At 44.8% G+C, this 53,474-nt stretch carries 51 protein-coding genes; 15 read left to right on the forward strand and 36 right to left on the reverse strand.

From position 1 onward, the window contains the following. Positions 1–562: 562 nt before the first annotated feature. The 6 genes from QUB13_RS22855 to QUB13_RS22880 form a co-directional block, all read right to left on the reverse strand. On the reverse strand, positions 563–1,408 hold the full coding sequence (locus QUB13_RS22855) for a nitrate ABC transporter ATP-binding protein (RefSeq protein ID WP_333385190.1): 846 nt from the start codon (positions 1,406–1,408) through the stop codon (positions 563–565). Positions 1,409–1,550: 142 nt separating this feature from the next. After that, positions 1,551–3,554 carry an ABC transporter ATP-binding/substrate-binding protein gene (locus tag QUB13_RS22860; RefSeq protein WP_333385193.1) on the reverse strand — a complete coding sequence of 668 codons (2,004 nt, stop codon included), beginning with the start codon at positions 3,552–3,554 and terminating at the stop codon, positions 1,551–1,553. Positions 3,555–3,858: 304 nt separating this feature from the next. After that, complete coding sequence (gene ntrB, locus QUB13_RS22865; protein ID WP_333385195.1) at positions 3,859–4,704, reverse strand: nitrate ABC transporter permease; 846 nt, start codon at positions 4,702–4,704, stop codon at positions 3,859–3,861. A gap of 77 nt (positions 4,705–4,781) precedes the next feature. Then, positions 4,782–6,179, reverse strand: coding sequence for a CmpA/NrtA family ABC transporter substrate-binding protein (locus QUB13_RS22870; protein ID WP_333385197.1), 1,398 nt, complete (start codon positions 6,177–6,179; stop codon positions 4,782–4,784). A 595-nt stretch (positions 6,180–6,774) separates the two neighbouring features. Continuing rightward, a complete protein-coding gene (locus QUB13_RS22875) occupies positions 6,775–7,059 on the reverse strand; it encodes a hypothetical protein (RefSeq protein ID WP_333385199.1) in 285 nt (94 codons plus the stop codon). 51 nt (positions 7,060–7,110) lie between these two features. After that, on the reverse strand, positions 7,111–8,568 hold the full coding sequence (locus QUB13_RS22880) for a CHASE3 domain-containing protein (protein ID WP_442922197.1): 1,458 nt from the start codon (positions 8,566–8,568) through the stop codon (positions 7,111–7,113). Between the two features lie 461 nt (positions 8,569–9,029). Between QUB13_RS22880 and QUB13_RS22885 the strand changes: the two genes are divergently transcribed. Further along, positions 9,030–10,040 (forward strand): cysteine peptidase family C39 domain-containing protein, encoded by a 1,011-nt coding sequence (locus QUB13_RS22885; RefSeq protein WP_333385205.1) that lies wholly within the window; start codon positions 9,030–9,032, stop codon positions 10,038–10,040. A gap of 164 nt (positions 10,041–10,204) precedes the next feature. Here the strand turns inward: QUB13_RS22885 and QUB13_RS22890 are convergent, their stop codons facing one another. After that, complete coding sequence (locus QUB13_RS22890) at positions 10,205–10,453, reverse strand: hypothetical protein (RefSeq protein ID WP_333385208.1); 249 nt, start codon at positions 10,451–10,453, stop codon at positions 10,205–10,207. Between the two features lie 20 nt (positions 10,454–10,473). Then, positions 10,474–11,499, reverse strand: a complete 1,026-nt coding sequence (locus tag QUB13_RS22895; RefSeq protein ID WP_333385212.1) for an isochorismatase — start codon at positions 11,497–11,499, stop codon at positions 10,474–10,476. A gap of 148 nt (positions 11,500–11,647) precedes the next feature. Here QUB13_RS22895 and QUB13_RS22900 point away from each other — a divergent pair, with 148 nt between their 5' ends. Further along, the gene (locus tag QUB13_RS22900) at positions 11,648–12,379 is read left to right on the forward strand and encodes a TVP38/TMEM64 family protein (RefSeq protein ID WP_333385215.1); all 732 of its coding nucleotides are present in this window, start codon (positions 11,648–11,650) and stop codon (positions 12,377–12,379) included. Between the two features lie 16 nt (positions 12,380–12,395). Then, complete coding sequence (locus QUB13_RS22905) at positions 12,396–13,931, forward strand: mercuric reductase (RefSeq protein ID WP_333385218.1); 1,536 nt, start codon at positions 12,396–12,398, stop codon at positions 13,929–13,931. 221 nt (positions 13,932–14,152) lie between these two features. Here QUB13_RS22905 and QUB13_RS22910 read toward each other — a convergent pair whose 3' ends face one another. The 5 genes from QUB13_RS22910 to QUB13_RS22930 form a co-directional block, all read right to left on the reverse strand. Beyond that, the gene (locus QUB13_RS22910; protein WP_333385221.1) at positions 14,153–14,386 is read right to left on the reverse strand and encodes a hypothetical protein; all 234 of its coding nucleotides are present in this window, start codon (positions 14,384–14,386) and stop codon (positions 14,153–14,155) included. Between the two features lie 89 nt (positions 14,387–14,475). Next, the gene (locus tag QUB13_RS22915) at positions 14,476–15,072 is read right to left on the reverse strand and encodes a Uma2 family endonuclease (protein ID WP_333385224.1); all 597 of its coding nucleotides are present in this window, start codon (positions 15,070–15,072) and stop codon (positions 14,476–14,478) included. Between the two features lie 72 nt (positions 15,073–15,144). Then, positions 15,145–15,363 carry a hypothetical protein gene (locus QUB13_RS22920; protein WP_333385227.1) on the reverse strand — a complete coding sequence of 73 codons (219 nt, stop codon included), beginning with the start codon at positions 15,361–15,363 and terminating at the stop codon, positions 15,145–15,147. 162 nt (positions 15,364–15,525) lie between these two features. Continuing rightward, positions 15,526–16,374, reverse strand: a complete 849-nt coding sequence (locus QUB13_RS22925) for a phosphatase domain-containing protein (protein WP_333385230.1) — start codon at positions 16,372–16,374, stop codon at positions 15,526–15,528. Between the two features lie 83 nt (positions 16,375–16,457). Beyond that, positions 16,458–17,543: a T4 RnlA family RNA ligase gene (locus QUB13_RS22930; protein WP_333385232.1), complete on the reverse strand. Its 1,086-nt coding sequence runs from the start codon at positions 17,541–17,543 to the stop codon at positions 16,458–16,460. A gap of 189 nt (positions 17,544–17,732) precedes the next feature. Between QUB13_RS22930 and QUB13_RS22935 the strand changes: the two genes are divergently transcribed. Together QUB13_RS22935 and QUB13_RS22940 are read left to right on the forward strand one after the other, a co-directional pair. Beyond that, a complete protein-coding gene (locus QUB13_RS22935) occupies positions 17,733–18,293 on the forward strand; it encodes a hypothetical protein (RefSeq protein WP_333385235.1) in 561 nt (186 codons plus the stop codon). A gap of 392 nt (positions 18,294–18,685) precedes the next feature. Then, complete coding sequence (locus QUB13_RS22940) at positions 18,686–19,714, forward strand: hypothetical protein (RefSeq protein WP_333385238.1); 1,029 nt, start codon at positions 18,686–18,688, stop codon at positions 19,712–19,714. Between the two features lie 76 nt (positions 19,715–19,790). Here the strand turns inward: QUB13_RS22940 and QUB13_RS22945 are convergent, their stop codons facing one another. Together QUB13_RS22945 and QUB13_RS22950 are read right to left on the reverse strand one after the other, a co-directional pair. Then, positions 19,791–20,231, reverse strand: a complete 441-nt coding sequence (locus QUB13_RS22945; RefSeq protein ID WP_333385242.1) for an MAG6450 family protein — start codon at positions 20,229–20,231, stop codon at positions 19,791–19,793. Further along, positions 20,232–20,687 (reverse strand): Panacea domain-containing protein, encoded by a 456-nt coding sequence (locus tag QUB13_RS22950; protein ID WP_194010649.1) that lies wholly within the window; start codon positions 20,685–20,687, stop codon positions 20,232–20,234. Between the two features lie 325 nt (positions 20,688–21,012). On the opposite strand from QUB13_RS22950, the gene hemC reads away from it, so the two are divergent. Continuing rightward, positions 21,013–21,984 carry a hydroxymethylbilane synthase gene (hemC, locus tag QUB13_RS22955; protein WP_333385246.1) on the forward strand — a complete coding sequence of 324 codons (972 nt, stop codon included), beginning with the start codon at positions 21,013–21,015 and terminating at the stop codon, positions 21,982–21,984. 350 nt (positions 21,985–22,334) lie between these two features. Beyond that, positions 22,335–23,159: a S1C family serine protease gene (locus QUB13_RS22960; RefSeq protein WP_333385249.1), complete on the forward strand. Its 825-nt coding sequence runs from the start codon at positions 22,335–22,337 to the stop codon at positions 23,157–23,159. Between the two features lie 291 nt (positions 23,160–23,450). Here QUB13_RS22960 and QUB13_RS22965 read toward each other — a convergent pair whose 3' ends face one another. Then, positions 23,451–23,603 (reverse strand): hypothetical protein, encoded by a 153-nt coding sequence (locus QUB13_RS22965; protein WP_333385251.1) that lies wholly within the window; start codon positions 23,601–23,603, stop codon positions 23,451–23,453. 154 nt (positions 23,604–23,757) lie between these two features. Here QUB13_RS22965 and glgA point away from each other — a divergent pair, with 154 nt between their 5' ends. Continuing rightward, entirely contained in the window at positions 23,758–25,185 is a 1,428-nt protein-coding gene (gene glgA / locus QUB13_RS22970) for a glycogen synthase GlgA (RefSeq protein ID WP_333385254.1), read from the forward strand. 123 nt (positions 25,186–25,308) lie between these two features. Here the strand turns inward: glgA and QUB13_RS22975 are convergent, their stop codons facing one another. After that, complete coding sequence (locus QUB13_RS22975; RefSeq protein WP_194070673.1) at positions 25,309–25,476, reverse strand: hypothetical protein; 168 nt, start codon at positions 25,474–25,476, stop codon at positions 25,309–25,311. Next, positions 25,469–25,897, reverse strand: coding sequence for a DUF1824 family protein (locus QUB13_RS22980; protein WP_194070672.1), 429 nt, complete (start codon positions 25,895–25,897; stop codon positions 25,469–25,471). Before QUB13_RS22980 ends, QUB13_RS22975 begins: the two co-directional genes overlap by 8 nt. A 229-nt stretch (positions 25,898–26,126) precedes the next feature. Here QUB13_RS22980 and QUB13_RS22985 point away from each other — a divergent pair, with 229 nt between their 5' ends. After that, positions 26,127–27,095 (forward strand): polysaccharide deacetylase family protein, encoded by a 969-nt coding sequence (locus QUB13_RS22985; RefSeq protein ID WP_333385259.1) that lies wholly within the window; start codon positions 26,127–26,129, stop codon positions 27,093–27,095. Positions 27,096–27,219: 124 nt separating this feature from the next. On the opposite strand, the gene rnc is transcribed toward QUB13_RS22985, so the two are convergent. From rnc to QUB13_RS23000, 3 genes are all read right to left on the reverse strand, one after another. Next, on the reverse strand, positions 27,220–27,990 hold the full coding sequence (gene rnc / locus QUB13_RS22990; RefSeq protein ID WP_333385263.1) for a ribonuclease III: 771 nt from the start codon (positions 27,988–27,990) through the stop codon (positions 27,220–27,222). Between the two features lie 257 nt (positions 27,991–28,247). Further along, positions 28,248–28,802: an NYN domain-containing protein gene (locus tag QUB13_RS22995; protein ID WP_333385266.1), complete on the reverse strand. Its 555-nt coding sequence runs from the start codon at positions 28,800–28,802 to the stop codon at positions 28,248–28,250. 547 nt (positions 28,803–29,349) lie between these two features. Then, the gene (locus QUB13_RS23000; protein WP_333385269.1) at positions 29,350–29,514 is read right to left on the reverse strand and encodes a hypothetical protein; all 165 of its coding nucleotides are present in this window, start codon (positions 29,512–29,514) and stop codon (positions 29,350–29,352) included. A 109-nt stretch (positions 29,515–29,623) separates the two neighbouring features. Between QUB13_RS23000 and QUB13_RS23005 the strand changes: the two genes are divergently transcribed. After that, positions 29,624–29,767: a chlorophyll a/b-binding protein gene (locus tag QUB13_RS23005; RefSeq protein WP_194010658.1), complete on the forward strand. Its 144-nt coding sequence runs from the start codon at positions 29,624–29,626 to the stop codon at positions 29,765–29,767. Between the two features lie 488 nt (positions 29,768–30,255). Here QUB13_RS23005 and QUB13_RS23010 read toward each other — a convergent pair whose 3' ends face one another. The 7 genes from QUB13_RS23010 to QUB13_RS23040 all read right to left on the reverse strand — a co-directional run bounded on the left by QUB13_RS23010 (position 30,256) and on the right by QUB13_RS23040 (position 37,905). Continuing rightward, positions 30,256–30,474, reverse strand: a complete 219-nt coding sequence (locus QUB13_RS23010; protein WP_333090233.1) for a hypothetical protein — start codon at positions 30,472–30,474, stop codon at positions 30,256–30,258. A 201-nt stretch (positions 30,475–30,675) separates the two neighbouring features. Further along, positions 30,676–31,068 carry a response regulator gene (locus tag QUB13_RS23015; protein ID WP_333385272.1) on the reverse strand — a complete coding sequence of 131 codons (393 nt, stop codon included), beginning with the start codon at positions 31,066–31,068 and terminating at the stop codon, positions 30,676–30,678. A gap of 470 nt (positions 31,069–31,538) precedes the next feature. Then, positions 31,539–34,076, reverse strand: a complete 2,538-nt coding sequence (locus QUB13_RS23020) for a PAS domain S-box protein (protein ID WP_333385275.1) — start codon at positions 34,074–34,076, stop codon at positions 31,539–31,541. Between the two features lie 280 nt (positions 34,077–34,356). Then, a complete protein-coding gene (locus tag QUB13_RS23025; protein WP_333385278.1) occupies positions 34,357–36,603 on the reverse strand; it encodes a glycoside hydrolase in 2,247 nt (748 codons plus the stop codon). Continuing rightward, positions 36,582–36,857 (reverse strand): hypothetical protein, encoded by a 276-nt coding sequence (locus QUB13_RS23030; RefSeq protein ID WP_333385281.1) that lies wholly within the window; start codon positions 36,855–36,857, stop codon positions 36,582–36,584. The genes QUB13_RS23025 and QUB13_RS23030 overlap by 22 nt, the downstream gene beginning before the upstream one ends. Positions 36,858–36,879: 22 nt before the next feature. Continuing rightward, positions 36,880–37,119: a NifU family protein gene (locus tag QUB13_RS23035; RefSeq protein WP_194012902.1), complete on the reverse strand. Its 240-nt coding sequence runs from the start codon at positions 37,117–37,119 to the stop codon at positions 36,880–36,882. Positions 37,120–37,254: 135 nt separating this feature from the next. Further along, positions 37,255–37,905: a DUF3386 domain-containing protein gene (locus QUB13_RS23040; protein WP_333385285.1), complete on the reverse strand. Its 651-nt coding sequence runs from the start codon at positions 37,903–37,905 to the stop codon at positions 37,255–37,257. Between the two features lie 283 nt (positions 37,906–38,188). On the opposite strand from QUB13_RS23040, the gene QUB13_RS23045 reads away from it, so the two are divergent. Continuing rightward, positions 38,189–39,757 (forward strand): PAS domain S-box protein, encoded by a 1,569-nt coding sequence (locus QUB13_RS23045; RefSeq protein WP_333385288.1) that lies wholly within the window; start codon positions 38,189–38,191, stop codon positions 39,755–39,757. Between the two features lie 376 nt (positions 39,758–40,133). Here QUB13_RS23045 and QUB13_RS23050 read toward each other — a convergent pair whose 3' ends face one another. The 4 genes from QUB13_RS23050 to QUB13_RS23065 all read right to left on the reverse strand — a co-directional run bounded on the left by QUB13_RS23050 (position 40,134) and on the right by QUB13_RS23065 (position 45,439). Then, the gene (locus QUB13_RS23050; RefSeq protein ID WP_194011335.1) at positions 40,134–40,946 is read right to left on the reverse strand and encodes a GAF domain-containing sensor histidine kinase; all 813 of its coding nucleotides are present in this window, start codon (positions 40,944–40,946) and stop codon (positions 40,134–40,136) included. Positions 40,947–41,921: 975 nt separating this feature from the next. After that, positions 41,922–43,817 carry an ATP-binding protein gene (locus QUB13_RS23055; protein ID WP_333385292.1) on the reverse strand — a complete coding sequence of 632 codons (1,896 nt, stop codon included), beginning with the start codon at positions 43,815–43,817 and terminating at the stop codon, positions 41,922–41,924. 1,006 nt (positions 43,818–44,823) lie between these two features. Further along, the gene (locus QUB13_RS23060; RefSeq protein ID WP_194011332.1) at positions 44,824–45,051 is read right to left on the reverse strand and encodes a hypothetical protein; all 228 of its coding nucleotides are present in this window, start codon (positions 45,049–45,051) and stop codon (positions 44,824–44,826) included. Between the two features lie 25 nt (positions 45,052–45,076). Beyond that, on the reverse strand, positions 45,077–45,439 hold the full coding sequence (locus QUB13_RS23065) for a hypothetical protein (protein WP_333385295.1): 363 nt from the start codon (positions 45,437–45,439) through the stop codon (positions 45,077–45,079). Here QUB13_RS23065 and lepA point away from each other — a divergent pair. The 3 genes from lepA (at position 45,414) to QUB13_RS23080 (ending at position 48,426) form a co-directional block, all read left to right on the forward strand. After that, positions 45,414–47,228, forward strand: a complete 1,815-nt coding sequence (gene lepA, locus QUB13_RS23070; RefSeq protein WP_333385298.1) for a translation elongation factor 4 — start codon at positions 45,414–45,416, stop codon at positions 47,226–47,228. The two genes, QUB13_RS23065 and lepA, sit on opposite strands and share 26 nt — an antisense overlap. A 151-nt stretch (positions 47,229–47,379) precedes the next feature. Beyond that, on the forward strand, positions 47,380–48,003 hold the full coding sequence (locus QUB13_RS23075) for a hypothetical protein (RefSeq protein WP_333385302.1): 624 nt from the start codon (positions 47,380–47,382) through the stop codon (positions 48,001–48,003). 18 nt (positions 48,004–48,021) lie between these two features. Beyond that, the gene (locus tag QUB13_RS23080; protein WP_333385305.1) at positions 48,022–48,426 is read left to right on the forward strand and encodes a helix-turn-helix domain-containing protein; all 405 of its coding nucleotides are present in this window, start codon (positions 48,022–48,024) and stop codon (positions 48,424–48,426) included. 155 nt (positions 48,427–48,581) lie between these two features. On the opposite strand, the gene QUB13_RS23085 is transcribed toward QUB13_RS23080, so the two are convergent. The 4 genes from QUB13_RS23085 to QUB13_RS23100 form a co-directional block, all read right to left on the reverse strand. Beyond that, on the reverse strand, positions 48,582–49,163 hold the full coding sequence (locus QUB13_RS23085) for an Imm30 family immunity protein (protein ID WP_333385308.1): 582 nt from the start codon (positions 49,161–49,163) through the stop codon (positions 48,582–48,584). Then, a complete protein-coding gene (locus tag QUB13_RS23090; RefSeq protein ID WP_333385312.1) occupies positions 49,160–49,576 on the reverse strand; it encodes a hypothetical protein in 417 nt (138 codons plus the stop codon). Before QUB13_RS23090 ends, QUB13_RS23085 begins: the two co-directional genes overlap by 4 nt. A gap of 127 nt (positions 49,577–49,703) precedes the next feature. Then, positions 49,704–52,016: a hypothetical protein gene (locus QUB13_RS23095; RefSeq protein WP_333385315.1), complete on the reverse strand. Its 2,313-nt coding sequence runs from the start codon at positions 52,014–52,016 to the stop codon at positions 49,704–49,706. Then, positions 52,000–52,932: a protein phosphatase 2C domain-containing protein gene (locus tag QUB13_RS23100; protein WP_333385319.1), complete on the reverse strand. Its 933-nt coding sequence runs from the start codon at positions 52,930–52,932 to the stop codon at positions 52,000–52,002. The genes QUB13_RS23095 and QUB13_RS23100 overlap by 17 nt, the downstream gene beginning before the upstream one ends. 71 nt (positions 52,933–53,003) lie before the next feature. Here QUB13_RS23100 and QUB13_RS23105 point away from each other — a divergent pair. Then, positions 53,004–53,474: ISAs1 family transposase (locus QUB13_RS23105; protein WP_333385321.1), on the forward strand; the 471-nt coding region annotated here is incomplete at its 3' end.

A 53,474-nucleotide genomic window follows, 5' to 3' on the forward strand; every position in this document is an offset into this window, starting at 1 on the left:
AGCAGAGTCCAGCGCCGGAGACGGCAGTGCCGTTTCCCTACCCGATTATGTTGTTAAAAGCAGAGTCCAGCGCCGGAGACGGCAGTGCCGTTTCCCTACCCGATTATGTTGTTAAAAGCAGAGTCCAGCGCCGGACAGGGCAGTGCCGTTTCCGTACAAATAACTGCTAGATTGGCAAAATATTAATCGATAAAACACTAATCAAGATTGGGCCTGTGACACTTAAAAGGGTGGAATGCACCAAGTGTCAATTTAGCAAAAACTGTGGATAACATAGGAAAGAAGCCCACCTTCAGTCAAAGTTGGGCTAAATTCATGCCAGCTTACCGACAGCTAGGCAATCGGGTCTCTTAGCGGGTAGACGTAAAAGTTGAGAAAAAGATCCGAACTTTGTCGAAAAACTTATCCCCAACAATTAAGCTCCAGTTTACCCGTTAGCGAAGCCCTCGAAGAGGATCGCACCAGCGACATCTCACCCGCAGCGATGTTCCCTGAAATTGGGGAAATGCTGGAGCTCTAATTTTCCAGCATTGCCCATTTTAAAGTCCCAATCTCCAAGGGTTTAAGCGTCGTCATCGTGAGCGAAGCGGCGGAACAAGAAGTCTAGGGCGTAGTTCCGCAGGTTGTAGTATTCGGGATCTTCCATCATTTGTACCCGATCGCGCGGACGGGGGAAAGGAATCTCCATAACCTCGCCGATGGTCGCTGACGGGCCGTTAGTCATCATCACGAGTCGATCGGCTAAAAATAGCGCTTCGTCAATATCGTGAGTAATCATCAACACAGTACAGCGGTGATCGTTCCAGATTTTCAGCAACTCTTCCTGCAATTCTTCCTTGGTAATTGCGTCCAAAGCACCAAAGGGTTCGTCCAAAATCAGCACCTTGGGACGAATTGCTAAGGCGCGGGCGATGGAAACCCGTTGTTTCATACCCCCGGAAATTTGCGGAGGTCTTTTCTCAGCAGCTTCTGTCAGTCCCACCATCGCCAAATGATCTTTGACGATCGCATTTTTTTCGGCCTTCGACTTCTCAGGAAATACAGCGTTAACGGCAATGTAAACATTTTCAAACACAGTCCGCCAAGGCAACAAAGCGTAACCCTGAAACACTACCATGCGATCGGGGCCAGGCTTAACAATCCGCTGCCCGTTAATCGACACAGTGCCCTCGCTGGGATGGCTAAAACCGGACACCATATTTAATAGTGTGGATTTGCCACAGCCAGAGTGTCCGATCAGAGTAATAAACTCTCCCTCAGCTACGGTCAAGTTAACGTTTTCTAATGCCCTGTAACCGTTTGGATATACTTTATGAACATTGTCCATCACCAAAAACGGCTGGCGGCGATCGTGCGGTTGCTGGATTTGGGTTTTGGTGTTCGTCTGGTTTGGAGAAGTATTAATCATGGGTTTTGGAGGTCGTTAGTGGGTGATTAGCGATCGCAAACACGGTTTGTAGTGTGGACTTTAGTCCGCAACATATCGCGGACTAAAGTCCACACTACGAACTAATCTTATTGCGGTCGTTTGGCGCAATGACGATCGCCTTTTAAGCAACAGCTCTGCGGCCAGAATCCAGTATCACTTCAGCCATCGTGTAATCGCGTTTGATCGCGAGATTGTTGAGATAGCCGATCGGATCGTCAGCATTAAACACCGAGCCATCAAACAAGCGGAGAGAACCCCGAGTGTAAGTAATATCAGACATCCCCAGCTCTCGGGCCGCCGTGCTGAAGGGGCCTACTCGCACCACCCGTTCCAGAATTTCTACCCAGTTGCGGGGGAACACAGTATCGCCCCAACGCGCCATCTGCACCATGTGCCACAACTGTTCGGTGCGGCTGGGGCGGTTTACTCCGTCTCCGGCGAACAAGTGGTGGGCGTATTCCCGCATCGGAGTATCCAGATTGCAAGCTGCAGATTTCGGATCGCCCATTTGGATGTAACTCTTGTCAGTAGCGACGTACTCGCGTCCCGCCACAATTTCGGAAACTTCTTCAGCGTGGGCCGGATCGCTGCAATAATGGCAAGCTTCCAGCAAAGCTTTGACTAGAGCAATGTGAGTGTTCGGGTAAGCATTCGCCCACTCTTCTCGAACTCCCAGAATTTTTGCCGGGTGTCCGGGCCACAGTTCCAAATCTGTAGCTACAGTAAAGCCGACTCCTTCCATCGCCGCGCGCAGGTTCCAAGGTTCGCCAACGCAGAAACCGTCAATCGTGCCGCCTTGCAAGTCCACGATCATCTGGGCTGGAGGGATGTTTTTGAGCGAAACATCGCGATCGGGGTCAATGCCGCCGGAAGCCAGCCAGTAGCGCAGTAGCAAGTTGTGCATCGATGAAGGGTGAACGATGCCCATGCGGTGAGTTTGGGCGGGGGTTCGGCGCAACATTTCTTTGAAATCTGCCAGAGTGTAGATCCCTTGGTCGTAAAAGCGCCTCGCCAGGGTAATTCCGTTGCCGTTGCGGCTCATGGTGAGGGCTGTAACGGTTGGTATTGGCTTTTCTTGGTGGCCTCCCAAGCTCAACCACGCTGCCATCCCAGAGGGCATTTGGGCTGCGTCTAAGTAGCCTGCAGCGATGCCGTCTACGATGCCGCGCCAGCTTGTTTCCCGCACGAGGTGGACTTCATCGAGTCCGTGTTTGGCAAATAAGCCTTTTTCTTTGGCGATGGCTAGGGGAGCGCAGGCGGCGAGGGGGATGAAGCCGAGTTCGAGGTTGACTTTTTCTAGGCCGTGGCGGGCGATCGCGGGTACTTTGCGCGCCCGCAGTTTTTTGACTCGTTTCTGCTGGTTGAGAAAGTAAATCATTTCGCTCCGCAGGGCGTAGTAGCTGGGGTGCGTGACTACTTCCATGCGCTTGCGGGGGCGGGGGATGTCTACTTCGAGGATGCCGCCAATCTTCGATTCCGGGCCGTTGGTGAGCATGACGATGCGATCGCTCAACAGCACTGCTTCGTCAACGTCGTGCGTTACCATCAGGGCGCTGATTTCGTACTCTTGGCAGATTTCCATCAACTTTTCTTGCAAGTTGCCGCGAGTCAAAGCATCCAAAGCGCCGAAGGGTTCGTCCAAGAGTAACAGTTTCGGGCGCAAAGCTAGAGCGCGGGCGATCGCCACGCGCTGTTTTTGTCCGCCGGAGAGCAGTGCAGGCTGCTTTTCGGAGTGGGGCCCCAAGCCTACCATATCGATGTGTTTTTGGATGATTTCGAGGCGATCGGCTTTGGGTAAGCCGCTCATCACCGAGTCTACGGCTAGGGTAATGTTTTCTCTGACCGTCCGCCAAGGTAGCAGCGAATAGTTTTGGAATACTACCATGCGATCGGGGCCTGGCTTGGTAATTCTTTGTCCTTCGATCGTCACTAATCCTTCTGTTGGAACATCCAAACCTGCCACCATATTTAGTAAGGTAGATTTGCCGCAGCCGGAGTGTCCGATTAAGGAGATAAATTCGCCTTTTTTAATTTCTAAATCGATGCCTTTGAGGGCTATGTATGTGTCGCCGTCTGATAAATTAAATGTTTTTCCGACTTGTTCTACCGCAATCAAAACTGACATGATTTTCTTGCCTTTTTTGTAGTTGGTTATTTTGCTAGCTGTTGACTGTTGACTGTTTGTTATTTGTTTCGATCGAACAACTGCTAGAAATTTAACTGGTTTAACTGGTTCCTAGGCTCTGCCTGGGAACCCATGTAAGCGAGGCTCTGCCTCACTTTTCTAGGAGTAAAATTCGAGGCAGAGCCAAAGCATCTGCGTTCCCAGGCTCTGCCCGGGAACGAGTAGACAACTGACAATTGCCAACTGACAACTGACAACTGACAACTGACAACTGACAACTGCCAACTGCCAACTGCCAAATTAGTTATTTGCCTTGAGAGGGAGCAATTTTGTGTTGCAACCAAGCCATCATGCGATCGAGGAACAAACCAACAGCCCCAATGTAGAAAACTGCTAAGAGAATTTCGCTGATGTAGTTTTGCTGGTAAGCGTTCCAAATAAAGAAGCCGATACCAACAATCCCCGACATCACAATTTCCGCTGCAATAATCGCCAGCCAAGCCAGCCCGATCGCAATTCTCAATCCCGTGAAGATGTAGGGAAGTGCCGACGGAAACAAAATATTGAAATAATACTCTTTCCGAGTCAGTTGCAGCACTTTCGCTACGTTGTTGTAATCGTCGGGAATTTGGCGGACACCTTCAGCGGTGTTGATCAAAATCGGCCAAACTGCGGTGATAAAAATCACGAACAAAGCAGCAGGTTCGTTTTGTTGTAGTGCAGCCAGGGCGATCGGCACCCAAGCCAGAGGCGCAACCATCCGCAAAAACTGAAAAATTGGGTCTAAAGCCTTGTTCAGCAACGGATTTGTACCTACCAAAACACCCCCAGCAATTCCTACAGCAGCGGCGAGAGTGTAGCCTTTTGCTACCCGTTCCAAACTAGCCAAAGTCTGCCAAAACAAGCCGATTCCGTAGGTTTTGGAATTCATGAAAGGATACAGCAACAAGATCCGAGTCCGTTCGTCAGTCCAAACGCTCGTCGGGCCCGGCAGTTTGATCAGTCCCGTACTCGACAGGAATTGCCAAACTAACAGAAATCCCAAAATTCCTAAAATTGGCGGCACAATATTTGATGAATTCTTCTTCCAAAACTCTCCAAACGCTCCTTGTGCAGCGCCTCGATCCCTTCGATTTGTACTTACAGCCATCCTATTAATCTCCTATGTTTGCGCTATTTTTTATGACCGTAATTTTTTGATGCTAAATTACGGTCAGCTTTGACCCATTAAACTTTTTTAATCGCCAAACTCTTGAGGTAATCTTCTGGCTTTTCCGGGTTAAATTCTTTGCCATCAAAGAACTTTTCAATACCGCGAGACGTACTTTTAGGAATGTCAGCATCAGCAACTCCGGCCAATTTTGCTGCGGCTTTCCACAAATCTTCGCGGTTGACTTTATCGATCATCTTTTTATCCGCCAAGGTTTTGGTTGGCAGGAATCCCCAGCGCACGCTTTCGGTTAAGAACCACAAATCGTGACTCTTATAAGGATAGGAAACGTTGCCGAGGCCGTCTTTCCAGTACAGCGGGCTCATTTTGAAATCGTCGATCTCTGGTTGACCATCACCCATCATGTACTTGCCCTGGTAGGGAGGTGTCAAAACTGCCGGAGGTACGTCAAAGTAGTTTCTGCCAGAAGTAATGGCAACTAATTCGGCGCGATTTTCTGGTTTGTCGCACCACTGCTGCGCTTCGATCAGTCCTGCTAGCATGGCTTCGGTGGCTTTGGGGTGTTTGTCTACCCAGTCGCCGCGCATAGCTAGATACTCTTCGGGGTGATCTTTCCAGATTTGGGCTGTGAGGGCGGACATGAAGCCGATGTCCTCTTGGACGATCCGCAGGGGCCAGGGGTCGCCGGTACTGAAACCGTCCATGCTGCCGGTTTTCATGTTGGCTACGGTTTGGGCTGACGGTACTGTTAGCAATTCGGCTTCTGTGTCGGGATCGATGCCGTTAGCTGCTAGCCAGTAGCGAATCCAAAAGTCTTGGTTGACTTTGGGGAAGGTGTAGGCTGCTTTGAAGGGTGTGCCTGCTTTTTTGAGGCCTTTCATGTAGTCTTGGGCCGCTTGGTCTAGTTTGAGCCCGATGCCTTTGCCTTTGTGTTTTCCGGCGATCGCAATTCCATTTCCTTGAGTGTTCAACTGGGCTAGAACATACATCGGAATTTTGACGCTACCTTTGGTAATCAGACCTTCACTAATTTGATAAGGCATGGGCATTTGCCACTGGCCTCCATCAATACCGCCACCTGCAGATCCAATTTCTAAGTTGTCTCTAGCCGAACCCCAGTTGGCTTGTTTGGCGACTTCCACTTCGGTCATTCCATATTTGGCAAAAAAACCTTTTTCTTTGGCAATAATTAACGCTGCTGCTTCAACGATCGGGATATATCCCAAGATAACCTTTGTGCTTTCGATGCCTTCTACTCTTTTCTCGTTGGCCACAGCAACTGCTGATGTGGCCGCAGGTACTGCGCTGCTACCTGTGTTAGTACCGGCACCTGCAGTTGCACCGGGTTCTGGGGGATTTCCCAAACAGCCTTTGAGGAGTATTGTACTGACTGCAGATGCACCTGCGGTAACGATAAATTTACGCCGGGAAAATTGCTCTGAAAATTTTGTCATAGCCTAGCCTTCGTTCCTATTCATAAATCTTCTGTAACGACATCACTGAAGTTTATCAAAGCGCTTTTTTGCTGTTTGCTAAAGGTCTATTAGCGAAATATTTTGAGCGCACGGAAAGCAGGAGGGGTCGAAAGATTTATTGTTAGCATAAGTCTTTCAAATATCCCTGCTGATTTTACACTTTTGATTAACTCAATATTGCGATCGACCGAGTTGTGTGAACTCACTTTTTGGGAGCCGCACGTTTCCTTGGCTTGATAATTAACTCTACCGTACTCTTGCGGAAATTATAAAACAATTATTAAATTTGATTGATAAGTAAATCTTTTCGGATAACGCTAGCGATAAGGAACCGTTGGGAAGGGCGATCGGGTTTGCTTATCAAAACTGGTTCAAACCAAGACCTGCTGGGTAAAGGTTGTAGCGAATGGCGATCGGGCGGCATTCAAATCGATTGTCAATAAGCTGCAAATATCTGGGCCACCGGACATTTACTTTGTTAATGTATGTGTACTTTGTTTCATTTAGGGCTAATTGTAGTCCACAATACAGACAAAATCTTGGTTTAGTGAATATCTAGTTGGCTCGGAATGATTTAACCGCAGAGTACGCAGAGAACACAGAGAAAGATAAACGGAGAATTAGCAAAGATGATCTGCAAATTACCGCCAAGACAATTCCCACACCGAATTGTCATCGATTCTCCGCCGTTGACTGGGAGAATAAAGCTAATTGCGGTGTTAGTTCGATCGTCCATTACTGCTAAGGATTTGTTTAAGGGCAGAAATTCCCTCGTCCAAGCTGTAGCGATGGGCCTGCGAACATTTTGACTTGAATGCCGGCTGTTTGACAAGCTTGGACGGTGGCGATCGCAATTCATGACTTAATGCTATCAATTGTTAGTCTGCTAGCCCAAAAGACAGAGCGTCATTTAGACAATTGAATTGAGATTTTGGGCTGCATCGTTCAATTGTTGAGTGGCTAATTTGGTTTGAGTAATACCACTAGCGGTTTCTTTTGCCGATAGGTTGAGGCTGTTCATCGCATCGACTACTTGTTGAATGGCAACGGCCTGTTGTTCGGCAGTTAAAGAAATTTGTTGATTGTTCAATACCACATTCTTAACAGCCTTTGCCACTTCCGAGAAAGCTGCTGCCGTTTCTTGACTTATTTTGGTTCCTTTTTCTACTGTTTTAGTTCCTTCCTTTGTCACCGTTACGGTGGAATCAATCGCATTCTTGATATCAACGACCAGGCTGTTAATCTTCTCGGCAGATTTCTTACTTTGATCTGCTAGTTTGCGGATTTCTGTGGCTATGACAGTAAAACCTTGGGCGTTCTCGCCTGCCCGCACCGCTTCTACTGAGGCATTCAGTGCCAGCATATTCGTTTGATTGGCTAAATCTGTCACAGCAGTAGAGATATTGCCAATCTGATTGGTTTGTTCGCTCAATCGCAAAATTTCTGCGGAGATCGCCCCGACATTTTCTTTCAATACAGTCATCGATTCCAGGGTTTGCTCCACTGTTAGGGTTCCCTTTTCAGTGATCTTTAAAGCTTGTCGTGCAGATTCCGCACCAGCTTGGGCTTGCTGGGCTGATTGTTGGGAAGCCGCGCCCAACTCATCCATTGTGATTGTAGTTTGATTTACAGAGCTAGATTGCTGTGCGGCTGTGCGTTCCTGCTGTTCAACTGTGGCAGCAATCTCTGTAGAAGAACAGGCGATCGTATTTGCTACCTGATTGATTGGTCGGATAATTTTAACAAAGATAAACAATACAATAAATGAACCCAATACTACAGCAACAACCGTACCTCCTATCGAAAAGCTCGCCGCTAATTGCTCCGACTGTTTTGCTGTTTTTGTTCTTTGCAGCAGGAGATTATCTTCTAGCTTAAGCATTTCTGCCAGCTTATGCCTGATTTCATCCATCAATATTTTGCCTTTACCTGAAAGCACCAAGGCTCTGAGTTCTGATTCTTTTCCCGCTCTTTTTAGAGATATAGTTCCCGCTAATTCATCTAGTTTTTGCTGAGCCAAGTTTTCAAGTTGTTCCAATCTTTCAAGTTGTTCTGGATGATTTTTTATTAAGGTTCTTGTTTTATTTGCTGTTTGCTCAAAAGCGATTATCCCTGTTTTGTAAGGTTCTAAAAATTCCTCCTTACCCGTGAATATAAACCCCCGCTGTCCTGTTTCAGCATCCAATAAATCTTTTTCTAGGGATTGCAAATTTGTCTTGACTACATAAGTGTGCGTTTGCCACTCAATAGCTTCTGCTAAATTATCCATACTCAATTTAGTTGCAAATCCCATGCTAATCATTAACAAAAAAATGGAGCCGAAGCCCAACGGAACCACTTTACTAAGCCGAAGAATATTTTGTGGCATTTAACTTTTAACTCCTTGATTGTTTGTTTGCTTTTGCGTTGGAAATTGCAGCCTCAAAAATTTTCGACTCTTTTTCACCAAAGCCGTTATTTTATTCATAATACTCATTCATAATTCATGACCGTTTCTTGGTAGAAAAAACTGCTAGCGATTCTTTTTGCTTTCCTTGCTTTACTAACTCAATCATTGACTCAGACGGATCGAGAAAAAATCTGGCAAAACTTAATTTCGAGCAAGCGATGCAGGTCAAGCCTTTAGGGTTAAGGGTTGTTCTACCTGCTTCGATTTTGGATAAATCCTGTTTATTCGATTGTAGCGATAAATTGAGGAACGAAACCCAAACATCGTCAAATTCTCTCCCCCACTCTTCTTATCTCCTACTATTGATTGGGGTTTAAGTCGATCGCAGAGCGTGTTACAACCTAGTTAAGCAACAAAATTTTGAACTTATGGAAATACTTGTGACACTGGTGCTAGGTTCGGTGCTGTTTGTCTGGGGAATGCGCTTTGGAAAGCTGTTAGTTCGATCGGGAGTGACCGCTAACGATTTGTTTAAGGGCAGAAATTCGATCGCCCTGCTGTTTTTGGGTTTTTATATTGCTTTGCTGCTCCTGGCTCTAAATCTGCCGCAAATACCAGCTTTGCCGATCGAGTGGCGCGTGCACGGGATGCAAGTTACTTGGACTTTGCTCAGAGTAATGCTGATGGGAGTCTGCGGTATTGGGTTTAGCATAAGTTGGTTGACCGGGCGATCGCAAGTAATCGCAGTAATTTTAATTGGCTTGCTGGGATTGGGCGGATTTACCAGCGCTGAGGCTTATTTTCTCGCGCCAATTTATGCTGATTTACTTGACAATTTGCAACCAAACGGCGTATTTCGGCAAACTTCTAGCAGCAGTTGTGCACCGGCGGCACTAGCAACAGTGTTGAGACGTTGGGGAATGGATGCGACGGAATCTAGCGTGGCGCGTTTGGCGGGTACGAGTCGCTTGGGCACTTCGATGCCGCAGTTGATTGTAGCAGCGAGGGGGTTGGGTGTAAATGCGATCGAACTAGGGCCCACTTGGGAGCAAATCCAGCAAATTAATCGCCCCGGAGTGCTAGCATTTTGGCTGTTTGACGGCCCGCGCAAGCTACCGCACGCAGTAGCTTTGCTGAGAATGAACGACAGCTTAGCAGCCATTGGAGACCCGGCGCGGGGCAAGATTTTCTATTTAGACAGAGCAACTTTTGCCCTAGTTTGGCGGAATGAATACGTGCCGATTTTTCGGTCTGCCGATATCTTGTTAAGTGACAAACAGGCTGCTGGTTATTTAAGTAAATTAGGATATAATAGTGGCGATTTGAAAGCAGATATCGAGCGATTTCAAACAGATAAAAAATTGCCAATCAGCGGCAAGTTAGATAGGATAACTGAATTAATGTTGAGCGGCCCTTTTTTAGAAGGCGTGCCGAGATTGGATGGGAAATAATTAGATTATAGGAATTAATGAACCGCAGAGAACGCAGAGAGCGCTGAGAGAGATATAGCATTTCGAGCTCTCATATGAGGTGCCGCTGGCCTCCGTGGGCGTAGGGCTATCCTCACCAGGCTTGAGAACCGCTATAGAGAGTTTTTTGGGTAAGTTAGATTCGATCAATCAGTTGATAAATATTGGCGCAAAGCTGCAATGACTTCCTCGGCTGACTGGTGTCGAAATTTGCCTGCACGGAAATCAGCCAAGGTTTGTTGGGCATTTGTAGCTATTTCTGCACGACGATTTTCGCGGTGACGGCTTTGGAGAATTTTAATCAACATTTCCTGCTGTTCGTAGGTTAGGTTTAAAGCAGTTTCTAGCACTTGGTCAAGGCTATTCAGATCATTAAATACTAATGTCATAGTCATAGCCTGTTGCTAACTTATCTTTATTCTAGCTGAAACTGAGTAGATTGAACCACATTCATGCCCGCCGCAGCAAATCTTTGAAAAGCCGCATCTGCTGCTTCCGTAAAATCAACAACACCTGGAACAACCACCGGCGAAGTGCAATCTTCCAGCAAATAAACTTTCTTAGCCAACTCCGAATTTCGCGCCAAAATTTCCGTTAGCAAATCATCAATCGTCCAAGCAACGCAATGACTCTTCGCTTGTCCCGCAATAATTACCGCATCAAAGCCTAGCAACTTATCGATAAATTTAGCATTTTTTTGGGCAATAGAAACCCCATCCGGCCCGTCTAAAACTTCCGGCCGCAAAACCGAATAGTTTTCAGTTAAGGGATTGCCGCCCTTAATCTCAAAAAGTGCTTGACTTTCGCGGGCGATGCTGTGAAAAAATATCGCTTCTTCCACAGCAGAAACCAAGGCGTGTCCGATGCCGCCTAACATTGAATGATAGGGCCAAATTGTCAAGGGAAATTTGCCGTCATCGCTGAGTTTCTGCACGTAGTGGAGAGCGTGTTTTTCCAGTGCCGAAAAATTGCCACCGCTGATGCTGTCGGCGACGGCTGGATTAACTTTCCAAATACCTTTTTGCACGTCTTCCAAAGTAATTAATGTGGCGGCTGGTTGCGGGTGTTCGCCTGCATCGTTTATCCAAAAAATTGGATGAAAAATTTGCATCGCAGTGTGGGTATCCATTGTCGGCGCAATAGTTGTAATTCTATCTAAATTGCGGTAAATGAACTCGCACAAGCGCAGGTTGTCGTCTACTGCACCGCTACCGGAACGCCCGCCTACAAATAGTTCAAAATCCGGCAAACAAAAAGTATTTTGGGCATCGATTATCAACAAACAAATGCGGTTTGTGTCCCTGGCTGCGGGCAGAATTTCGTGCTGTTTCGCCCAATTTTTCGCTTGACAAGCCCGTTCTTGGTAAGGTACGCGCCAAACTTCGCCTACTTTTTTTGCCTCGAAATATTCAGGAATTGGGAGTTGCTTTTTTGCTATCATAGCCTGTCTATTTTAGAGTGAGTTGTAACAATAACTTAAATAACCTCTCATTCTCTGATATCTTTCTCAGCGCCCTCTGCGTCCTCTGCGGTTCAAAAAAAATGCTCTATACTCTCATATAATACAAATAACTATTTACGGGTGAATTATGCCACCAGAACTAAATCACAATTATTCGCCTAAAAAAAACAATCAAAAATTCTGGTTTTTGTCGATCGCCCTTTTCATCCCTCTCTTAATTGTAGCAACTAAATCTCCCTACGTTCAACAACTTTTAACAACTGTTTTAAGCCAAATCCTGGATTTAGGCATTTGGGGCCCAGTCGCTTTCATCGCTACCTACAACTTAGCCACTATACTGTTTGTACCTGGTTCCGCCCTCACCCTCGGAGGCGGAGTGCTGTTTGGCCTGTGGTGGGGCTCCATCTACGTGTTTGTCGCAGCAACTTTAGGGGCTACCTTTGCTTTTGCGATCGGGCGATACCTGTCGCGCGATCGCGTGGTAAAATACATGGAAGCTCACCCGAAGTTCAAAGCCCTCGATCGCGCCGTTGCTAAATCAGGATTTAAAATAGTATTTTTAACCCGCCTTTGTCCTTTATTTCCCTTCAATTTATTGAATTACGCCTTGGGAGTTACTCAAGTTTCTTTAAAAGATTACGTGTTGGGTTCCTTCGGGATGATTCCGGGAACTTTGATGTACGTTTACTCTGGTTCATTGATAGGAGATATTGCTGCAATTGGTACGGCAACTGTACCGACAAGTCCCCAAGCAGAAGCTGTAAAATGGTCGATAAATTTGATTGGTTTTGCGGCTGCTGTCGCAGTAACTTTATATATAACTAAGATTGCTCGCAAGGCTTTGGATGAAACTATTTAATTAGGAGAATTTGCTCGTGTCGCAGTCAAAAGTCGATCGCGTAACCGTCCCCCCGATGGACGAATACAACCAAAAATTAGTCTCCTATTTGCATCCGTCAGATTGGGTGAATCCCCAGCCAGCTAGCAGTTACAATTTAGTAGTAATTGGCGCGGGGCCCGCCGGATTGATTGTGGCTGCGGGGGCGGCTGGTTTGGGTGCCAAAGTTGCTTTAATTGAAAAACATTTGATGGGTGGCGATTGTTTGAATGTCGGTTGCGTACCTTCAAAAAGTTTAATTAGATCCTCGCGCACTGTCGGCGATATCTGGAATGCTCATAAATTTGGCGTTAATATTTCTAACAATCCAGAAGTGGATTTTCCCGCAGTCATGGAACGGATGCGCCGGATCAGATCGGGAATCAGCGATGTTGATTCTGTTGAACGCTACCAGCACAAATTAGGAGTCGATGTTTTCTTAGGTTCCGGTAGTTTCACTAGCAATTCTACCATTGAAGTTGCTGGTCAAACTCTGCGGTTTAAAAAAGCAGTAATTGCCACAGGTGCAAGGGCGCGACAACCCCAAATTCCCGGCTTACAGGAAGCTGGATATCTGACGAATGAAACTGTATTTAACCTCACAGAAAGACCTCAGCGTTTGGCCGTAATTGGCGCTGGGGCGATCGGCTGTGAATTGGCTCAAGCTTTTCGCAGGCTGGGCTCGGAAGTCGTGTTGCTGCACAAAAATGCTCATATTTTGGACAAGGAAGATGCGGATGCTGCGACAATTGTGCAGCAGGTTTTTCTGCGCGAAGGAATTCAACTAATACTTGAATCCCAAATATCTCGCGTTGAGCAAACAAATGCAGGCAAAGTAGTTTATTATCAATTGCACAACCAGGAAGCATCGGTAATAGTAGATGAAATTATTGTGAGTGTGGGGCGATCGCCCAACGTGGAAGGATTGAATCTAGAGGCTGTCGGCGTTGAATACGATACACAAAAAGGCGTATTTGTCAACGACAACTTGCAAACTACGAATCCCCGCATTTATGCCGCTGGGGACATTTGCATGAAGCATAAATTTACTCACGCTGCTGATTTTGCCGCGAGAATGGTGATTCAAAACACTCTATTTTTCGGGCGCAAAAAACTCAGCGCTTTGACGATACCTTGGTGTACTTATACAGATCCAGAAATTGCGCGCGTCGGAATGGGCGATCGCGAAATTCAAGCCCAAGGAATTGATGTCGATACATTTTTGATTCCTTTCGATAAAGTCGATCGGGCAATTATTGACGGCGAAGAGGAAGGTTTTGTGAAAATAAACGTCAAGAAAGGCAGCGACAAAATATTAGGTGCAACTATTGTAGCGCGACACGCCGGGGATATGATTAGCGAAATTACTTTAGCAATGGTTAACAATATTGGTTTAGGAAAAATTGCTAGCACAATTCACCCGTATCCGACGCAAGCTGAGGCTATTCGCAAAGCCGGAGATGCTTACAATCGCACTCGTTTGACGCCGTTTGTGAAAAATTTGTTTAACCGCTGGCTGGCTTGGACGCGGTAAATGAAGGAAGAAGGAAGAGGGAAATTCAGCAACGAGCAATGTACGGGATGTAACGGATGTCATGAAGATGGGAGACCGAAATAGGATAGTTCTAAATTATTAGACCTCTTGCAAAAGTCTTTTTCATCAATTTATAGGGCAGGCGAGACGCCTACCCCACCATAAAAAATGATTTTTGTGGGATGGGCATCTTGCCCATCCTAATTATTTTTGCAAGAGGTCTATTGTAATCGCGCTCTTCCTGCATCAGTAATCCAGTACAGTCTAAATTGAGAACCATAAAATTTCCGCTCGTCAATCAATCCCTCTTCTTTAAGTACCTTAATTTCGTCAAGATAAGGGCCGGGAATTTCTGGATGATTAATGCTAAGGTAGCGGTCAATTTGATACCAGTACCACTTACCATCATGTTGAGCTATCAACTGTAAAATTTCTTGTTTGATTTTAACTCTCATAATTAAACTGCCAATTAACAAGCAAATTGACTGTTTGTGGAACAGGCATCTTGCCTGTTCGCGATCTAGTTGCCATAAAATGTGTGTTTTTATGCTTCTGCTTCTGTTTCTGTTTCTGTTTCAAATCCAACACCTTCATACAAAAGTGCGATCGGCAAATCAAACCCAATACTTGATAAAGTGATAATCTCCCCAGCAGTGTAAGAATAGTACAGCCACATTCTCCCCTCTCCCCGACAGTAACGCTCAACAAAAATCTTTTGTGAATCAATCAAGATATACTCTTGCAAAGTCGGAATTTTCAGGTAACAAGTGAATTTTTCATCCCGATCTTTAGCACTTGTACTGGGTGAAAGAACTTCCACAATGATTTTAGGATTCTGAATGAAATTGCGCGAATTAATGTCTTCTGGATCGCAACTGACTATCACATCAGGGTAGTAGTAACGGCTTTGAAAACTGACTTGCAATTTCACATCTGACACGTTCATCCGACAGCCTCTGGAACGCAGATGCGGGCGCAATGCAGTGTAAAAGTTAAGTGCCAGATCGTTATGAGGAATTGTACTGCCCATCCTGGCAAAAACTTCGCCGTTGACATATTCGTGGCGAATCTCTTGTTGAGCTTCCCATTCGAGATATTCCTCAACCGTCATCTTTGGGGGTTCTTGGGGAATGGATATCATAACAATTTTTTTGTCACTGTTACTTTGATTATAGCATTAGAGCTAGCTGCTGCCTCACCGGCACTCAATTGACTAATCAATTAAATTCAATCTATTTTCATACCCCCGCATTATCTTCTGTAATACGTGCCTTAATCTTTCAAAATCAGCATCTTCTAAAGAGAAAGTAATTGCGACCTCATCGCATTCTAGAAGAGCTATAGTATCGGAACCAAAGCGAACAGTAAATCGATCGCGACTAAGAGTAACAAAATCGATGCCTGCATCTTCTGTCCAGTATTCATCGTCCAATTCTGCATAGATGTTTTTTCTGTTAGGAACAGTCTCTGCTTCCGATCATTATTTTCGTGTCAGGATGAAATAATGTTCGCCCCCTTCTGCTTCAGAAAAACCGATGTATAAATTGTCTTCAATAGCCTAAAAGCAAGGGCAAGAAAATCAGTTTTCATAATTTTAAAAATCCCCTTCATCTACTTGAAATACCGTCAATCCTAAGCTTCGCCACATATCAACAACTTGCTGGCGATCGTCCAGCACAAACTTAACATTATGTTGCCCTGCAATATGCTGCTGATAGATTTCCTCCTTCATAATCGCATCCTTCCTCATATCTCCAGTTTTTCGCATATAAAGACTGTGATAATTCACCTCATACTGCTGCAACCATTTTTCAGTTTGAGGCTGACAGTCATCGGTTCTGCCCGATACTACAATAATATTGGCACTGGATTGCCACTTGCGGACGGTATCTAAAACAGGCTGATTCGGTAAATCGCGATCGCACTTTGAAGCATCAAAAGGATTTCTACCATTGAGAAGTGCCAGCGTACCGTCCATATCTACAAGAATTGCATCCGGCAAATCCGGGTTATATTCCGGCGGCGCAACCGGAACCCGCACATACTTATTGTACATCTTCAAAATCACATCTTTCCCCACCGAATTAAGTCTTTTCAAATCCCGTTTAATACATTCCTCCACCGGAACTTGCAGGAAAGAATCATTAACTTCAACGATAGCTTTACCCTTAACCAACTCCTTGATCTGCTCGATGTGAGGTCCAAAATTAGTATCATCAACAATGACGTGCTTGCCGCTTTCCAAAGCCATCAAAATAACCGTATCTCTCAACTGCACAATAAATTTTTCATTAGCAGGCGACCAATGGGAAGCATGAGCCATTTCTCTCAACAAATCTTTATTCGTCCGCACCCATCTTGCAGGTTCAGACAGCAGCAATTCTCGCGCAAATTGAGATTTTCCCGAAGCAGGCAAACCGACAAGTACAACAACTCTTTTCATGGTAATGCGGAATGGGTAATTGGTAATTTGTTAGGAATGACTGTTAACAACTGACAACTGGCAACTGACTACTGACATCTTCTTCACAAACCTAGATGGATGTAATCCAAACCCAATAACTCCTCTATCTTATGAATTGTAACATCGCGCAGAGCTTCTTTCACGCCCGCAACTCTGCGGTTTCGCAAAGAAAACAAAATCCCCGAATACGGCAAATTTTTCACAGCCAAAGCAAAATCTTTCTGCACTTCAATCTGTTCGTGCTGTCGGTAAACTTCCTCGATTTCTTGAACCAACAATTCATATTTACTCTTAACTTTTTGATACAAATCAATCCACTCAGGAAAATAAGCTAAAAACTCTTCTCCTTCATTAGTCAAAATAATTTTGATCATCCGGCGCGTAGAAAATCCTTCGCGAAGGTGAGAAATCGCGACATATTGCGGAGACTTAACCTTAACTCTGTTGAAGTTAGCATCACAAATAATATACCCTTCCGAGTCCATCGGATCTAAATTTTGAGATGCTTCGATAACTTCTTTCCAGCTAGTCAAAGGATAAGTTTTGACCACTTTCCAGACATATCTGTTAGCCCAAAAAAGAGGATCTCTTTCCAGCAATGTTTCAGTATTGCGAACCCCATGTAGCACGATATCATTGTATTTGTGCTGAACTACTATTCTATTGTAAGGTGTCATCAACTCAAAGATAAAACACTCATCGCTTGCTTCCGGTAATTCATAGCCTAATTCTTTCCAGACTTTCCAAAACAGTTCCGCAAAGCTGAATCCAAAACCGTTAACTTCGCCGGCTGCGTCGGGAGTACCGCTAGATTGAACTCTCCATTCTCCCTGATAAAAATACATGGTAATCAGAGAACCGTCTAGTTTTTCGTAAACTTTGGCGCTACTCCAATCAATTGCTGCGGCGTGGCCTTCCCCGTAATTAAAAAATTTATCGTAGGGATAAGAAACTATTTCCCAGTTTTGAGATGAATCTAAAATAATGCCTCGACACTGTTGAACTATTTTTTCGCCCAGGGGAGATTCTATCTGCGAGTATTTCAGACAGACTAAATCGGGATATTGGCGGTGGCGGGTCACTTTGATATGATAATTTTCGCACAATGTTTCTAATCCGTGCTGGCGTAAATACTCTTGCAGTTCCACGTTCGACTCCTAAGTTTGTCGCTTGCTCTATTTTATCGGCAATTGTATATTTTGGCGATTTTGTAAACAAAAATTAAACTATTTTTTCTGGGATCCATCTGATGATTTTTGTATTGTGGAGTATCGTTGTAAATAGGTGAATGCAGTTGGGGACAAAAAGGGAATGTTTCAACATCTAGGACAAAAACAGTGAACAATAAATTATTACTTTTGGCGACTGCTGCGTGCGTGTTGACTGCTTTAGTACCTGTATCGCGAGTGTTGGGTGCGGGCGAATTGTCGCAGCGGTTGCCGGAAACCCAATCTGTGGCTGTAGCGGGTACTGCTGTCCCGGTAAGTCAAATCTTGGCAAAATTAAAAGGCAAAACACAAGTGCCGATTTTTATTCCCACTCGGCTTATTGTTTCGCGGAAGCTTTACTATTACAGCCAAGCGCAACCGAATAGCTATGCTATTTCAATAGATTATACAGCAAATTGCCGGGGTGCGGGAGCTTGCAATTTTGGGGAAATTCGAGCTCAAAAAGGCGGTAAATTTTCTACGAAAGTAGAAGGGGTAACTAAGACTTTAAAAAATGTTAAACTTGCCGGCGGAATGAAAGGAGTTTTTCACAACGGTTGCGGTGCTTACTGCACGGCATCTATTCAGTGGAAAAACCAGGGGTTTATGTATACCATATCAATTAAAAACGGAGGAGAATCGGATTTAATTTTAACAGCTAATTCTGCTATTTTAGCGAGAAAACGTTAAGTTTTGCAGTCTTAAATACAGGAAATAATTATGTAGGGTGCGTCTTTTGGGCGTATCTTACTGTTATTGTATGATATGGCAGTTAGAGTGAAAAATGAGGTATTGATATCAAGTCAGTTCGATTGACAACGATAAAATTTTGTTCATTATGCGGACTTTAGTCCGCATAATGAACCTTTTTTATGGTGTTAATCTACCGGACAGGATATGAGCAGTCAATCCTTCAATTTCTCAATCCATTAATCTAAAACTTGTAGGGCGAAATCGAAGTATCTTAAATTTAAAATCGATTGACTTCTCACCTGTTTGAGAAAGGCTATAAATGTTAACCGACAGCAAGCCGCAGCCGAATGTAATATGGTTTGTTATACTTATCTACTTGGAGGGAAATTATGATGAGGGGAAGATGGCTATTTGGGGCGATTGTTGTTGGTGTGGTTACTGCTTTGACGATCCTTTTCGAGGGCTTCGCTAACGCAATTTTGACACCATACTCAGCCCTAGCAAGGACAGAAACGCAAATCACAGAAATTCGCTGGTTTAATTATACTTCTCAAGATGGCTGGCAATCCGCACAATTTATTGTGCCCGATCGCAATACTACACAATCTGCCGGCAGCTCCAAGTTGCGGTTGTACGATGTTCATATTGCCAAGATGTTTGAGATTTCTCATTTTTTGTGCGATCGCGATCGCACTTGGGCCGGTTACAATTGGTCTTACGGAGCCGCCAATGGCAACATTGACATGGGAAACTTCAAAATTAGCTGCAATCTCGCCCGTACCACAGCCACAACTTACGGGTTAGGGAAACCAGAAATTACAGTAATTCGCCGCAATTTCGACCTTCCAGGCGGTCAGCCATCTCTTGCTGTAGAAAAATATTCTATTCCTACTCTGAACGTTGAGAAAACTAGAGTTGTACAATGGAGAAACTTTGTCCAAAAATTCCCCCCAATTCCCAACAATTCAGGTACAAATCAAGCTAATACTCGTTTTCCAGTAAGTAACATTTCTCAGCAAATCAAAGGCAAAACACGAGTACCTGTTTTTCTGCCGAGCATACTTCCTTTATCTGACACTCAGCAACTTGATTTTGACGTGCAAGCTGGCTCCCACGGTTACATTGTTGAAATGTATTTAGGCAAAGGCTGCCGCGCCGGAGCTTGTGCTTTTGGCACAATCACAGCTAAAAAAAATGAACCGTTTTCGCCTCCATCGCAATTGCCTAGGGATTCTTATAGAAGCATTGAATTAGCAGGCGGAATGAGGGGAATTTATTTCCAAACTTGCGGTAATTACTGCATTTCTTATGTGGAGTGGCAAAGGCTGGGTGTACTTTACCGAGTAAGTCTCAAAAATGGAAGGCAGTCAGAAGTTGTTGGGATAGCAAATTCTGCACTTCAAGCTGGGTCACGTTAAATTTTGCGGGTAAATGGAAAAGGTACGCGCGCGTTTCCGCATCCTAGGGAATCGATATTTTCATTACTCATAAACTTTATTCGGGACAAACTGAATGATTGCGGTCAAACCAAATGATGTAGTAAACAGACTGAACGCGAAACCCAAATATCCGTTTTTTCTCATCAATTCGCATTTCTGATAATCTCTCATCTTCAGGAATATTGTCAGGCAAAGTCGGATGAATGTTAATCAACTTATAACCCGTTCCCACTGATTCACCTCGTTTTTTTGAGCCGTGACCTTTGATTTGACCCCAAGTATATTTCTCAATTTTCTTGAGTCCTTCAATTAGGTCATTGATTTCTGATGATGTCCAGTCAGATAGAAGCCAACGATTTTTATCTGCATAAGTGAATCTGAAGCTAGGATGCTCGTCATCTGTACTGCTTGGTCGATTTAACTGAGTTGCTTGCTCTGGAATTCTTCTTTGTTGCTTGTTTTGAGGTGGCTTTGGTATTTGACTTTTTTTACCCACTTACGCCTCCACCAAAGGTGCATAGCAGGATTTCATATCCTCGTGGGAAATGATTTTAGTTGATTTTTCCGCCGGTTCTAATCCCTGGCGGGCGTTGAGCCAAGGTGTCTCAGATTGTGTCAATTCTGCCAAATGTTTAGCACTTAATTCTCCATAAGCATTCCAAACTTCTTCGAGTACCTCAATCTCATCTTCCTCAAATTCTCCCTCAAAATTATCGGGAGCGGGAATATCGGTATATTTGTAAGCTTTGTACTCATCCCAAACATGGCGGACAATGGGGCCGGAAACCCAAGCTTCAATATCTTGAAAAAATAGCTGCTGGCCTCTAAAGACTAAACTCCAAGCTTGTGCGTAATAAACGAGTTTTTGCAGTTTGAGAGGAGAAATAGTATCGCCTGCTTCTCGATCGACACGACATAAAAAGTAACGAGCTACATCCAGAGCGCTTTTCATAGTTTTAGGATTTTAGTAATTTGACAAATTGACTTTTTATGGTAAACTATTCGGTGGCTTGAGAAGTTCGATCGCCCTTTCCCCCTTATTCCCACATTGTTCTCCTCAAATCCTGCAACCTGGGAGCAAACTCTTCAGCTTGCACCAGCTTAGGCCCGATCGACCCTAGGCAAATCATATAGCGTCGGCTGCCTTTCGCTCTCCAGGTCGATCGGCTCAGTTTTATCCCCCTAATTGTGCCAACCAGCAATTAAAGTCCCCACCTGCGGTACGCTAGATCAGGTGAATATACTGGCTCATTTCAAGCTATCCTGCGATCGATCTTATGTCCCCAACCACATCTGCCCCCTCCCGAACCGTCCGCATCGGTTCCCGCAAAAGCCAACTCGCTCTAGTGCAAACCCACTGGGTGCAAGCAGAGCTACAGAAACACTTCCCGGAACACACTTTTGAAGTCCACACCATGTCCACCCAAGGGGACATAATTCTTGATGTCGCCCTCGCTAAAATCGGCGACAAAGGACTTTTCACCAAAGAATTAGAAACGGGAATGCTCAACAATGAAACGGACTTTGCCGTTCATTCCCTCAAAGATTTACCTACCAATTTGCCCGAAGGTTTAATTTTAGGATGCGTCACCGAACGGGAAAATCCCGCTGACGCCTTGGTAGTTAACTCCAAGCACAAAGACAAGCAACTCGACACCCTCCCCGCAGGTTCCGTAATCGGCACTTCTTCGCTGCGGCGGCTGGCTCAACTGCGGCACCATTTCCCTCATTTTGAATTTAAAGATATTCGCGGCAATCTCAATACTCGACTCGCAAAATTAGATGATGGCGGTTACGACGCCATTATTCTAGCAGTTGCAGGATTGGAAAGATTGGGAATGGGCGATCGCATCCATCAAATTATTCCTCCTGAAATCTCCCTTCACGCCGTCGGACAAGGTGCATTGGGCATCGAATGCCGCGCTGGAGATACAGAAATCATGGCAGTGATCAAAGCTCTCGAACATACGGAAACCGCCCAAAGATGTTATGCCGAACGCGCATTTCTGCGGGAATTAGAAGGCGGCTGTCAAGTACCAATCGGCGTCAATACCAAAATAGAAAACGGTCAATTAACCTTAACCGGAATGGTATCGAGTCTCGACGGCCAGCGCTTCGTCAAAGATACTGTTTCCGGCGCTGCCGAGACTGCTGAAATGCTGGGAATTGATCTCGCTCACCGCCTGCGCGAACAGGGAGCCAGCGAAATTTTGGAGGAAATTTTTATCGAAGTTCAACGCGGTTCCTAAACCAAGTCAGCATTTATTTGTCAAGGCGCTTAAACGCGAAATATCGCCTTTTATTGAAAAAAAATAACTGGCGGTTCGCTTTGACAAAAATGAGTAAATTAGCAGTATGTTTCTAGGTGTTGGATGGGAATTTTAGAGAAAATTGCGGATGATTTCACAAATATCTGACTAATTGAGGGCTGCTGTTGAGAAACCAGGTTTATGGATGAATGCCGGGGTGCAAAGCCTAGGATTTTTCGGAAAAACCGGGTTTCTTGGGCTTAGTCTGATTCTTGTCAACATACCAATCCAAAATCTACAATCAAACATCCAAAATAAATCAGCAATCTATTTTAGGGAAAGGCAAAAACATGAGCGCTAGAGCAACTCAATTAAAGCTGGAAGTGAAAAAAGTTCAGGAACTTTATCGCAAAATGCAGGCAGACCAAAAAGCTTTGCAGCAGCAATTGAAAGAGTTCAAAACTCAAGCAGGAAGTTTCTCGGATGTCGTCGAACAAATCTTGCCGTCGATAGTTTCAGTTTACGTGATGGATTGGGATACAGAACAAGAAATTTCTTCGGGAAGCGGCTTTTTTGTATCGCCGGATATAATTGTCACTAACTATCATGTAATCGAAGATATTGCGGATGAAGATTACTTCTATGAAGAAGATGAAATCGAACAGGTTTTAGTAGAAACTAATGACGGAAAGTTGAGATTGGCGGAGGTGGTGTTTACTGGTAATGCCGAAGAAGATTTAGCATTACTCTTGATTAGCGATTTTACCTTCGATCCCGAAACAGGGGAACAAGTGGAATCTCCCCAAGAGCATCCTCCTTTAGAGTTATCTTTTGATGTAAAAGTGGGCGACCCGGTAATTGCGGTGGGTAATCCTTTGGGACAGTTTGCTGCAACTTTAACTCAAGGTATTATTAGTGCAATTCGCGAACCTGACGAGTCTGAGGAAGGGGACGAAGAGGATCGGGTTGCTGAGGTGAAGGTGTTGCAAACTGATGCGGCGATTAATCCGGGAAATTCCGGCGGGCCGCTGATTAATATGGCCGGTCAAGTGGTTGGGGTGAATGTGTGGGGATTGGAGGATGCTGATAGTATTAATTTGGCGATCGCTTCTGAAGCTTTGGATGACTTTTTAGCTGGATTTGAGGAAACTTTTGAGGAAGATTCTCAAAATTAGTCGGGAATTGTTGATAGATTTTCCAGATTTGTAGGGGCGGGTTTACGCAGATATTTGACACCAAACGACAAATGATCAAAACCCGCCCCCACCCCACCCATAAATTAACAATTAATTGAATTTAACGCTGAGGTGAGGATGATTGTTCGGGGTTATTTGATAAAAACCCCATAGCTTTTTTCTCCCCAAATTTCAGGAGATGTAGGTATTTAGGAAAAAGCCTTTTATTTTTACGCACAGTGCGAATTTTTGTAACAATAATTTACACGATCGCCCCAGCGACATAGATAGTCAGGTGCAGTAGGTGCGATCGCTACTGGCAATTGGCAGTGTTTGTATCCAACTATCTGCCGGCATCCGATAGGGCAGAAACTCCATACTTTCTACCTTTAAAGTCGATTTCAGACTGGAGATTTGAGACTTGAGATTTGATATTTCCTTCACAGCCTCGACTAACTGTTTAAAGGGATCGCTAACATTTTTTGCTTAACCACCCACAATAGAGATTTATACTTGTTTTTGGACAGCGCGTTAACATTGTGTCCCTCGCCATTTAAACTTAATCTAGACTAACTATCCCAAGGAACACACAAAAATAATGCGAATTTTATTTGTATCTGCCGAAGCAGCACCCCTGGCCAAAGTTGGCGGCATGGGCGATGTCGTCGGCGCTTTGCCTAAGTTTTTGCGGCGCATGGGACACGATGTCCGCATCTTCATGCCCTACTACGGCTTCGTTGCCGACAAAATGGACGTTCCCAAAAAACCTGTTTGGAATGGGGCGGCGATGTTCCAAAATTTCTCAGTCTTTGAAAGTGTTTTGGCGGGAACCGATGTACCTTTATACTTATTGCAACATCCATCTTTCTTGCCGCGCCGCGTTTACGGCGGTTTAGATGAAGATTGGAGGTTCACTTTTTTTGCTAATGCTGCCGCTGAATTTGCCTGGAATTACTGGAAACCCCAAATTATCCACTGTCACGACTGGCACACGGGGATGATACCTGTTTGGATGAAGCCTGACCCCGATATCAGCACGGTTTTTACTATTCACAATTTAGCTTATCAAGGGCCGTGGCGCTGGCGTTTGGAACAGATGACTTGGTGTCCTTGGTATATGCAAGGTCACAATACAATGGCTGCTGCAGTACAGTTTGCCGATCGCGTAAATACAGTTTCGCCCACCTACGCCGAGCAAATCAAAACCCCAGCTTACGGCGAAACTTTGGAAGGTTTGCTGTCTTACATCGGCGGCAAGGTTTCGGGCATTTTGAACGGAATTGATACAGAATCTTACAACCCAGCAACTGACAAGTACCTCCATCAACAATTCAGTGTTGATACGCTAGAAAAGCGCCCAGCTAACAAAATTGCCCTGCAAGAAGAAGTCGGTTTGGAAGTGAATAAAGGTGCCTTTTTAATCGGCATGGTGACGCGGCTGGTAGAACAGAAGGGATTGGATTTGATCATTCAAATGCTCGATCTGTTCATGGCCTATACCGACGCTCAATTTATTGTACTCGGAACGGGCGATCGCTACTACGAAACCCAACTCTGGCAAATGACAGCCCGCTATCCCGGTCGGATGTCCACCCAATTACTCTACAACGAAGCCCTCTCCCGTCGCGTTTACGCAGGCTGCGACACCTTCCTGATGCCCAGCCGTTTCGAGCCCTGCGGCATCAGCCAAATGCTCGCCCTCCGCTACGGCTGCGTCCCAATGGTGCGCCGCACCGGCGGTTTAGTTGATACCGTTTCCCACAATAACCCGATCGACAATACTGGTACAGGTTACTGCTTCGATCGCTACGAGCCCCTCGACTTGTTCACCTGCATGATCCGAACATGGGAAAGTTTCCGCTACAAAGATAAGTGGAAAGAACTGCAACAGCGCGGCATGAGAGAAGATTTTGGGTGGGATATTTCTGCCAAGAAATATGTCAATTTGTACAGCGACATTTTGGGGATATCGCCCGAAGAAAATGCACCGGAACCCGAACCCGAATTGAGCGGTGGTAAGGGTTAATTGGTAATGGGTAAGTTGACAGTTGACAGTTGACAGTTGGCTGTTGACTGTTGGCTGTTGGCTGTTGTTCTTTGTTATTTGTTATTTGTTATTTGTTATTTGTTATTTGTTCTTTGTTATTTGTTAGTTTTTGGCTCCAATGCCCGATGCCCAATCCCTCCGCTTCGCTCCGCCCAATCCCTCCGCTTCGCTCCGCCCAATGCCCAATGCCCGATGCCCTGTTTGCCCGATGCCCTGTTTGCCCGATGCCCAATCCCTCCGCTTCGCTCCGCCCAATGCCCAATTAATCAACAAATAAATCGAGAGGTAAATGGCCGTAAGTCCCGCTAACTCCATCTTCAGAAGAAAATTGACACGACACTAAAACTCCTCGGTAAGTTCCCGGATAACCATCAACATAATAGGAACCCTTCAAAGTATTGAACTTAATATAAACCGAACCGGTAAAGGTCGAACCAGTATTTGGATCTAAAACAGCTTGATATCCGAAAGCTTTCAAATAAGTTTCTAAAGCTAAAAAACCCTCATCCGTCGAAGCAGCGCAAACTCCCAGCATTTGATAATCCGACAAACTTGCTACTAGCAAAATCGCTTGACGCAACGCCTGTTTTTCCAGCGGCGACGCTACAGATTGCATATCCAGACAAGTAAAATCTTTGAGGATTTGCTGTGCTGCTTCAACAGTCAGGGTAGTCGGGTTTTGAGTAGACATGAATTGCTCTGATATTTACCAAAAGTACGATCGACACTCGGGCACTCGTCAACGGATTTCTGCCATTGCAACCCTCGATCGACGGCGGTAACACTCGCGCCAGCCCCGATTATAGCCTAATTGTGGATCGGGAAATCATTTTGGGCGATCGACTTACTGATCGCACACTCTACCTAGATTCCAAAGAAATATCACAAAAATCTAAAATTAGCTGAATTCCCCTCTATTAATGGTAGAGAGAAAAAAACAACAAATTAGTCAAGCAATTATGAAGTGCGAGCAATTGTTAAAAAACCTCAAACTTGTGATGAAAATTATTTTTAGGCTACTAAAGAAAGCCAAGCCGCTCTACTTATTCCTGATATTTGGCATCTGTATAGGTATTTCTGGCTGGACAGTAGAATCTAATTTCATCAAAATCCCATTAATCGGCTTTCATGACATTGTAGACACTCGCAATCCCGCCCAAGTGCCACCAAAGCGCCTTGCTTTTTCCATAGACTACACCAAACAAGATTTTTCAGTATTTTTAGAATATATAATGAAAGAAAACTATTGGTTATTATCATCTCAAGACCTGTACATATACTTTATCAAAAAGTCCCAGCCAATACCAGCTCAAAGATTGGGTCAAAAACCGATCATGATATCCTTTGATGACGGGTATAAAGGCGTTCATGTAAATGCACTTCCCGTCTTAGAAAAACTTTCAGCAATCCACAAGAAAAAAGGCAAATTTGTGTTATTTGTCAATCCTCAGTTCTTAGGTGTGGATATGGGTAAAAAATTTATAGCCCACGCTAGTTGCAATGATTTAAGAGACGGATATAAACAAGGTTTTTATGACGTTCAATCTCACGGTTTTGCTCACAAAAACTTCACTCAAATTAGCGGAAAAGAATTAGAATTAGAAATTGCCCAATCTAAGTCTGAATTGATAAAATGTATGGGAGATTTGGACAAAAATAAGATTATTGGCGCTCACATAGCTTATCCCTACGGCGCATCCAACAGACAAGTGGAAAAGATTTTGCCTAAATATCATTTAACTGGTTTTTTGTACAATGACAATTTCTTCAGAGCAAACAGACTCAAAAATAACTACCGTATTTCTCGCATCACTGTGGATAAATATATGTCGCATCAAGGTTTAATTCAGATTGCTAAAAAAGCTTCTACTCTCCGAAAGAAAGAGTAGCTTTAGGTAGCATTTTGTTGTTGTTTATTTGCTTAATTTTGCTCGTTTATCCGCAGGTTGGGGAAGCGCGCCCCATTGTGTCATCGTGCAAAAAAGCTAGTAGTTGTTACTGATATTTGCACGTTTAGATCAGTCCGCGTTTTTTGAGCTTTGCTAGCGCATCTTCTGCCGCATTTTTCTCAGCATCTTTCTTGCTTTTGCCTTTCCCTTCTCCATAGCATTTCTCTGCAACATAAACCTTAGCGAGAAATTTGGGCTGGTGGGGTGTACCTCCTTCTTGGACTGTCGCATATTTGGGCGGAGTCGCTTCACCGTTGGCTTGTACCCACTCCTGAAATCGGTTTTTCGAGTCTACAGTCGATCGCGTTTCCACAACATTGTCGGGAACAGAATCAAACATTTGCCACACAAAATTGCGAACTTTGTCCATGTCTTGCGTATCGAGATAGTACGCACCAATGAATGCTTCCAAGGTGCTGCTGAGCAAATTGGGGTTGGTAATCCCGCCTTCTCGGTAAGCTCCTTTTCCGAGCCGCATTTTTAAGTCTAAAGCAATTTCCGTAGCAAATCTGGCTAATTGTTTTTCATCTACCAATGCAGAACGGCGGCGAGTCATTTCGTCTTCTCCCATTTCTGGGTGGCGCTGATAGAGATATTCGCCGCTGAGAAATGTCAGCAAAGCATCGCCGAGAAATTCTAAGCGTTCGTTGTCTTCTTCGCGGAATGTGGGGTTTTCGTTGACGTAGGAACGGTGGGTTAGGGCTTGGCGCAGCAGTTTTTCATTGTTGAATTCGGGAATGGTTATTTCGAGTTCTTGTGTTTGATTAGTCGGTCGCATGGGAGTTTGGTAATTGTTATTGCTTTTGGAGTTTGGTATTGTTATGTTGGCAGACATGAAGGAGCCGCAAATAGCGGTTGGTTTGGAGCATCTAGTTTATCAAATAAACTGGATTTTTGCTATCTGCGACGAGGTTGATTTTAACAGATATTTCGCGTTTTTGCCGTTAGTCCGCCGGGGGTTTAAACCCCCGGCTAATAGCTGAAGTCCTCTTTAGAGGACTGAAGATTATATTTTTTTACACTGTTTTCGGTCGGTTTCAACCGACTTTCGCTATTAGCCAGGGAATTGATTCCCTGGCGGACTGTGCTGCTTTATGCAGATAATCGGTTGGTTTCTATTGACAACTGTTTGGGATTTTTTAGTTGCGATTTCAATCCTGCACACAAACTGGGTAATTCGTCTACATCATGAAAGTTATTCTCACCAACCAGGTTAATCAGTTGTGTTCTAGCACTTTGGCGTCGTGCAAAAACGATAACGGTTTTACCCAAAGCTATTAAAATGGTGATTAAACCTGCAAAGTCCCGATCTCCTGAAACTAGGATAATTATTGCAGGAGAAGGCTTAACTGCAAATAGTTGAGTACAGTCAAACACTAATTGCTTGTCTGCACTGTTTTTGTCTCTGTCGGGGACATCAATGCCTTTAAAACCAAGCTTTTCGGCCCGATTTTTGTTGTCAACTTGATTTTTGTGCTGCGAGTTATAGTAAAAATTTTTGCAATCTAAACGCCCTTTAGATTTGGCAAAATCGACCAATAATTCAGCTTCCTTTTGCTTTAACTGAACGTTCTGACCATCCCAAAGTATAGCAACTGGTTGAGACTGGCTTTTTTGTTGGCCTGTGGTTCGATGATTGTCCGCCATTGTATTATTTCCTAAAATTAGGTTGACTGGACAGCCTCGACATATCACGCATCTAGGATTAATGGAACGTTGCCTGTGGATTTGCTCAAAAATGAACATTTCGGCACAGGACAATCTCTTACCACAAAACACTGTGATTTGGTGGGGTTTGATTAACGTCTGAGCTACAGGATTTACTGAACTGGAACGAGTTTGGTAGCAGCCCGTTGAAGGGAAATTGAACAAAATAATGTTTTAATGTTTTCAAGCTTGTATCAACTTGTTAAAACGACATTAGACTGACTTTCCCCTCAAAGGGCTTCTAGAAACTTGTCCCAGTTCTATAGCAATCCTAAATTAGTTGTGGCATGGGCCCGAGAACCCATCCAGGCTAGAAGCCTGAACCACGTTCATAACTGACTTGGGATTGCTATAAATCCTGTAGCTAAGACGACTCAATCAACATTCCTTAACTTTAAATGCGATATTTAGTTTTAGCTCTGCCTTTAACATAACGTTTTAACTATTGGATGTCAAGTATTAAGTTAAAATAGTTTTTCTGACATCCTTATATCTCAGCAAGATTTTCGCCCACCTGATACCGCCAGTTACGCGCCCTCAGAAACCGGGTTTCTAGGAGTGTTGGCGACGAGTCACGAGAAATATCCCAAGAAACCCGGTTTCTCCCCCGACAAGTGCGATCGCCCACAAACCCCTCTCCCCGTGGGCCCATCCCGCTTATCGCCAACATTTGAAAACTAAATGTAAAAATATGTTGCAATGTTTCTACTGTTGTGTTAAGTTTAGTTACATAAGGTTGAAATTAAACGAGGTATCCGATCGTGCAAAACAAAGACGCAAAAGTAGGCTTCACAGAGTTTGCTGAAACTTGGAACGGTCGTTTGGCAATGCTAGGTTTTGTGATCGGCTTAGCTACCGAACTCCTCACCGGTCAAGGCATTCTCTCTCAAATCGGTTTGATGTAATCAGCTTAACTCCATAAAATAGCTGTAATTTGTGGCGATCGACCCCCTTTACAAGTGCGATCGCCCCCCCGCTAATAAGTCCCCTTCATTGATAACGAAGGGGATTTTGCATTTTTTATGAAAAATTAAAACCGATGGTACTATCATTTTTTTTCGTCTGAATAGTTATCCTCACTAAGCAATTCCTACCGAACCCAACATCCTCGATGTACGAGTCAAAGCAGGAAGCTTCACTAAACCGTCCCGTTGGCGAGACCGCAGACTGTTATTTAAAATCATCTCCGACAGATCCGGCATTTCTTGCCTGCAGTGGGAGCAGAACCAGTAAATGCGATTGTGGCGAGCGTGGCGGAGCAGTGTAGAAGAACAACAAGGGCAACTATTCATGATATTTTAAACCTTATTTAAGATGTGGAGCGATCGGCAATTCATTGCAGAGATTCACGAATGCAGGCGGATATTAATTTCAGACACAACAAATTTTTTTTTCACTCACAACGTTGAGTGTCTCGTAAGTACCACTTTTGAAGACTCAGCAGTAACATCACAATCAGAAGCTGAACCATCCAAGGCGCGACAGAAAAACCCCAAAGAAAACAACCTAGTCCGGCCACAGCCACAAGTACAAAAATATCTTGAGAGGTTTGCCAGTAAATCCAGACGGCTGCCAGAGAAACTATCAGTAGTAAAATGTAAGCTGAGGGCATAGTCGTCTTCTCCAAAGGTGTCTGCCAACTGTCAGGAGCGATCCCCGACCATGTACTAAAACTAAAACTAAAAACTGAAGAACTTATGAAGATGAGCAACTTGTTACAAAAAGCAAAATACTCCTGCTAATTATTATTTATCCGATCGCTCAGCAGGAGTAATTGTTTTAAAGGCTACAGAATTCAATAGGGGCGATCAACCTATGCTTCCTCCCAGCCCAAAGCTTGAGCCACCATAGCAGCCAAAACCATCGGTTCAAAAGGCTTAGCAATCACACTGACAACGCCCAAATCTGCGAACATTCGCCTGTCGCTAGCGAGAGCCTTAGCCGTCAATAAAATTACTGGAATGTGCCGCGTAGCATCATTAGCTTGTAACTGTTTAAAAGTAGTAGGCCCGTCTTGATCCGGCATCATCACATCCAAAAGAATAGCGTCAGGCTGTTCGGCAAGAGCCTTAGCCACACCCTCGCGGCCAGAACTCGCCGTCAAAACTTCCCAGCCCCCCACCACCTCAAGACTGACTTGAGCCACTTCCCGAATATCTTCCGCATCGTCAATTACCAAGATGCGCTTGGAATTCAAAATTAACATTTTTTTTAACAATCAGAACTTATTCTCAGATTAAAGGCGAAATGTGAATGTTTGGTAAAGCAAAGTGTTTTGCCAGATCGAACTTTACACTAAATTTTTAAAACAGTAAAATCTTTCCACCCTAAAAATCGGCTTTTTGACCTCAAATCCCGATTTTAGGCCGTTCCGGCGCATCTATCCTCGCAAAAATGACAATCTTGGACGCACTGCAATTACCAAATAAACCTGGTTTTTTTAATATAACTTTGCCGGCCTTAGCTGTAATATCGTATCCGGTCAATTGACAGCAATAAGATTGGTTCGATCGTTCTGACTTTAGTCCGAAAAAGCTGCTGACTAAAGTCCACACTACGAACCCTGCTGCAAGTAAATCTAAAATCAAAAACTTGTACGCTCGCGACTTGTCGGCTGGCGTAGCCGAAGCAAGCCGAAGTATCTAAAATCTAAAATCGAATACCTTCTGCCTTCCCTTAACTTTGCCCTTCTCCGAGAATTGGCAGACTTAAGAAAAAAGTGCTGCCCTCATCCAAAACACTCTCTACCCAAATCCTGCCCCCGTGCTGCTGCACGATACTGCGACAAATAGCCAGCCCCAAACCAGTACCTCCTTTCTGGCGAGAATCAGAACCATCCACCTGTTGAAAGCGTTCAAAGATAATCTCTAGCTTGTCTGCGGGAATGCCCCGCCCTCGGTCTTTGACAGCAATCACGATAGACGAACTCACGGACGACAAGTGCGGATTGGTGGCGACAGCATGAGGAGACGATCGCGACTTCGAGTCCGATCGCGCTGTCAAATCCCGATCGTGCATCAACTCCCCGCTCAGCCAAACCGTAGCCCCTGAAGGAGAAAATTTAATAGCATTGCTGAGCAAATTTGTCAAGGCTTGAATTAGCCGATCGGGCACAGCCCGCAACAGAGCTTCCACAGGCCTGACGGACAAAATAACTCCCGCCTGTAGCGCCATGCCCTGCATCTCGTCAGCCGCCTGCAACATCAGCTCAGCAACATTGCAAGTTTGTTTGACGGCAGTGCTGTAACTCGACTCCATGCGCTCTAAATCGAGAATGTCGTTGATCAAGCGCACCAAGCGGTCAGTATTAGTGACAGCAATCTCCAGCATCCGCTTGGCTTTGTGGGGGTGAACGTCAAGCAAGCCGCTGTTGAGGAGGCCTAGAGCGCCGTGAATCGAAGTCATCGGTGTCCGCAGTTCGTGGCTGACAACGGAGATGAATTCATCTTTCATGCGCTCGACGGCAAGCCGATCGGTGATATCTTTAAAAGTCACCACGGCTCCAATAATTTGGCCTTGTTCTCGCATCGGAGCGACAACGTACTCCACCGGAAAAGTGCTGCCGTCAACGCGCCAAAAAACTTCATCATTAACGCGCCGAACCTCTCCGTCTGCTAAGGTGTCTAAAATTTGAGAACTTACCCGCAAGGGCAGTTTTCCCGTTGGCGTGGCGGCGTAGTCGGCGACAAGTTCAGAAGCAGAATTGATGACAGTTGCAGGCGACAAAAGCTCGATCGCCCGCGAGCATTCTTCGGGATAACGGTTTATGGTTTCATAGAGCGGTCGATCGATCCATTCCTTCGAGCCGCAGCCGGCCATTCTCACCGCCGCCGGATTGACAAAAGTTACTTTTCCCTGTTTGTTCAACCCGCAAATGCCTTCCCCGGCGGAGAACAAAATCATTTCTGTTTGGTGGCGGAGTTGTTCTAGGGCTTTTTCAACTCGCTTGCTGTCGCTGATGTCGCGAGCGATTGTCGAAACCCCCGTCACCATTCCTTTAGCGTCTTTAATCGGAGAAATCGTCAGGGACACATCTATCTGTTCGCCGTTTTTGTGTAAGTGTACGGTTTCGTAATGGTCGATAGTGGTTCCAGCCCGAATATTCTCCAGAATTTGGGGCATTTCCTTGGGGCGTTCGGGTATTGCTAAAATTTCGATCGACTTCCCCTTAACTTCCGCCGCACAGTAGCCGTAAATCTTCTGGGCTCCTGCGTTCCAGCTCTGAATTGTCCCGGCGAGGGTTTTGCCGACTATCCCGTCGTCAGAGGACTCGACAATGGACGCTAAGCGGACGAGTTCATCTCTAGCTTGCTTGTATTCGGTGATGTCGCGGCCCAAAATCACGATACTTTTGCGTCTGCCGTCAGGGTGAAATAGAGGTACTTTAATCACGTCGTAGATTTTCACAGTACCGTTCGATCGGGGAATCACTTCTTCACCCCTAGAAAGCGTACCTTTTTCCCACGCGGCTCGATCGCTCACCTCGCACGCCTGTAGCGCCTCCAGATAAAAAGGGCTGAGTTTTCCTAGTTGAGAATCTGTCAGGCCGCGGTATTCATCTGCTGATAGCTCAAACAATTCCAGTATTGCTTGATTTGCTTCCTGCCATCTGCTTTCGCCATCTTTGAAGCAGACAATATCTGGCATGGCATTCATCAGCAAGTCGAGATAGAAGTTTTCTCGCAGTCCAGCTTCTGCCTCGGCCCGCTTAGCGATTTCCTGTTGCAGGTTTTTGTTTGCCGTTTGCAGCGAATCAATTAACAAACTTTCGCTAACAGTGCGTTGTTTAATTATTTCTTGGAGTCTGTGGACTTCTAGCGACAGCTTCCTGCGGGCCAACAAATTCTCTACCCGCAAGTGCAGTTGGGCTGCATCTGCGGGAGTTGCGATTAAATCGTCAATTCGGCGATCGAGTTTTTCTGTTTGCTGCCCAAAATGCGGCTCGGTGAGGGCGGGGGTTTGGGATGTGCCGAGGAGCAAAAACGGTAAAAATATCGGCTCGGCGGCTGTTTTTAATGCTTCTATCAGCGGCCCGAGGCGATCGAAATTTGCCTCGTCGAGAATGCACAAGTCAAAAGCAATTTTAGGAATGTGAACTTCTGAGTTTGGTTCGCAAGTGCGATCGGGTACGATCACCTCATGTTGAGTGTTGAGGTGTGCGATCAGCAAATTAGGTTGTTGGTGGCGATCGACCAAGAGCAAAATGCGGTTCATTGAATTTGATTTATTTCCTCATAAATAATGATTTAATTTCATCTGAATTCACTTGCTATCTGGTTTGTCGTTCGGACTTTTGTCCTCGGAAAATGCAGGACTAAAGTCCGAACGATCGAACCTCTTTTCTAGCTGGTTTGTCGTTCGGACTTTAGTCCTCGGAAAATACAGGACTAAAGTCCGAACGATCGAACCTCTTTTTTCGCGATCAACCTACCGGACACAATCAAACATAATCTGACTACTGACTACTGACTACTGACTACTGACTACTGACTCTTTACGGCATTCCGATCGCAATCAAAGAATCGAACGACATACAACTAGAATAACGCTCCCCTTCCGATAAAACCGCAATCAGCTTCATTTGCCAGTCTGGCATAATTTGCAAATCCGCCCAGGGTACTGCTATCTCCAAACATTTATCCAGTCCCACTTGGGTTCTGCTGATGCGGGGATGCCACTCATCGCCCTCTCCTGCTTCTTGAAACCAAATCGATTTCGTCAGCAAATTAATCTCTAACTGATGGTGGAACCGATAGTTGAGCGGTGCTTCGTCGGGCCAACCCGACAGTGGGATCGGACTGTTGTGCATCGTGCGATCGGGATAAAACCAGAACAAGTTTAACTGCGGCGGGCAATCAATACCCGGCCGCACCCCAGCATTGAAGTCGGCGCGGAGGTAAAAATTCAAGTGATCGACTCCGTACCAAAGCCGCTGAATTGCCGAACTCCGGTGCATCGTACCCCTTGCTCCCCCAATTTCAATGCGGCCGGCTTTGTCCCAATCCTGTTCGTTGCCGATACCGTCGATAATCGGGTGAATAAAGCTCAGCGGCTCGCGATCGCCAGCCGCGTGATGCGCCTCTACTTGCCGCCGCACTTCCGGGGGTACAGCCTCGCCGAGAGCTTCGTAAATTCCTGCTACGTGTTCGCGAAATAACTGATCGAACATAGCATCTTGATTTGACGTGTGGCCTTCGCCAAACCACCAAAACCAGTCGGAACCTTCGGCCGCATAAAGCGCTTCCCAAGCTTCGGGATTGCTTTCTTCCGTGGCTTCTGGATGGTTGGCCAGCATTTGTCTCGCGGCCCCTAACAAGTCCCAAGCGCGATTTTTTGCCGGATCGCCGATCCAAGTTGTCAGGGAACCGTCTACCCAGGAACCTGTGTGCAGTTGGGCTGCGGGTATTGTTTCGGTGGCTGGGAATTTGTCGAGAAATTCCGAAACTGTGACTAATTTGATATCTGGATTGTCGCTGAGGGTTTCATAGAGCGATTCTAAGAACGGTTTGCCGTCTTCGGGATAGAATTCCCAGCAATTTTCGCCGTCAAGGGCGATCGTCACCAACCAGGGATTTTCTAAAGCTGTTTCGCCGCTTGACTGTCGGTGTTTGAGAGTTCTGCCGATCGCCTCCAAGTGTCCCACCAAATCTGACGCTGCTTTTTCCGGTTCCATCGAACTGTAAGTAAACCCAATCAAATCAGACAATCTGTGGTCTCGAAATACGATCGCCAAATCGCCATCAGGAGTTTCTAAACGATAAGGGCGATACAACAATTCTGGCTCGTAAACATTCCCCGCCCCATCCCGGTTAAAAAACTGTTTAATTGTCCACCCCAATACTGCCTCATCCGAGACAATCCATTTAAAACCTTGTTTAGCAATGTAGGGCAAAATTTCCGGGCTAACCGCCTGTTCCGACGGCCACAAACCGCGCGGTTGGCAATCAAACCTTTCTTGATACATTTCCCAGGATTTTCTCAAATGTCTGGGAATATCTTCTGCCCACTCAAACCGATGTTTTGGCAGCGTCATGTTAGGAATAGCTACGCGGCCGCTGTTGGTGTCGGCAAGCAGCGGTAAAATCGGGTGCGTGTAGGGGGTTGTGGAGACTTCCAACTGTCCCTCAGCTTGCATTTTACGGTGCTGGGGAATGATTTTTGACAGTATTTCTTTTTGTTTTGCGTAGATGTTTTTTCTGTCTGCCAAGCGAAAACCTTGTCCTTGTTTCAGCCACCCGGCAATCTCGGGGTCATCCCAAAACAGCGGATCGATCCAAGCTAAATTGTGCCACGCCAGCAAATCCCCAAAATCCTGGACAGTCCAGTTTTCCAAGCACCACTGAATGCCTTTTTCCTGTCGCTGAGTGTAGAGTTGAGCGTACCGGGGATGTGGCTGAATCAGGGTGTGGTAGTTGGCATCAAAGAAGTGTTCTAAAACAAACTCTTTTTCTTCGATGTTTAAATCATCGGCTCGCTTGAGAGTTACCGCCAAGTAAGGATCTAATGCTTTGTCTGCGATGCAGTCTTCTATCTGCAAAATTAAGGACGGAACCAGGTTTACTGTTTGATGCAGTTTGGGATATTTTGCCAGAATTAGCACTAAATCCAAATAGTCTTTGACTCCGTGCAGGCGCACCCAAGGCAGTCGGTATTGAGCTTCTTTTGCTGTAGCGGATACTCGGGATTTATACAGCGGTTGGTGTTGGTGCCAAATGAAGGCTACGTAAAGGGGGTGAGACATCGCATTTGGTAATGGTAATTCAAAAAAAGGTAACAGTCAGTTGACTGTTGACTGTTGACTGTTGACTGTTGGCTGTTGGCTGTTGGCTGTTGGCTGTCGGCTGTTGACTGTTGACTGTTATTAGTTAATGCTTTCGGGCCCATTGCCAACAACCAATTGCCAATTACCAATTGCCAACTACCAACAACCAATTGCCAACTACCAACTGCCAATTGCCAACTACCAACTGCCAATTGCCAACTACCAACTGCCAACTACCAACTGCCAACTAACTAATTACATTACCTGTTCGACTTCGGCAATTTCTGGAATTGCTTCGCGCAGGCGGCGTTCAATACCCATTCTCAGAGTCATTGTGGAACTCGGACAAGAGCCGCAAGCTCCTTGCAGTCTCAAGTGTACTACCGGGCCGTCGATTTCTACGAGTTCGACGTTGCCGCCGTCGGAAATCAGGTAGGGACGCAGTTCATCGAGAACTGTTTCCACGTTATCTCTGGTTAGTGCTAGTGTCGTCATATTTTGCCTCTGAAATAATTTCTTGATATTGGGTTTATTCGATCGTAGCCTGAGTTGCTGCCAAATCCAGCCGTCTTGGACGCGCAACTTCGATTTTTAGGGTGGGCGACGGGCCGCGCACCCCAGTCTGTAAGATTAAACTACTGCTGGTTGCAGCAGTTTGATGTTGGAATAGTTAAATTCGGTTGTTGTCAGTTGACCTTTTTCTTTCGATCGCACTACTTGCTTCGTCATGACATAATAGTCGCCTATTTTGTCAAAGGTATCTTCAAATTCTAGTTCTCTGATGATTTCGTTGGTTTCGGGGTTGCGGAAAACCGCATCGTAGTGGCTAGCCAAAGAACCTTCGGGAGTCTCCAAGCTTTTGTGCGTGTCAATGACGAAAGCCATGCGACCCATCACCCGGCTGACTTGACAAATTGACAGACCTCGGATTTTATAATTCGAGCCCATTGAGTCGCCTTTCACTAGAATATCCACCGCCTCGCTGCTGTCCTTCTCGCCGAGGGTGAAGCTATTTTTGCCGTGAGATTGTTCAAATGATGAGCGCTTGCGGTGGGTAACAATGTCCCGCATTTGGGTGTAAACGCTCTGCTTCACTTCCTCGTCTGCAATACCGCTGACTTCCACGCTCATGTCTGGTTTGATGGAAACATGGCCCGTATATACTTCGTCGCCTTGTTTGAGTTCAATATCGGCACTGTAGCCGGGAAAGTTCGCATCCCAGGTGTAGCGGTGTTCGTAAGCAGCGCGAAACAAATCGCGAGCGTTGGCTTGCTCTGACATAAATTCCTCTTTGTGTTGACACCCATCTAGTTTAGCTTAAGGGCCGGCTGGCCCCACATTCAGCGCATAGGCGGTTTCCCGACTCTCGCACTAGCACTTCTTCAGGTTGCTGCTGCGATCTTGATTTGAGCGCAACAAAAATTTACTTTTTTTGTCGGTTGCTACGATCGAAAATAAACTTAAAACATAGCTGGTTGTTGAGTTCGCGATCGATCGCGCTACACCAGTCTTAGTTATAGATCATCTTGAAAAAAAATGTCTTTTTTTGAGAAAATTTGCGCCTGTGGAAACTATTAGATTACCCATTAATAAAATGTTAGAAACAGTCTACAAATACTTAAAAAAGTTGCAAGAACAAGCTAGCGAATTGCCACTCCCACAACAGGCTATTTTTACAAAAACTGTAGAAAAGTTATCAAATTCTTTGCAGGAAGTGGCAGCCAGCATCCAGTTAGAAAACGCGAGCGATAACGAGGCTAAGCTGGTTGAACTAGAAAAAAACAATCGCCTCTTGGAACGCACAGTCGCGCAGCAAGCAACGCAAATTAGACAGCTAAAGGAGCAGTTAGATAAAGAAATTAGCCAGCACCGCAGGGACAATCAAGCATTAACTAAAAGCGAAGCCAAGGTGCAAGCTATCCTGCGGAATTCTCCCGATATAATTAGTATTATCGGCTCCGACGGGGGAGTCCGATACCACAGCGGAGCTCTGCAGCGGGTTTTGGGTTACAACTCAGAAGAAAAAATTGGTAAGTTTCACGGCGAGTTAATCCATCCAGACGATTTGCTGGCTTGGCAGACCTATTTTGGCAAATTGCTACAAGAGCCGGGAATTGCCGGGCCGATCGAATATCGGAAACGCCACGCTGACGGTTCTTGGATCTGGGTGGAGGCGATAGGTAATAGTTTGGTTCACGATTCTAGCGTGCAGGGAATTATAATTAACTCGCGGGAAATCCGAGAACGCAAGCAAGCAGAAATCGCACTCCGAGAGTCGGAATCGCACTACTTAGTTATGTCAAAAAGCACTTCGGATTTTGCCTATTCTTTTAAGGGACTCCCAGACGGCAAGTTTGTGGGCGAGTGGGCTACAGAAGCTTTTGAGCGCTTCACGGGCGTGCTTCCTGAAGAATTAGAATCGTTTGGTTGGTGGAATTCCCAACTCGTTCATCCCGATGACAAGGAAAGGTTAATTAAACAGTTAGAAGGTTGTAGTTTCAGCCGCACGGGAGCAAACGAGTACCGAATTGTTAATAAAAAAGGCGAGGTGCACTGGGTGTACGATTGCTGGCAAGCGGTTTGGGACAAAGCTGAAGGGCGGGTTGTTCGTTTGTGGGGCGCTTGTCAGGAAATTACCGATCGCAAGCAAGTAGAATTAAAACTACAACTCGCGAACGAATTAATGATAGCGCAGGTGGCATCAGCACCGCTAGCGATTAATTGTACCGGCAATGATGGCCGTACTATTATCTGGAACCGTGCCGCCGAAAAACTTTTTGGCTGGACTGCAGCGGAGGCTTTGGGGCAACCTTTACCGAATATTCTTCAAGGACAAAAGCAGAATTTTTCCGCGCTACTGACATCGGCGCGTAATGGCTTACTGCACAAAGGTTTGGAAGTGTGTTTGTTGAAAAAGGACGGTAGTTCGATCGATGTTTGGCTTTGGGCGGCACCGGTGCGAGGTGCTGGCGGCGAAACCATTGGCATTATCAACATATTTTCTGACTTTTCAGAACGCAACCACATAAAGGAGGAACGCCAAAAACTAGCAGCGATCAAAAATATGAAAGAACCTTTTTGGGCGCGCTATGTCAGCCCTCCCGAAACTACAAAGAAAAAGGGCGATTCTTAGTTCCATCAAGCAGAGTTTAAAGATATCAAAGGTGCGAAATTACAATCTTCGCATAGCAATATCATTGGGATAAAATAATGCTTACAAGTTTGTAGTGAGGACTTTAGTCCTCTGAGCTTTATGAGGACTAAAATCTTCACTACAAACCTATTTTATGGATTAATTCGATCGCACATAATATGATAAATACATCTGGATGTTATGTTTAGTAGCTGCTGCTATCCTATTTTTTATAAAACCCTAATGACCTACAAATAATTGAGTCGCCAGCAACCGATTTTATTTAAGGAATCTATAGATGCAAATGTCAATTTTTTGAGACAGAATACTTGTCGGCACGGTAAATAGTCTACTTTTTTAATGTGCGGTCGAATTTTTACTGGTGTTGAGATTCCTCCTTGTTTCTGAAAGCGGCTAACTCTGACGGAGTCTGGGAAACTTCACTTAACTGAATGTAATCTAAGATATTTGAAATTACCTTAGAAAGGTGGATCGCCGAACGGTGAGCTTCTTGGATAAAATCTCTCTCCTCTATCGGATCTTCAGCTTGATCGTCTAGGGTTAGTTGAAGATAGCCGATGATGTGATTTAGGGGAGTTCGCAGCTCGTGGGAGGCGCTAAACAAAAATTGCTTTTTGAGCTGGGATATTCCTTGTGCTCGCTGGTTGCTCTCTTGGTAGAGGGTGGCGAGGGCGATCGCGCTTCCGACTTGATCGGCAAGTTCTTGCACGAATTCGATCTGGCCACTCGTCCAAGGTCGATCGGCCTTACCACCCTTCTTCGACGATCCGCCCTCGCACCGGTGCAAGCTAATTATGCCATTAGGTTGCTCTTGATAAGCCGTAACTACCACTAGCAACGACTGTCTCTGAAAAATATCGTCGGCTTTAAAGGACTCTATTACCACCGGTTCGAGGGTGGCTAGAGCTTGAATGAAATGAGGTGCTGACGTCAGCGAGATTTCCATTCCCAGCATGGGTAGAAATGGTTCTTGACAGTATTCAGCAGCTACTTTGACTTGCAGGCTAGAATTTGGATAGGGACACATGATGCAACGGCTGACGCCTAGTGTTTGTCCCAGACTGTTAACTGTTTGCTGCCAAATAGTATCGAGATCCAAGCTTCGACGAATCTTTCTGCCAATTTGGAGTAAAAGTTTTTGCGATTGAGCTGATATTTGCTGATTCATAGCAACCCTTTTTGTACCAGACTAGCAACCAGTTTACCACTGCACCAATAGAGCAGGAATTTACTGAATTTGCCCGACTCCGGCTGTCCTACTTGGGACTTACGTTTACACTCAAATTTTGACACAGGCAGTTAAAGATTACTACCTAGTCTCAGTTGCTTTACAGGGTCTTTATGATTCTCACATACAATTTGGAGTGCCAAGTTTTCTCGATGGTCGTTTGCATTAGAGGATTGGCAACCTTAATCAGTCCTATAGGTTGACATTAAGTTTTTGTAAGGTGGGCTATTTGAGGGGTATATTCGGGTGTGTAAATCCTCATGGAGACTGACACACAGGAGCTTTGAGTCGTACCCATCGGATTCGGGTGATGCAAATTCTGGGTGAGACCCCTCATCGACGGGGGCGATCGATCTGAGTCCAAAACACCAAATGATATCAATTCCGGTTGCACTCGTTATGATGTTAACTGTTAACTGTGAATTTACTATTCCGATGAAAAGAGGATTTGATATGAGGGAGTTTGACTGCGGACAAAGTAAAAATTAATACTGCTGTTGGCAATATAGTTTGTGTGCGATAAAATCACCCAATATCGATAAATTTGATTGACGAAACGGAAGTAATATTAATTCCGGTTGCACTCATACATGATGTTCACTGTTCACTGTTCACTGTTCACAGTGAATTTACTATTCCGATGAAGAGATGATTTGATATAAGCCATGCACGAATAGCTATATTTTGCTTGTTGCCTATTCCTGATTCCTGATTTTTAATTCCCTCAAGATCCATCCTTGAAATTTGTTAAATAGCAGTAAGGTTGGTATTGCTTACACTACAGATAAAGGTTTTGTGTCCAAGACTATAAATCCTTCTTGCTTATTCCTGATTCTTCCTATCGATTACCTCAGTTAAATCTTGTATACTTCGAGTACGCTGAACTTCCTTCTTCAATGTGCCGATTGCCCCTTGTTAATTTTTAAAGAGTGGTTCTTGATAAAGCGGCACAGTAAAAGTAACAGTCGAACCTAGTCCTTCCCCCATACTGTAAAAATTTACTGTACCCCCCATTGCTTCTATTAGTCTTTGAGAAATAGCCAATCCTAAACCCGTGCCGCCGTATTGCCTGGTGCGATCGCCGTCCACTTGAAAAAACGACTCAAATAATTTATCTTGTTTGTCGAGAGAAACCCCAATTCCAGTATCAGCAACTCGGATTTTCACCATTCCGGGAAACTGCTGGTTGTAAAAAGTTACCTTTTTTTTGATAACTTCGACACTGATGCGAATTCCTCCTTCTCGGGTAAATTTAATTGCGTTGCCGCTGAGGTTCAATATTACCTGAAGCAGGCGTTGGTAGTTGCCGTATACCACAATTTCGTCCTCAGCAGCGGGTATTTGAATTTGAAATTGCAATCGCTTTTGCTGCACTTGAACTTGTGTAAAATTCTCAACTTGCTGCAACAGTTCGCCGAGTTTGACGGGAGCGAAGTCTAACTCCATTTTGCCGGCTTCGATTTTAGCGATATCCAAAATATCGTTAATCACATTGAATAAGTGTAAGGCCGATCGATAAGCTTCTTCGATAAATTGGTGCGCTTCTTCGGGGTCATCGGCCATGCCGTCTAGAAGCAGTTTCAGGAAGCCGAGGATGCCGTTGAGGGGGGTGCGGAGTTCGTGGGAAGTATTGGCAAGAAATTGACTTTTAAGTTGAGAAAGAGCGACGGCTTCGGCGCGGGCTTGTTCTAATTCTTGGTAAAGTGTAGCGTGGGCGATCGCGCTGCCGACTTGAGCGACTAACTCGCGGGCGAATTCGAGCTCGATTGGACTCCAGGAAGGGGAACTGCCGCAGCGGTGCAAACATATCAGGGCATTGGGTTGTTCTTCATAGGAAGTAGCTGCTACGAGCGCGGAATGGCGATCGAACGGATCGGCGACGGGGGAGGCGTAATCGACTGCTACGGGTTTTAAAGTGGCTAAAGTTTGAATCCACCCAGGCTGTTCGGCGGCGCGGAGTTCTAATCCGAGCATCGAAGAGTAAGGTTCTTGCCGGTACTCAGCTACTACTTTAAAAGTTTTCGATTGGAGACTGTCGATTTGATTTCTCGAAAGCGGGGGCGAGCAATCGCTGGCAATTAATTCTTGTAATTCGGGGGGAAAGACTGGAAAATTGTGTTGATTTTCTGAGGCTATGTATGGCGAAAATTCGATTATTTCACTTTCTTTGTGGGAGGAGCAGATGATGCAGCGACTTGCATTTAAAATTTGACCAAAACTGTTAGCTATTTGCTGCAAAATTGTCTCTAAATCGAGGGTTTTATGCAGATTTTTAGCGATTTCGGAGATAATTTTGCGGTCGATTTCCGAGTAGGAAGGGAGGCTGATACCGATGCGATTCGCTGAATACAGCATTTGTTCGCGATCGTCCGGGGTAGATGGCAATGCTGGATCGGGGATGAATTCTGGGGCATCTGCCGACAATTCTGCGGGTTTGTCAGACAGCAGCCTTCCCATAACTAAGACTTTTGCAGCTTTGCCGTTTGAGTCGATCGCCGGAGTGACTGTCAAATCGAACAGAAAATATTGTCCGGCGTGACAAAATGGATAGCTGAACCGTTGCGGTACAAGGGTTTCGATCGCCCGCTGCAGCAGATCGAGATAAGGTGCGGGGGTGATTGGTTGCAGGGTTTCGCTGAGGGGGCGATCGACAATTTGTTCTGCACTGAGGTTGTACTGTTCGGCTTTTTGCCAGTAAAAAGATAGATATCGACCCGTTGCGTCTTGGGTAAATACTAATTCTGCCCCTAACTCTTCAAAAAAGGCTGTAGAGGCGAGGCTCGATCGCCGGAAATCCGTGTTAGAGTCCATCAGATTAGGGATAAAAGTAATTCGGATTTTTGAGTATTGAGTTTTTATAGCAAGAAGCAGAAGGCAGAAGGCAGACTTCTGTTGCAATCGATCGCATGGGGAAAGTGCAATGCGAGAATGTCCTAACCGTCAGGGCGGTGGCGATCGTTTAAAACTCAAGACTTAAAATTGTTTTGGGCTTCGATCGTTAAGTTGTGAGTTATGGAAGAAGAAAGAAGGAAGTTCGGCAACGGATTGTGTAACGGATGTCAGGGATTTCAGTCCGATGGAAGTCGGAAGATGGAAGATGAATTCGCTTGTTTTGGATTTAACGGATGTAACGGATAGGAAGAATGAAAAAGCAATCTTCCTATCGTGTTTTAGTAATGGCAAAACCTCCTATTTTTCGGGCGCGTTTGCTATATCGAGCCAATACAAAAATGTTGGTTTTTAAATTAATGATTCATAGCTGGCAACTCACAATTTACAAATATTTTAGGCTGATTCCATTGCGTTTTGAGTTATATCGTGTCCTGTCGATTGATCGAGCTAAAATTGGTTCATAGTGCGGACGACCGTCCGTTTTCTGGTTACGGACTCCCAGACGTACTACGAACCATTTTTGTTGCGATCGTAGACCTGACATGATATTATTAATGAGTTTACCAATAATATTTTTTTATTCATAACTCAACTCAAAACTCAAAATTATTTGCGATCGGCAGTTTTGGGTAATTCAACTATAAAAATTAAGATTTAGGAATTAGTAGCGCGCACGGATTAACGAGATAGTTGGAAAATTACGCCAAAATTTGAGGGTGCGAACAAATCAAGCCGGGGAATCGATCGCGCATTTTTTGCTTCATAAAAAAGAAAAGTTCCGAGGTTGTGAGTTTGCCGGCGCGAGTTCGGAAAAACCTCTAGCTTTCGCGGCAAAATCTGCCGGTTCTCGGAGCCTTATTTTGGGCGGGCGAGATCTAATTTCACAGCCAGCAGATTTGCGGGCGCTGTCTCGGGCGAGAGAAACTCAGTCGTTCCACTCACCGCGGGGCGGGATTGGGGGGTTGCGGCGCAAGCTCATAGCGCGATCGTCTTCGCGGCGTTCGCCTCTGAGCCACTGCTTGATTGCTGTTTCAATTACTTTGTTGGGGTCATTGGTCAAGTGCTTAATTTGGTCTAGCAGTTCAGGATCGATATGGATGGACAGTTCCACTTTTTCTGATGAACTGTGGGAGGATATACTTGACTCGCTCATAGTTAAAAAATCCTAGTTTTAATTCTTAAGTTTCAATTCCTTCTAGGAATTTACGCTTTTTTGTTGTGAAGGAAGTGTTTTGAAGGAAGTGATGCGTTACTCCTAGTAGAGATTCGCAGCGGATCAAAACCTGTGTTTTGTACACCCTGACCGTCCCGCTTCCATAATTTGACCAAATTATCTGGTTGTTGTCAACCGCCAGCTTGTTCTCACCAATATTTTTGAGGTGGCGAAGGCCCGGGAGTAGAGCAACCTGACTGGATTGGAGGTTTGAGAGGGGATGTTGGCGATCGGCTTTTCCCCAACCGTTCAACAGCTTTCTGTACAATACAACAAAAGTCAATATTTTGCCGATAGGTTTTATGACTAACGTTCCTGTATCTCGCATTCGTAATTTTTCGATTATTGCTCACATCGACCACGGAAAATCCACTTTGGCCGATCGCCTGTTGCAGCAAACTGGGACTGTGCAGGCACGGCAGATGAAAGAGCAGTTTTTAGACAATATGGATCTCGAACGCGAACGCGGCATTACGATCAAGCTGCAAGCGGCTCGGATGAATTATACTGCCAAGGACGGTCAGGAGTACGTGCTCAATCTGATCGACACTCCCGGACACGTAGACTTCTCCTATGAGGTTTCGCGATCGCTGGCTGCTTGCGAAGGGGCGCTGCTGGTGGTTGACGCATCTCAAGGCGTAGAAGCACAAACCTTGGCAAATGTCTATCTTGCCTTGGGAAATAATTTGGAAATTATTCCGGTTTTAAATAAAATTGACCTGCCGGGGGCGGAACCGGAACGGGTGAAAGGGGAAATTGAAGAAATTATCGGTCTGGACTGTAGCGGGGCGATTGAGGCTTCTGCTAAGGAAGGAATTGGTATTGATGAGATTTTAGAGGCGATCGTCGAAAAAGTGCCGCCGCCGCAGGATACTGTTGATAAACCGCTGAGGGCGCTAATTTTTGACAGTTATTACGATGCTTATCGCGGGGTAATTGTGTATTTCCGGGTGATGGACGGAAGTGTTAAAAAGGGCGATCGGGTTTTGTTGATGGTTTCGGGTAAGGAATATGTCATCGATGAATTAGGAATCCTTTCACCGACTCAAGTTCAAGTAGACGAACTGCACGCGGGGGAAGTTGGTTATCTGGGCGCGGCAATTAAGGCCGTAGCTGATGCTCGCGTCGGCGATACGATTACTTTGGTCAAAAAGCCTGCACCGGAGCCTTGGCCGGGTTATACGGAGGCTAAGCCGATGGTTTTTTGCGGCTTGTTCCCGATCGATGCCGACCAATTTCCCGACTTGCGGGAAGCTTTAGAAAAACTCGAACTCAACGATGCGGCACTTTCTTACGAACCGGAAACTTCAAGCGCGATGGGATTTGGTTTTCGCTGCGGTTTCTTGGGCTTGCTGCACATGGAAATTGTGCAGGAAAGACTTGAGAGAGAATACAATTTGGATTTGATTGTTACGGCTCCTTCTGTGGTTTATCAAGTCACAACAATTAAGGGAGAAGTGTTAACAATTGACAATCCGAGTCACTTGCCAGATCCTCAGTATCGGGAGAAGATTGAGGAACCTTATGTGCGGGTAGAAATGCTGTCGCCGGAAACTTATGTGGGGACGCTGATGGAGTTGTCTCAAAATCGGCGGGGCATTTTTATGGATATGAAGTATCTGAGTCAGGGGCGGACTACGCTGGTTTATGAGTTGCCTTTGGCGGAGGTGGTGACGGACTTTTTCGATCAGATGAAATCGCGATCGCGCGGTTATGCGAGTATGGAGTATCACATCATCGGTTATCGCGAAAATCCGTTGGTGAAGTTGGACATTTTAATTAATGGCGATCCGGTTGATGCTTTGGCGATGATTGTGCACCGGGATAAGGCTTATAATGTGGGCCGCGGTTTGACGGAAAAACTCAAGGAGTTGATTCCGCGCCATCAGTTTAAGGTGCCCATTCAAGCGACAATTGGGGCTAAAGTGATTGCGAGCGAACACATTCCAGCTTTGCGGAAAGATGTGTTGGCGAAGTGTTATGGCGGTGATATTTCGCGGAAGAAGAAGTTGCTACAAAAGCAGGCGAAGGGTAAGAAGCGGATGAAGTCTGTTGGTACTGTGGATGTGCCGCAGGAGGCTTTTATGGCTGTGCTGAAGCTCGATCGCGATTCGTAGTTTGTGTGGCCTTTTGTTAGGAACAGGCCGTGGGGCCTGTTCCCAACAAAGAGTCTGTTTTCTTGTGGGACGGGCATCTTGCCCGTCCCTAAAAGGCTTAAATTAAAATGGTGTAAAATGTCGGGTATAATTATCGCAATGTTATATAATCATGTTAAATCTAAAGCTTCCCGAACAAAGGCGAAAACTTTACATTGAAATTGCACTGCGTAGATGTCGTCCCGGTAGCGGCAGCAGTCGAGAGTTTCTGAAGAAAAGAACCTGGAATCATCCCGTGACAAACATTAAAACGATTATTCAAAACACCCTTTTTGTAGTAGTAGGAGGGATTGCTACTCGCCTTTATATGCCTGAACGAATGACCGATGATGTGGATATTTTAGTATTAACTGAGGATGCTGCTAATCTTTATCGAGAATTAGAACAAGCTGGTAGCAGGAGAACGGGAGAACTTAGCATTGGAGGCAGCACTTGGAAATTGCCTGATGGTACTTATTTGGATGTAATTGAATCCAGGGATTCTTGGGTACGAGAGGCAATTAGAAATCCAAATAATGCCCCGGATGGGTTGCCAATTATCGGATTGCCTTATTTGGTTTTGATGAAACTAAAAGCTAGTCGCGGTATAGATATAGGGGATTTAACGCGGATGTTGGGAGGGGCTGATGAAACTGCTTTGCGGTTGGTAAGAATGGCTGTACAAGATTTCCTTCCTGATGCTGTGGAAGATTTAGAAAGTTTAATTGTTTTGGGAAAGTTAGAAATGGGTGAGTAATTAAGGAAAAATGGAAAAATGACCCTTACTTTTAATCCCGATAAATACAAAGAGTTATTGTCTCAGTATCAGCCAAAAATAATTAGAAACGAAGCGGATAATGAAAATGCTCTCGCTATTGTGGAAGAGTTGATGCACCAGCGCGATCGCACTCCTGAAGAAAACGAGTTATATGAATTGCTGATTGCATTGATTGAAAAATTTGAGCAAGAATACTATGCACCAGCAGCCACAGCCACGCCTCATTCAATACTGGTGTTTTTGATGGAACAAAGAGAGTTACAACCTGCGGATTTGGTGGAAGTTATGGGATCTGAAACAAGAGTGTCTGAAGTCGTTAATGGCGATCGAGATATTGGCAAAGAGCTGGCCTTGATTCTGGGAAGTTTTTTTCATGTAGAGCCGAGTTTGTTTTGTAATTAACGAAATTGAAATCATTTCGATTTAATTGAAAATTGTATGTGATGAAGTTCTGTAGGGGCGGGTTTACCAACAATATATAACAAGTACCAACAATCTTAATAAACCCGCCTCCACCCAACAGTAAATGGCAATCTACTGTACTTGCGCCACACGCTTTATTTGATTGGTTTAATTTCGGCTATTGGCCGATCGTCTTGCAAGAGTACCAAGATATTCCCATTTTGGATGAGTTTAATAAAGCTCGACAGATCCCTCTGAATTTCATCAATATTAATGTCGATCGCAGTTGCGCCGGAAATAACTGACTCAGCATGGGAAGATAAAGGAGGGGATTCATTGGCAACTATTTCGCGCAGCAAATGCGTACATAAATCCCGATTTTGAGAATGCTTAGAATGTAACATCTGGCTATATAAATTCCGGGCTAAATCCTGATTGAGAATTCCATAAAGTAGTATCATTGTCCATTCTTTAGCATTCACAATCATTCTGTCTATGCTATCAATAAACGCTTGCAACTGGTCTTTTAGCTCAAAAGACTCCAGAAAATGAATGAGACCATACATGACTTCATGTTGTTCGCATCTGTCATCGAAAACTAGATAAAGTGCTGGCAAATATTCGCTATTAGGATGTAGGGCAAGTTCGGCTAAAGTGTATTCAAAACTCATTACTTCCTCATCAGATAGCATGAATTTATTAGCATTTAATTTTTCTATTAATTGAGTAATGTTCATCTTATCTCTCCCACTTTATCAAAAGTACCCAACCAGGCCAGCTTGTTTTGTTTGATGATTTGTTGTAAATTCCGCCTAATCTGTGGTGAATACAGCCTATCTTGGCGATAAATCGATCGCACATCCCACACCGCACTAGCTAGAGCTTGCCGGGGTGATAGACTAAAGTCTGGTCTTTGTCCATAGGATTGTGTGCGCCGATGACGACCACCCGTTCCTGGATATGGCTGTTCCATCAAGATAGCAATACCCTTGTTTCTAGTGTAACCAGAGATTCCTATTTGTTTCATATAAGCATCGGACGGAATATGGTGGGGTGTAAGGTTGTCTCCTGTGCGGCGGATTTTGTTCAAGTCGCCAAATTGTCCGACTGTGCTTTCACCTGGAAGTAATCTAGGTATGTTATTTGTCACTTGTATTTTTGAGGAGGCTTTTTTTTTTAGTAAAAAATAGTTGGCTATTTTAAGTAAATCATGGAAGATTACTTTTGGTGAATGGAAAGGGCGATCGCGTTATCATTAATAAAATTAATTTGGCTTTTTATTGTGTCCCAACTTTTCCACTTCCAATTTTTGTTTTCATGAAATTAGCAAATTCTTGAGCAGTTGAGCGGTTGAGAAACGAAGCAACTAAAATTGAAGTTGTACCTTGATAGTTTCTATACACAGGTATAGCATCTCTGCAATAATTAGCACGAATTATTGCTAAATTCCTCTCGCTGTAATTGATATATACAGGATACCAATTAGTGACGTAGCCAGGGTCGCTATCACCACATGAACTCATGGGAAAGTTGTATAAACGAGTAGAATTTGATGTATTTGTATCCGGCAAGTTTGTCTCTTGAGATGTGGCTCTATTGTCATTGTATAATGAATTTTTTGGAGGATCTAGTTTCTGGTTTTTTTCTGGTTTGAGCCGATTGTCTGGTGGTCGATAATTCATCATAAATGCTATACCGATCGAAATTAGTATGAGTATGAGTGAAATGACTGCACAACCCCCATTAGACTGATTCTCTGGGGGAGTTTGGGATGTAGTTAGTGGTGTAGTTGGCGGTGTAGTTGGTGGTGGAGTTTGCAATGATGCTTGGGAACTGGTTTGTGCTGAAGGTAGCGGTACAGGTCGGGAGGGAACTGATCCAGATGAGCCCGAAGAAGACCCAGTTGGTGGTGCTATTGATGTCGGTGTTGGGGAGGGAGAAGATGCCGATGGCGGTACAGGTCTGGAGGGAACTGACCCAGATGAGCCCGAAGAAGACCCAGTTGGTGGTGCTATTGATGTCGGTGTTGGGGAGGGAGAAGATGCAGATGGCGGTACAGGTCTGGGTGGAATTGACCCAGATGAGCCCGAAGAAGACCCAGTTGGTGTTGCTATCGGTGTCGGTGTTAGCGAGGGAGAGGATGCCGATGGCGGTACAGGTCTGGGTGGAATTGACCCAGATGAGGCAGAAAAAGACCCAGTTGATATTGTTGGAGTGGGGCTGACTGGTGTTTGAGGGGGTGGAACCAGCAATTTGTCAGCCTCAGCCTTGCTAATGATTCTTACTTGATAAGGGTCTTCCCAAATGATTTGAGGAACTTTGTAGTCTTGTCTAAATCTTTTTTGGTAAATAGCAAGTAGTCCCGTAATTTCAACATATTGTCCTGTCAGGCTTTCTAGTTTTGTCGAATCCCATCCTTTGACCTTTCTAATTTTTGCTAATCCTTGAGAAAAAACTACAATGGTAAATGGCTTATACGAGCCTTGTGAAGAACGAAAGTCTCCAAAATTTATAAAAGTAATAGAGCCAAAGTCATCAGTCCCAACCCTTACGACCCTACCCACTATCGTTATGGTTTCTCCCTCTTGGCTAACCAGTTTTAGGATATCCTTGGCAGCAAATACTTTAAAGGGCGTTTGTATGATTGCTGGGCTGCTCGTAGAACCTGTAATATTAGCTGAAGACGCAGGATTCCGCTGCTGTGGCAGAGTAATACTGGGGTTTAAAAAATCCTCAAGAGTAGGAATATCCTCAACAGCGCAATGGCATAAATTCTTAAGGCCGCTAACCAGTGAGTCAATTTGAGATATATTTTTTAAATCGGAAAATAGTGATGAATTATTAGAGTCTTGATAATCCTTGCGGCTAAAGATTAGATTTGTACCTGTATGATACTTTTGCCAGAGTTGAGAATCTGATGCTAAAGCTTGAAGACTCACATACAAAATAATCAGGGAAAAGCGATCGACTTGAGCATTAAAAAAAGAGCCAGTTCGACTAGGATGTTGAAAATTGATATGCCCTATCTCATTACTATTTTTATAGGGCATCGTTGGTACATACATCCCGTCATAATCAATTAAAATAGGATGACCATTACTGCCAACCAGTATGTTTCCATGTTGAAGATCGCCATGACCCATATTTAGTTCATGGAGTCGCTGGCTAATTAACTTAAATTTCTCGGCAAGATTGCGAAGGTGTTGCGGGTTATTGAGGTTATCTTCGATGTATTCATTTAAGGAATCCCCGTCAACCCAAGCCATTTTTACAATGGGATACCAAGTTCCCCGAACACGAATACTCTCTGGTTCATATTGGAACTTAACAAAAAAATTATCAGTTTGTTTTTGGAGAAAATCGCTGATATGCTGATATCGTTCCTGAAGGTCTGGCGCTTCTTTATGAAAGCAGCGAATAGCCCATTTATTGCTATGACCAGTTGTTTGTGTCGCACAAGCTGTCAGAGCAAAGCCACCAGAAACTAAACGAGGAAGCCCCAGTGGTGTTTGCTCAATATTCGCACTTTGAAGTTCAGGACTTTTAAAAGCTACTTTGGGGTTTTGAAGAACCTCATTGTAGTCTGTCATTGAGGGGTATGGCATCGATCAGCACCAAAGTTACATCATCATTTCGGATCTCTTTGCGCTCGCGTAGAGTCGCGATAAAGTCTGTAAAATAGATAGCATCAGGAATATGAAATAGTTGTTCCCATGCAGCAAAATCATTACCTAACTCTTTTACTAGCCAGCAAGCTAAAGCATCTGTACAAAGAACTATCTGAAAGGCATCTTTTAGGTGAACTTCTTTTCTAATTATTTTTTGATTGAGAGTTTGCCAGGTTCTAGGTAGGTGACAGATAGATGTAGGGAAAGCACCAAAATCTTCGGGGGATAGTTCTGGCAGCATCCCTACCTCTTCATTCTCTCCATTGCGCCAGAAAATACAGCTATCTCCGACGGCTAAAGCTTGTATTTTCTCTGGACTGAAAAACTCAACAGCAGCAAAAGTTACATGACTTCCCCGCTCTAGCTTTTCATACATGAACCAATGCTGTGTATCGGGCATTTGTAATATTTGCTGGCTACTTTTCTGCACAAATTCTTGATGTGGAGACTCTAAACCAGAGGCAGTGAGGAGTTCATCACCTTTTTCGACATAGCTATTCACTAGAAGATCCGCCCAGATACCGCTGAATAGGCTCTCGGTTGCACCGTCGGCGACTGCTACGCGGAGAGCCGAAGCTGTACAAGAACTCAAAGCACTTTTATCTTCACATTCGGCTTTGCTCAATCCCTGCTTTTGAATTTGAAATCTGCGAACTCTGAAGACGCGATCGCCTAACTTTCTAAATTCTTCCTCTGTTGATGTTTCCTCTTTCGCTACGGTGTCTTGAATCTCTCCGGGTGAGTAGTTTTCTACAGGAAAGTTAGGCTCAGGAGTGGTATCATCTCTAACGGAAGATGCCGAGTGATCTGATGCAGGGCGAACGCATCTAAATCTCATGTTAGCAGAATATGGTATATTGGAGCATAATTATTGAGTACCTACCAAACATTTAATCAGAGTTCGTTCTTATGAAACTCAAACCTAAAATTACCATTGCCGACCATTTTTCCGAATTAGAAGATCCGAGGATTGAGCGGACGAGACACCATGAATTAATTGATATTATTACTATCTCAATTTGTGCAGTAATTTGTGGTGCTGATACATGGGTAGACATCGAAAGTTACGGGCGCTCTAAATACGAATGGTTAAATAAATTTTTAGAATTACCGAATGGCATACCTTCACACGACACAATTGCGAGAGTATTTTCTCGCCTTAAGCCGGAGCAGTTTCAGAAATGTTTTTTGAGTTGGATTCAATCTATTAGCTGCTTTAATCCAGGAGAAGTAATCGCAATTGATGGGAAAACTCTTCGCCATTCTTACGATCGGGGAGGAGATAAAAAAGCGATTCATATGGTCAGTGCTTGGGCGACAAGTCAAAGATTAGTTTTAGGGCAAGTTAAAGTGGATAAAAAATCCAATGAAATCACAGCT

The sequence above is a fragment of the Microcoleus sp. B4-D4 genome (assembly GCF_036705185.1).
In the GTDB taxonomy this organism is placed as follows: Bacteria; Cyanobacteriota; Cyanobacteriia; order Cyanobacteriales; family Microcoleaceae; genus Microcoleus.

What these genes read in the sequence shown, in the direction of transcription:
- QUB13_RS23015 (WP_333385272.1), bottom strand. Translation starts at nt 31,068, where the DNA reads ATGTTAATTTTGAATTCCAAGCGCATCTTGGTAATTGACGATGCGGAA.
- QUB13_RS22960 (WP_333385249.1), top strand. Translation starts at nt 22,335, where the DNA reads ATGAGCGCTAGAGCAACTCAATTAAAGCTGGAAGTGAAAAAAGTTCAG.
- QUB13_RS22890 (WP_333385208.1), bottom strand. Translation starts at nt 10,453, where the DNA reads ATGACTATGACATTAGTATTTAATGATCTGAATAGCCTTGACCAAGTG.
- QUB13_RS22985 (WP_333385259.1), top strand. Translation starts at nt 26,127, where the DNA reads ATGGTAGAGAGAAAAAAACAACAAATTAGTCAAGCAATTATGAAGTGC.
- QUB13_RS23085 (WP_333385308.1), bottom strand. Translation starts at nt 49,163, where the DNA reads ATGAACATTACTCAATTAATAGAAAAATTAAATGCTAATAAATTCATG.
- QUB13_RS23025 (WP_333385278.1), bottom strand. Translation starts at nt 36,603, where the DNA reads ATGTCTCACCCCCTTTACGTAGCCTTCATTTGGCACCAACACCAACCG.
- QUB13_RS22870 (WP_333385197.1), bottom strand. Translation starts at nt 6,179, where the DNA reads ATGACAAAATTTTCAGAGCAATTTTCCCGGCGTAAATTTATCGTTACC.
- QUB13_RS23055 (WP_333385292.1), bottom strand. Translation starts at nt 43,817, where the DNA reads ATGGACTCTAACACGGATTTCCGGCGATCGAGCCTCGCCTCTACAGCC.
- lepA (WP_333385298.1), top strand. Translation starts at nt 45,414, where the DNA reads ATGACTAACGTTCCTGTATCTCGCATTCGTAATTTTTCGATTATTGCT.
- QUB13_RS22895 (WP_333385212.1), bottom strand. Translation starts at nt 11,499, where the DNA reads ATGATAGCAAAAAAGCAACTCCCAATTCCTGAATATTTCGAGGCAAAA.
- glgA (WP_333385254.1), top strand. Translation starts at nt 23,758, where the DNA reads ATGCGAATTTTATTTGTATCTGCCGAAGCAGCACCCCTGGCCAAAGTT.
- QUB13_RS22950 (WP_194010649.1), bottom strand. Translation starts at nt 20,687, where the DNA reads ATGAAAAGCGCTCTGGATGTAGCTCGTTACTTTTTATGTCGTGTCGAT.
- QUB13_RS22925 (WP_333385230.1), bottom strand. Translation starts at nt 16,374, where the DNA reads ATGAAAAGAGTTGTTGTACTTGTCGGTTTGCCTGCTTCGGGAAAATCT.
- hemC (WP_333385246.1), top strand. Translation starts at nt 21,013, where the DNA reads ATGTCCCCAACCACATCTGCCCCCTCCCGAACCGTCCGCATCGGTTCC.
- QUB13_RS23075 (WP_333385302.1), top strand. Translation starts at nt 47,380, where the DNA reads ATGTTAAATCTAAAGCTTCCCGAACAAAGGCGAAAACTTTACATTGAA.
- QUB13_RS22915 (WP_333385224.1), bottom strand. Translation starts at nt 15,072, where the DNA reads ATGATATCCATTCCCCAAGAACCCCCAAAGATGACGGTTGAGGAATAT.
- QUB13_RS22900 (WP_333385215.1), top strand. Translation starts at nt 11,648, where the DNA reads ATGCCACCAGAACTAAATCACAATTATTCGCCTAAAAAAAACAATCAA.
- QUB13_RS22940 (WP_333385238.1), top strand. Translation starts at nt 18,686, where the DNA reads ATGATGAGGGGAAGATGGCTATTTGGGGCGATTGTTGTTGGTGTGGTT.
- rnc (WP_333385263.1), bottom strand. Translation starts at nt 27,990, where the DNA reads ATGTCTGCCAACATAACAATACCAAACTCCAAAAGCAATAACAATTAC.
- QUB13_RS22875 (WP_333385199.1), bottom strand. Translation starts at nt 7,059, where the DNA reads ATGAATTGCGATCGCCACCGTCCAAGCTTGTCAAACAGCCGGCATTCA.
- QUB13_RS23010 (WP_333090233.1), bottom strand. Translation starts at nt 30,474, where the DNA reads ATGCCCTCAGCTTACATTTTACTACTGATAGTTTCTCTGGCAGCCGTC.
- QUB13_RS22860 (WP_333385193.1), bottom strand. Translation starts at nt 3,554, where the DNA reads ATGTCAGTTTTGATTGCGGTAGAACAAGTCGGAAAAACATTTAATTTA.
- ntrB (WP_333385195.1), bottom strand. Translation starts at nt 4,704, where the DNA reads ATGGCTGTAAGTACAAATCGAAGGGATCGAGGCGCTGCACAAGGAGCG.
- QUB13_RS22995 (WP_333385266.1), bottom strand. Translation starts at nt 28,802, where the DNA reads ATGGCGGACAATCATCGAACCACAGGCCAACAAAAAAGCCAGTCTCAA.
- QUB13_RS23100 (WP_333385319.1), bottom strand. Translation starts at nt 52,932, where the DNA reads ATGAGATTTAGATGCGTTCGCCCTGCATCAGATCACTCGGCATCTTCC.
- QUB13_RS22880 (WP_442922197.1), bottom strand. Translation starts at nt 8,568, where the DNA reads ATGCCACAAAATATTCTTCGGCTTAGTAAAGTGGTTCCGTTGGGCTTC.
- QUB13_RS23050 (WP_194011335.1), bottom strand. Translation starts at nt 40,946, where the DNA reads ATGAATCAGCAAATATCAGCTCAATCGCAAAAACTTTTACTCCAAATT.
- QUB13_RS22855 (WP_333385190.1), bottom strand. Translation starts at nt 1,408, where the DNA reads ATGATTAATACTTCTCCAAACCAGACGAACACCAAAACCCAAATCCAG.
- QUB13_RS23020 (WP_333385275.1), bottom strand. Translation starts at nt 34,076, where the DNA reads ATGAACCGCATTTTGCTCTTGGTCGATCGCCACCAACAACCTAATTTG.
- QUB13_RS23080 (WP_333385305.1), top strand. Translation starts at nt 48,022, where the DNA reads ATGACCCTTACTTTTAATCCCGATAAATACAAAGAGTTATTGTCTCAG.
- QUB13_RS22980 (WP_194070672.1), bottom strand. Translation starts at nt 25,897, where the DNA reads ATGTCTACTCAAAACCCGACTACCCTGACTGTTGAAGCAGCACAGCAA.
- QUB13_RS23065 (WP_333385295.1), bottom strand. Translation starts at nt 45,439, where the DNA reads ATGCGAGATACAGGAACGTTAGTCATAAAACCTATCGGCAAAATATTG.
- QUB13_RS23035 (WP_194012902.1), bottom strand. Translation starts at nt 37,119, where the DNA reads ATGACGACACTAGCACTAACCAGAGATAACGTGGAAACAGTTCTCGAT.
- QUB13_RS22910 (WP_333385221.1), bottom strand. Translation starts at nt 14,386, where the DNA reads ATGAGAGTTAAAATCAAACAAGAAATTTTACAGTTGATAGCTCAACAT.
- QUB13_RS23000 (WP_333385269.1), bottom strand. Translation starts at nt 29,514, where the DNA reads ATGGGCCCACGGGGAGAGGGGTTTGTGGGCGATCGCACTTGTCGGGGG.
- QUB13_RS23095 (WP_333385315.1), bottom strand. Translation starts at nt 52,016, where the DNA reads ATGACAGACTACAATGAGGTTCTTCAAAACCCCAAAGTAGCTTTTAAA.
- QUB13_RS23040 (WP_333385285.1), bottom strand. Translation starts at nt 37,905, where the DNA reads ATGTCAGAGCAAGCCAACGCTCGCGATTTGTTTCGCGCTGCTTACGAA.
- QUB13_RS23060 (WP_194011332.1), bottom strand. Translation starts at nt 45,051, where the DNA reads ATGAGCGAGTCAAGTATATCCTCCCACAGTTCATCAGAAAAAGTGGAA.